The sequence below is a fragment of the uncultured Martelella sp. genome, from assembly GCF_963677965.2.
Taxonomy (GTDB): Bacteria; Pseudomonadota; Alphaproteobacteria; order Rhizobiales; family Rhizobiaceae; genus Martelella; species Martelella mangrovi.
In genome coordinates this window covers 109,031-166,701 of the sequence record NZ_CAXXFM010000003.1, presented here as the reverse complement: position 1 = coordinate 166,701, position 57,671 = coordinate 109,031, and the positions used below count along the sequence as shown (strand labels likewise).

Genomic DNA, 57,671 nt, shown 5'->3' with positions numbered 1-57,671 from the left:
GCTTTGTCGCAAAGCCGACTGAAATGAAAGAAATCATGGCGGCAGCCCGCTCCATGATGATCGGTGAGAAACACCAGGCTTTGTGCGCAGCAGCCAGACGACGCGCAGAAGAATTTTATAACTATGACGATATCAGTCGGGATTACCTTGCGTTGCTTGGAAGGCTGATGCGCGAGCGAAAATAAGAATGGCGTTTGGAAGCAAGGGAAGGGGATGCGTCTCCGAGTTCAAGGCCCTTTCCATCTCCAGAAACCCGACACTGTATTTCCAAACTGTTCAATAAACTTATTTATTCAATTATTCTGTAATAATGAACAGTTGAGACAGAAATAATCAAGCTAAATGCAATACATGAAAATTCGGGACTAAACAAATTGCCCTGCTACTGTAGAAAAGCATGTCGACTCTATTTTCTGCCGTCGAAAACGGTGCGGTCAATTTCAAGGACTGACGAGAGACTGCATGCAAAAACAGAAAGAAGCCAATCAGCCAAACGGGGGTTTGCCGAAGGTCTCGATAATCACTGTTGTGCGCAACAACAATGCCCTGATTGAACGTTGCGTTCGCTCCGTGAAATCCCAGACCTATCCGAACATCGAATATGTCGTGATTGATGGACAATCAGACGATGGAACATTGGAAACGCTTGAAGGTTTCGGAGAGCGGATTGATAAGCTGATCAGCGAACCCGATGATGGTATTTATGATGCCATGAACAAGGGGTTGGCCCATGCTACCGGTGACCTTATCTGTTTCCTGAACGCTGATGACTTCTATACGCCGGAGGCTATTGAGGCTTCGGTCCGTCATTTGACCCGGTATGATCTCGAATTGTCCTACGCCGGGTTTGTTTATGCCAGGAGCGATAGCTCTGCAGCCGCGCTGGCCGATGAGCCGAGGCCATGGGATGCTTCCTTGCTGGTACAGGGCATGCCAGGCGGGCATGAGACCATTCTGGCGCGCCGCGAAGTTTATGAACGCATCGGCAATTTCGACACAAGCTTTCGGCTTGCCGGCGATTATGACTGGGTCATCCGCGCATTTCGTGCCGGTGTTCGGGCTCGGCCGCTCTTTCGCAACATTCTGATAATGGAGTTGGGGGGCGCTTCATTCAATCACGATACCGAGCTTCGGGAAAACTTCCGCCTGCTCTGCCGCGAATTCGGTCCGATGAGCCCGGAGTTTCTGCAAAGACTTTATGAGCTGAAATATTACAGAAACTGGCATGAGCGCACACTTGAAGATGTGGCTCTTCTTCAGTTGCTTTACGAAGCATCTGAAGTGTCGGAGGACCTGGAAGAAGCTATCCGTTTGTGTGTAGCGCAAAGGAAGACGCCGCCAAATGGAAAAATCCTACCCTCACAACGAGAAAACCGGAAACGAATTGCAATCTGCTTGGCGTGGTTGTCGGGCTGTTCCGGAGGGGCAGAGAGAATTGCAGTCGAAACGGCAAATGCGCTGCACAGGCGAGGGTATGCGGTTTCTCTCGTCTGTATCGATGGTTTCTATGGCGGACCCTATTATAGGGTCGATCCCGGGGTTTCAGTCATCAACCTTGGAATTTATCCTTACTCAAGAGAATACTTCATCGATAAGCAAGATGTATTTGGTCCTCTGAGTAAATGGACGAAACATGCCTTCCCAAAACTGAAATTTGTGCCTCGAAAAAGGGAGTATGACGAGTGGAGTGAAGGTTTCGCGCGATATGCGGCGAACCTGTACCGCGTCTTTTTTGAAAAACACGACTTCGATGTCGTTTTTTCACACATGCCCTCGACCTGGCTGCAGGTTCTGGCCGCGCGACCTGAAAATGATACAGCCTGGCACGTCGCATGTCTCCACAACGCACCGAATTTCAAGTTCTATTCTCTTCTCTATGATGCTCCCGGTGATACCGAACGCTATATGCGGATTGCCACCCTGGATAAAGCTGACGAAATAACAATTATCTTTGAAGAATTCCGAGACCAGCTTCCTGAACATTTATCCGGCAAGGCCAGGGTTTTGCCCAATTACTCTTCGTTCGATCCGATCGAAGAGTATGTCGACCGTTCGCAGGCAAAAACGATCTTGTCAGTCGGACGCCTCGTTCCTCAAAAGAACCACAAGGATTTGCTTCGGGCGTTTTCGAAAATACAGCAGAAGTATCCGGACTGGAGATTGAAGATCTATGGCGACGGCGAGCTGAAAGACGAGCTTATGTCATTTGCAGATGAGCTCGGTCTTGACCCGGCCGGGATATTTCAGGGCGCGCGCAGTGACATCGAGAATGCATACAAAAATGCCACGATATTTGCGTTTCCCTCACTTTTCGAAGGATTCGGACTGGCGGCGGCCGAGGCGATGTCATTTGGCCTGCCCGTCGTTGCGTTTAAGGAGTGTGAAGGTGCTCGTAACCTCTTTGTGGACGGTGAGTCTGGCCTGCTTGTTGAGAGAGACCTGAGCCTGGACGCACTGACCGATGCGCTGACACGGCTTGTCGAAGACGCGGCGTTTCGCGAGAAACTGGGGCGAGGGGCGCTTGAAGCGGCGAGGGCGTTTTCGTTCGACCGAACGATAGCGGTATTGGAAGATATCATCGCGGGTGCTCCGGATAGGTCACGGCGTATCACGCCACCCAAAGCCCCCGAATTTTCCGTCGGTCTCGTGACCAGTTTTGCGGAAGGAGGGGCTGGAATCGCAAAAAAACGCGTCAGTGAAGCCCTGAATTTGGTCGGTATCGAGAGTTTTGAATTTTCTCTTTCTCAATCAACATCCCCCACGGAATACACGCTGCAGTTTCCTCCGGGCCAAGACCCCAATTTTTTTCCGCAGATTCAGATAGACATGAGTGTTCACGACGGCGGCACGGCCTATTCAATCATGTATCCGGGTATTCCGAATGAGCAATTATACAAGCTCCTGGATTGCGATGTCATAAACCTTCACTGGGTTTCGCGGCTGCTTACCCCGGAACAGGTTACCTGGCTGGCATCAACCGGACGGCCTGTGGTTTGGACACTTCATGATATGAACCCGTTTACGGGCGGGTGTCACTATTCGAACGACTGTAACGGGTATCAAAAAGATTGCCGTAATTGTCCTCAATTAACCGATACGTTTTCCGACTTTCCGTCGAGGCTTCTTAGGTCAAAAATGGTGATGCCGGATTCTATCACGCTCGTAGCGCCGTCGCGGTGGTTGGCCGATTGTGCGCGGAAAAGCGCGGTATTTGCCAATAATCGGATAGAAGTCATTCCAAACGGCGTTGATACGTCTCGGTTCACACCCATTGATCGAACAGAGGCGAAGCAGCATTTCGGATTGAGCCCCAGCAAGAGGATCCTCCTTTTTGCTTGTAATAGCCTCAGTGAGCGACGAAAGGGATTATCAGAACTGCTGAAATCGGTTGAGCATATACCCGATTTTGCGACGAAATTTCACGTTATATTATTGGGGAGCGGAGATGAAATTCCGGTAAAACTAAAGTCGTCGTTTACGCCTCTTGGATTCATTCAGGGAAGCAGAGAGCTAAATCGTGTATATAATGCTGCTGATCTGATGATACTGCCATCATTGGAAGACAATCTGCCAAATGTAATTCTTGAGGCCGCTGCCTGCGGCACCCCGACACTTGCGTTCGACGCCGGCGGAATTGCGGAGGCTGTTATTGACGACGTAACCGGTTGGACTGTCCCGAGAGGCGATATCAGGGCGCTTGCCCTTGCCATTCAATACGTCAACCCGGATCAGCTTAGAGGGCGGGCCCGCGCTTATGCTGTTGAGAACTGGTCCCTTGAAAAGCTTGGAGCGAATTATTCGAGTTTGTTCAAGGAATTGCTGGGTCGCGCCGATCCGTCACACAAAATACGTCGATACGGCTCTGTGATTCCGTCAAGTGAAACCTCGCCGCATCTTGCCGCCATGATGTCTACTTTCAGGTTTCCGGCTGCAGGAAACTCGTCCAAGAAAAAGGATTTTTTTCACCGTTTGGAGAAGAAGCTTTCCAAACCTGAAGGGCGATTGTCTTGGAAAGTGTTCCAGACGATCAGATTGTCAGTTCATAGAATCCGAGACTTTTTCCGAGTTGTCCGTAGGCAACCCCAGGTTAAGAAAAGCAGCTATATCGTCCGTAATACTTTTCGAGAAATTCGCTCGAAGTTCGGATGGCGATGATCTGTCTGGCATGTTCCGTTTTTCTGATGATTGTTCGTCCTCGGCCCCAAAGCCTGGCTTCGTGTTGCAGGCCATGCGAGTGAGGCCAGGCGCAACGTCGCCCTTGTTCCGGGCGTTATTTTCGTGATGCCGCACAAGACCCGAGAAGAGAACACACTGGTTGGCCTCACCTGAACCATCGACAAGGGCTGTACCCGCATCGAGCAGTCTGTCTGCAAACTCCTGCCTTTCAAACGGGATGCTTGTCCGCTTCACATTCTTTCCTTCTGCTGCATGCTTGCCCAGCTCGGATGGCTTGTCGGTCGAGGAATAAATTTAAAAAAAATCCTTGATCTCAATGGTGTTTGACAATACACGGGCCTGACCGGAGAGGTGGCCGAGTGGTCGAAGGCGCTCCCCTGCTAAGGGAGTATACCAGTGATGGTATCGAGGGTTCGAATCCCTTCCTCTCCGCCACACATCTTTAAGTGTTTGATCTCCCAATAACGTTATTCATTTACATGGGGTGCGTAATGTCCGCAGCGGCTTTGTGATATTACAAGGCCTGTTTCGGTTCCCGGTTGGCCGGGCTTTTGGGCTTTGGTGACGATCAACAATGCCCGTTCCCCTGAAAAAAACGGGCATACCCTGTTTTCCAGTGACAGAAGCTGTTCTGCCGACCCTGCGCTCGCGGCGGGGCTTCATGACACCGCCTTCTTCTACATATTCTGGGATGCGTCGTATGTGAAAGCTGTTCGGCTCGGCTTTGTCATAATGTCCATTCTTGAAACTGGGTCAGAAACGCAAGCGTTTTCACAGGTCCTGCCTTTCGGCGGCTGCCATTCACACGAATCGCGACAATCATCGACATTTGCGAATGAAACAACTAAAAGTTGTTTTAATGCCAATAGATGCAGGCGCGAACAATTGAACGAATATCCAGCTGATAGGGCGGCTCAAGCGATCATACATATCGGGCTCCCGAAAACGGGCTCTACGGTCCTGCAGGATTACCTGTGTCGTCACAGGCGCAGTCTGGCAGAAAGTGGGGTGATCTATCCGGAACCTCTGAACTCATCTGGCCATCATGCTGAGTTGCTTCTTGTCAAACGGCAAACCGATCCGGACGCACAACTGCTATGGCATCAGCCAGCCACTCTCGCTGCAAATAACGTCGAGGATGGCTGGGGCTATCTCAAGAGCACGTTTCGGCCTGAAAAGGGGGAGGCAAGGCATAGTCAGAAAATTATATTCAGCTCTGAGGGTTTATTCGAAGAGCTGGATTCTCCTGAATGCATAGCGCCGCTCGCCAGGCTTTTTGAGGGAGTCGATGTTCGGATTGTTTTCTACATTCGGCGCATTGATAGATTAATACGGGCAGACGTTCTGGAATATACAAAAGTCACGTCTTCGATATCAGATGAGGTAATAAAAGAAGTTGTTGATTTTCGAATTTCAGAACATGACGAGATCGAGAAGAAAATTGAATATTGGGAGGACGCATTTGGTTCTCAAAGCCTAAGTGTTCGTCCCTACGACAAGACGTCTTTGATTGATGGTGACATTGTCGCCGATTTTATGTCGGTCGCTGGCATCGCCGCGCCTGCCAACCCCCGGGAAAAGGTCGAAGCCAACGTTTCTCTAGCGGTGGAAACGGTTTATTTTATGGGGGATTGGCTATCGTATCCAATTTGGAATCGCTCTTCTTTTGAAGGGCTTTTAACCGGTATTCTTATGGAGCCGGAACTCCAGACAAAATTGTCATCAGCTGAAAGCGAAATTTTTTCTCCAGCGCAACAGCGTTCATTTGTTGATCGTTTTCAACCAATGTACAGGCGTTTCGCTGAGAAATATAATACTTCTCCTGATTTTTTTGCGGAATCCAAACCGGATGACCTGGCTCCTTCGCGTGTTTTCAAGGGGTTAACTTACGAGAATTCCCGTCCGATCTTCGAATATATTTTGCGGCGCCTTGATGAGACGATCTCAGCCTCACAGAGGCATGCGTACTCACTGAAAGAAGACGTTAATCGCCTTAACCAGGAACTCCAGTCGTCCCGATCCGAACTTAAACTTGCCTGTGAGAAAGTGGAACGCGCATCTCATGATGTTGAAAAACTAAACGCGGAAGTGAAGAACCTGAAAGAGCAGCGGCAGAATTTGGCAGCTGAAATTGAAAAAGAGCGTCTCTATACCGCATCGGTGCGAGAGTTTCGTCCAGATCGTACTTTGTCGAATCTCTGGCGTTTTTTGAGAAAAAAGCGGTTCCAAGGCGCCCCTTAGGTGGGGCTATCTGAAAGTTTGAAGCGTATCGGCTTGGATGAGATAGTCGGCTGCCGGTTCGTGGACATCAGGCCGTAGCCTCGTAACGCCTGAGCCAAAGTCGAACTGAGAAGAGTTTGATTGCGGCGAGATAGTTGTCGGTTCGTTTGTCGGACCGTGTTGCAATTCCACGCGCCTCCTTGATGTGATTGAAGAACCGCTCCACCAAATTTCGGTAGCGATAGAGAAACCGGCTGAAGGCAAAGGACTTTTTGCGGTTTCGCTTTGCTGGGATGTTGGCGAATGTCTTTGCCTGAATTGCTTGGCGCGGATGGCGTCGGTGTCATAGCCACGATCGGCCAAAAGCGTCGTTCCGGCATGAAGACTGGTGAGCAGGTCTTCGGCGTAGCGACACTCAGCATGCTGTCCTTCCGAAAGGCGAAGATCAATCGACACCCCGTCGGCATCAACGAGAGCGTGGATCTTCGTTGTCAGGCCGCCTCTGGAACGTCCCACGCTTCGATTGACGCGCCCTTGTTACCGGTGGCGCCATGCTGATGCACGCGAACACACGACGAGTTGATCATCTGAATATCGCCGTCGAAGGCGGAGGAAATCGCCTTGAGAAGGCGATCCCAGAGCCGCGAGGACGACGAAAGGCGAGATCTGGAGCAGTTTCATGGTTCATTCTCCTGAAGCGGCAACATCTTAAACCGCCTGAAAAAGTGAGTGCATTGAATCGTCCCGCGAATGGTAGGCACCGTCTTCTCCCTGAGAAACTGCGGATTGCGTGTCGTCAATGAAGGTCTCGCCCATACGGCTAGTATTGACGGGCAGCTTTTCGAGTAACGACGTTGCGCAATATGCACGGAGAAACTTCCATGCCCGAGTTTTTTTCCGAATCGGATCTGTCGCGCCAGTCGCGCGGGCAGCACGGTGTTCGCCTGTTTGGTCATGTGATGGCATGCGTCGACCGGTCCGCTCATGCCGCGCGCGTCCTCGAAGAAGCTGTATCGCTTGCGAACCTGACCGGAGCTGACCTGACGATCATGCGGGTGATGCCCGGCGGGTCGTCCTCGACGCCGCATGCCGACCCCGTTGATTGGGAACTGACGAGACGAGAGGAAACGGCCGATCTTCTGCAGATGGCAAAGACGGCCGGAGCGACGGCCGATATCCATACGGTCGTGACCTGCGGACCGGCGCCTCGTTGCGTGCGGGACGAGGCGTTGCGACGCGGCGTGGATCTCCTGGTCGTAGGTGCGGGAGCATTCGGCACGCCGCATCGGTGGGGCATCGGTGGGACGGCGCGGCATCTCGCCGAGACCTTTCGGGGATCGATCCTGATCGTTCCGGATGACGTTGCCGGCGAACAGCCCAGGACCTCCCGCGTCATTGTTCCGATGGACGGGTCTCCGCACGCCGAGGCCGCGCTGCGATACGCGTGCGAAATCGCGCGGCGTCGTGCGACGGAACTCGTCGTTCTTCATGCCGTTCCCGATATCAGTTCCTTGCGCCAAGGGCGGACCGGGCTGGATGACGAGCCGCTCTGGCACGAGCTCGGCAGGGAAGCGGAGCAAAGAGCCAAAGAACTGCTTCGACGCCTGCGTCTTTTGCTGCCGGTGGAACAGACCGGTAATCGTATTCGCCAGCTCAGTGGCGATGACCCGCGTCGGGTTCTGATGAAGGCCATTTGCGAGGAACAGGGCGGGCTTGTGGTGCTTTCGGCGCGCGGCCTCGGCAAGGATCCGGATTTGCCGATCGGGAGCACCGCCGAATATCTGCTGTCGCGCGCCGTGACGCCCGTTCTGTTGATCCGGAATGCGGAGATGACCAGCCATCATACCGGAGGCACGGCACCGCGGCGGCCCGCCGCACCGCGGCAAGACCAGTGATGGAGCACTCCGCACAGCCACAGAAAACGACCGCGGCCAGGTCTGATGACTTCAGACAGCACAACGATATACGCCCCGGCCGGCCGCGGGCGGTGCCCGTCTGGAAGTATCTCGACGATTTCCCTGAATGGCTGGATGGCGTGCGGCGCATTTGCCAGGCGCCTCCGCCCGAAGCGTCAAAGGCCGCCGAATGGCTTCTCGACAATGAGTACCATATCCGCCGCGCGGTGCGTCAGGTGCGTGAGGACATGCCGCCGGCGTTTTATCGCCGTCTGGCCCGGTCCGCCTTGCCTGAGGCGGAGGGAAGCCCGCGTGCGTTTGTCGCCGCCCGCAGTTATCTCGCTGTCACCCACGCGCAGATCGACCTGGGGTCCGCGGCAGCTTTCGTGGACGCGTTTCAGGGAGAGGAAGGCCTCTCGCTCGCCGAGCTTTGGGCTTTTCCGGCAATGCTCCGACTGGTGGCTCTCGAGGAAATCGTGACGGCCTTTTCTCGCATTGTCCCGAAACTCGCGCCGTCCTTCAAAGGGGTGGAGCCTGCCTGGAGATGGCAAGACCGGGAGCCCACCGATGTCCTGTCACGGGCGATCGCGGCGCTTGCCGCCATCGAGCAGATCGACTGGAAATCGTTCGTCGAGGCGACGAGCCATGTCGAGGCGATCTTGCGCAAGGCGCCTGACGAACTCTACCCTGACATGGATTTCGACACACGCGATCAGTATCGGCGTGCAATCGAGGATCTGGCCCAAGGATCCGGACGTTCGGAGCAGAACATCGCGCGTGAAGCCGTCCGCCTGTCGGGCGGACATATGGGATCGCCACGCCAGAGCCATGTCGGATGGTGGTTGGTCGATGGCGGTCGGCCGGAGTTCGAGGCGGTGATCGGATACCGCGCTCGGCCCGACGCGGCATTCCGCCGTCTGGCGCTTCGCCGGCCGGGATGGTTCTACGCCGCCGCCCTTCTCGGGCTCACCGTTCTGGCCCTGACGCTGCCGCTTGCGCTACTCGTCACCCGTAATGTCGGGGGCGTCCCTCTTGTCCTTGGCGCCCTGCTGCTGTTGATGCCGGCATCGATCATTGCGGTGACGCTGACGAACTGGCTCGTCACCCGGACCGTCCCGCCGCGGGTTCTGCCCAAGATGGATTTCCGGAAGGGGCTGCCCGAAGGCATCGAGGCGGCGGTGATCATCCCGGCGATACTCCGAAGTCCCGGCGAGGTCGCCCCCCTCATCGCGCAGCTTGAGCGCCACATGCTGACGAACCCCGATCCCCGGCTGCACTATGCACTTCTGAGCGATCCGGGCGATACCGTGGAAGAAGTGACTGCCGGGGATGCCGCGCTTGAGGCTGCGCTTGTGGACGGTGTTCGCGACCTGAACCGCCGATACGCGAAGACCGCACCCTTCGTTCTGCTCCATCGCCGCCGCAACTGGAATGAAGCGGACGGCATCTGGATGGGATGGGAACGCAAGCGCGGAAAGATCGAGGCGTTCAACGACTTTCTGCTTGGCGGGGCGGAAGACGCGTTTCCGCTGAGCGAAGGCGACGTTGCGGGACTGCGCGCGGCGCGGTTCATTGTGACGCTCGACGCCGACTCGATCGCACCGCCCGGCGCCGTGTGCAGGCTCATCGGCACGCTTGCCCATCCCCTGAACCGCGCCGAATTCGACGGGGCCGGCGAACGGGTCGTTTCGGGCTACACATTCATCCAGCCAAGGATCGAGATCTCTCCCGAAGCCGGCGCGCTCTCGCCGTTCACCCGGCTCTATACCGGCGATACCGCCATCGACATCTACAGCCGGGCGGTGTCCGACGTTTACCAGGACCTTTTCGGCGAAGGCATCTTCACCGGAAAGGGGGCCTACGACGTAGCCGCCTTTCGGCGCAGTCTGAAGGACCGGGTCCCGGAAAACGCGCTTGTCAGTCACGATTTGTTCGAAGGGTTGCACGGACGTGCGGCGCTGGCCACCGATATCGTGCTCTACGAGGGGTTTCCGGCGCGCTATCCGGGCCTCACCCGACGCATGCACCGCTGGATTCGCGGGGACTGGCAGTTGCTGCCATGGCTCGGTCGGGTCGCACCGGGACGCGGCGGCAGCCGGTTGCGCAATCCATTGTCCACGCTTGATCGCTGGAAGATCATCGATAATCTTCGCCGGAGCCTCATCGCTCCGTCGCTTGTGCTTCTCGCCCTCATCGGCTGGCTGGTTATCCCCGAGGCCGCACCTGTGTGGACCCTGCTGACCGTGGCGGCCCCCGGGACCTATCTCGTGACCAACCTCGTCACGGGGTTTTCGCGCGGGCGCCGGCGCGGGACCGTGCAGGACCGCTGGCGGCAGTTGCGCGACCATGGCGGCCGATGGGTGCTGGAAATCGCGTTCATGGCGAATGAGGCCGTCATTTCACTTGATGCCATTGGACGCGCGCTATGGCGTCTCACCGTGTCGCGACGCCACATGCTGGAATGGACGACTGCCGCCCAGGTCACAGCGGCGGGGGCCGCCGCTACACGCGTGCGTTTCTGGATCGACATGGCGGGCGCGCCCGTGCTCGGTCTCGCCATCACGGCCATGCTGGTTGTCCTTGCGCCGTCCGCCTTGCCCGGGGCCCTGCCGCTTCTGGTGCTGTGGATATTCTCCCCCGAGATAGCCTATCTGATCAGCCGTCCCTGGCGACCGGCGGAAGACAGCCTCTCGTCCGGCGACCGGACCTGGCTCCGTCGCATCGCGCGCCGGACATGGGCGTATTACGAGACTTTCGCCGGCCCCGAGGACAACTGGCTGGCGCCGGACAACTATCAGACCGATCCTGAAGCGAAGATCGCACACCGCTCCTCGCCGACGAATGTCGGCATGCAGCTTCTTTCGTCCATGACCGCGCTGGATCTCGGTCATATCGGTTTGCGGGACTTCGCGCAGTGGGCCGATTATGTGCTCGAGGCGCTGGAGCGGATCGAGCGCCACAACGGTCATGTCGTCAACTGGTTCGATACGCGGAGCCTGCTTTCGCTGGAACCTCGCTACATCTCGACCGTGGACAGCGGCAATCTTGCGGTGGTGCTGCTGACCTTGCGGGAAGGGCTCATCGAGTTCGCGAACGGTCCGGCGCTTTCACGCGGACTATGGACAGGGTTGGTCGACACACTCGACTTGTTGTCCGAGGCAACCGGGGAACTGTCGGTCGAACGGTCGCAAGCGACGAGGGCGCGGATTCGGGCAATCATCGACCGGGCCGAGGCGGTTCGGGACCATCCAGGGCGGTGGCGCGAAACCCTCCACCGGCTAAGTGACAAAGACCTGCCGGAGCTGTCGGAGACCATCGTGGAGGCCTTCGACGCCGCATCGGACGCCGATCCGGGCGAGTTGCATCTCTGGCTCGAACGCAGCCGCCACCACGTCGCGAGCGTCCTGCGGGATCTCGACGCCCTGTGTCCGTGGCTCGCGGTCGATGGTTGGGCCGAATTTGAGGCGGGCGCTGGCGACATGGCGGGACGGCTATCCCCGGACGCGCCTTTCGCACAGATTCACGATACGCTCGAAAGCGCCCCGGGCAGCGTTGCGGACCTCACGGGAGAGGGGGCCCGGGACGCGGAGCTGCAGGCCGCCATGCGCGAAGGCAGGGCTGCACAGAAAGCTCTGCGCGACAGCCTGCTCTCCCTGGCTGAAAAAGCCGAGGCGCTCGCGATGGGAATGGATTTCGGTTTCCTTTACGATCAGGAAACCCGGACGTTCTTCATCGGATACAATCTCAGCTTCGATCGGATGGATGAACATCGTTACGATCTGCTCGCCTCCGAAGCGCGATTGGCGAGTTACTTCGCCATCGCAAAGGGCGACGTTCCCGCAGAGCACTGGTTCCATCTGGGGCGGCCGATCTCTCGCTCTTCCGGTCCCCTCACGGTCCTGTCGTGGAACGGGTCCATGTTCGAGTTCCTTATGCCGGCGCTTCTGATCCGCAGCGCGCCGGGCCAGTTGCTGGGGCAGAGCGAAACGGCGGCCGTCGACATTCAGCGTCGCTATGGAGACCGGCTCGGTCTGCCATGGGGGGTCTCGGAAGCCGCATTCGCCACGCGGGACGCGGGGCAGAACTACCAGTACAGGGCGTTCGGTGTGGCCGGACTCGGCCTGCGCCAAGGGCTGGCGGAGGACTATGTGGTGGCTCCCTATGCCAGCGCCCTTGCGCTGGCGGTACGGCCCGGCGCGGCCGTGAGTAATCTGCGGCGGCTCGAGGAACTCGGGATCTGCGGTCGCTACGGCTTCTATGATGCGGTCGATTTCACACCTTCGCGGGTTCCCGAAAAGGGCGCTCATGTGCCGGTCTGTACCTTCATGGCGCACCATCAGGGCATGCTGTTGTCCGCCATCGGAAATGCGCTCAACGACGATGTTTGCGTGCATCGCTTCAACCGCAACCCGCGCATCGCCGCAATCGATCTGCTGCTGCACGAACGGGTGCCGTGGGAGTTCGTGCCCGAACCGCTTCCGGATGCCGGGGCAACGCTGCCCGAACATGTCGAACGAGCCGTCATCCCATTGCACGGCTGGCCGGCCGAGGAAAACGAGGCGCCGCAGTTTCATACGCTCGGAAACGGTCGCCTCTCGGTCTGGCTGTCCGACGCGGCGACCGGAAGCATCTGGTGGCACGGACAGTCGCTGACCCGCTGGACAGCGGATCGCGTCGTCTATGATGGTTGCGGGAGACTGTTCCTGCACGACGCCGAAGATGGCGAGACCTGGGAATTCCGTCGCACCGGCGAACGCTGGATGGATGTGATGTTTCATGCCGAAAAGGCTTCGTTCCACCTCCGCCATCACGGGATCGCGGCCACGCAGGAGATAGGCGTCGCCGCCGCCGATGATGTCGAGATCCGTCTCGTCACGCTGGTCAATCATGACGATCGCGCGCGGGTGATCGACGTGACGAGCTATGCCGAGCCGGTTCTTGCTCCACATGCTGCCCATGAACGCCATCCAGCCTTCAGCAAGCTCTTCATCAGGAGCGAAAATCTGCCGGACATGGACGCGGTGCTCTTCACGCGGCGTCCACGACGCCCCGAGGATACGCCGCCTGTGCTGCTGCATCGGCTTTTATGCGATGATCCGGGCGTAATGCCCGCAGGCACGGAAACGGATCGACGCGCGCTCCTTGGACGCCACGGAAACTGCCGCGCCGCGGCTGCGGCGCACATGTCGGGGACGGAGGGATGGACGCTCGATCCCGTGGCGGCGCTTCGGGCCCGGGTCAGTCTCGCGCCGGGCGCGCGCGCCCGGTTCGCCTTCCTGACGATTGCTTCCACCTCCCGCCAGACCGCGATCGAAACGGCTGAACGCTACGCGACCTCCGCCGCGCTCGACTGGTCCTTCGAGGATGCGGCGCGCTCTGCCGCGGTCGAAGCGGGTCGCGCCGGACTGAGCCAGGCCGATATGGCCGGAGCGCAACGCCTTGCGGATCTTCTGCTGGGGCCGGCCATGCGATCAGGAGCGGACGGGGTGAGCATGTTGCCGGGCCAACCCGATCTGTGGGGACTGGGTGTGTCCGGCGATCATCCGATCATGCTCGTCCGGGTCGCGGATGCGGAAAACGCCGATCTGCTGCCCTTCGTGGTCCGCGCGCAACGCTGGCTCAGGCGCAACGGCCTGAATTCCGATCTCGTGGTTCTCGGCACGAAGGCTTCGAGCTACGAAGAGCCGATCGCGACGAGCCTGCGTGACGCCCTGCGCAAAGCGGGGCTGGCCGAGGGGTTTGGCGGCGACGGCGGCGTGCATCTGCACAGTATCGACCGGATTTCTCCGTCACAGGTGCAGGCGCTCGAGATGCTGGCGCGCCTGACGCTCGACGGGGCGGCTCCGTCCCTGGCGGCGGCGCTGCCGGCCGCGCCGGCCGGTCACGTCAAACCGCCGGTCTTCGAACCTGGCGGACGCCCGCCAGCCGAGGCGCCCTTGCCGCTGAACCGGCCCAGGGACCTGATCTGCGACAATGGTCTCGGTGGTTTCGTTGGCGAAAGCGGGGACTATCTCATGCATGTCGAACCGGGCCATGCCACTCCCGTTCCATGGTGCAACGTTCTTGCCAACGACGGTTTCGGTACAATCGTGACGGAGGCCGGGCTGGGCTTTACGTGGTCGCTGAACAGCGGCGAATTTCGCCTGACGCCGTGGTCCAACGATCCGGTGACGGATGCGCAGGGCGAGGCGATCTATCTGCGGGACGAGGAAACCGCGCAGATATGGACGGTCACGCCGTCGCCGGCGGGCGACGCCACGCCCTGCCGCGTCCTGCACAGGGCGGGCGAAACGGTCTGGGAACGGTCCTCGCAGGGGCTGACGCAACGGCTTTCCGTCTCGGTGCCTCAGGATTCGCCTGTCAAGCTGATCCGGCTGGAATTGAAGAACACGACCGAACGTCAGCGACGCATCACCGCGACCGGCTATGTGGACTGGCAACTCGGGGCGACGCCTTCAACCGCGAAGCCGCATGTGAGGTGCGGCTATCACGGGGCCGCCCGGGCGCTGATCGCGCAGAGCGGCTGGGCGCCGGCGTTTTCCAGACAGATCGCATTCCTGACCGCCAGCCGCCCCGCTCACGCGATGACGTGCGACCGCAGCGCTTTCCTCGGCGCCGGCGGCACGGCGTTTCCGGAAGGCCTGCGCCGCTGGAGCCCGTGGGGACGAACGGACTCGGTGGAAGATGCCTGCGCGGCCTACCAGGTGCACCTCGATATGGCGCCCGGGGCCACGGAGGAGGTGGTTTTCGTGCTCGGGGCGGCCACCGGCCTGGCCGAAATCAAGGCGTTGGCGGAGAAATTCGCCTCTTCGGAACAGACGGCCGCTTCTGTTCGCGCGACGACGCAGGCCTGGCAGGACCGTCTCGGCGCGATCCGGGTCGAAACCCCCGACGAAGCCCTCGACCTGATGGTGAACCGCTGGCTGCCTTACCAGGCCTTTGCTTCCCGCATCCTCGCGCGGGCCGGGTTCCAGCAGGCCAGCGGCGGCATCGGGTTCCGCGACCAGTTGCAGGACATGATGGCGTTCCTGTTTTCCGAACCGGACCGCGTGCGGGCCCACATTCTCGATTGCGCCAGCCATCAGTTCGAAGAGGGCGACGTGCTGCACTGGTGGCACCCGCCGGAAGGCCGCGGCGTCAGGACCCGCTGCTCGGACGATATGTTGTGGCTGGTCTATGCGACGCACGCCTATGTCCGCGCCACCGGAGACAACGACATCCTGCAGGAGGTAGTGCCCTTTCTCTCCGCTCCGCCCCTGGCCGAGGATGAGGAGGATCGCTATGCCGCATTCGACAGCGGACAGGAGGGGACATTGCTTGATCACTGTCTTCGCGCGATGCAGCGCGGTGCGACCAGGGGGGCGCACGGTCTGCCGTTGATGGGGGGCGGAGACTGGAACGACGGCATGGACCGCGTCGGCCGGCACGGACGCGGCGAAAGCGTGTGGCTGGCATGGTTCGCGGCTTATTGCGGCGATGCCTGTGCCGATCTGGCTGAGCGTTGTGGACGGGAAAGCGAAGCTTCGTTCTGGCGCGATCGGGCGGAAGAGTTGCGACGGGCGGCAGATGCGTCGGCATGGGATGGCGCATGGTATCGCCGGGCCTTCGATGATGAAGGTGAACCGTGGGGATCGGCGCAGAACGACGAGTGCCGGATCGACAGTATCGCCCAATCCTGGGCGATACTGGCAGGCGCGCCCAATGCGGCGCGCGCCGAACAGGCGCTTCGTTCGGCCGCCGACCGGCTGGTCGATCCCGAACTCCGGCTCGTGCGGCTCCTGACGCCGGCCTTCGACAGGACGTCCCGCGATCCCGGCTATATCCGCGCCTATCCGCCGGGCGTGCGTGAAAACGGCGGTCAATATACCCATGCGGCCACCTGGCTCGGACTGGCCTTTGCGCGGCTTGGAGACGGCGATGAAGCCTACCGCATCTTCGACCTGATCAATCCCGTGCGCCGCAGCGCGACGCATGACGACATGGTCAGATACCGTGGCGAACCTTACGTAATGCCGGCCGATGTCGGCGGCGCCCCCCCGTTCGACGGACGGGCGGGATGGACCTGGTATACCGGCGCCGCCGGATGGTCGTGGCGGCTGGCGGTCGAGGGATTGCTGGGGCTGGAGCTGCGCGATGGCGCATTGCGCGTCGCGCCTTGCCTTCCGACGGACTGGAACGGCTATCGGGCGACTGTGCGGGGACCCGCCGGAGCCATCGAGGTGGATGTGCAAAAGGTCGCTCGCAAAGATGCGGACGCTGCCGACGTGGACGGCGAAGGCATCGCTACCGTGACGTTTCCCACCGACGGATCGATACGTAAGGTTCGCGTCCGGATCCTTCGTGAGGACATGGAGCAGGGGAGGCAGGCCGGCGAGCGAAGCTGAGCTTTCGCCAGCGCCCGGTGACGCCGGGCTATGGTGAAACCCGGATATTGAGGAATGCGGGGCATTCGGCTTCGATGATAGCAGTCAATCAAAAGAAAATCCCGGCAGCGGGGCCGTCCGGGGACCGGTCGGGGACACGCTGCCGGGGCAAAGCTGCGCCTCTTTGGCAGGAGAGGCGCGGGGACGGAACGGGGCGTCGCCTCAGGTGGCGGATTTCACCTCCACCTTGCGTTCCTTCTGCTTTGCTTCCGGGCTTTTCGGCAGCGTCACAGTCAGCACGCCGTTGGCGAAGTCCGCCTTCACGGCGTCCGCATCGACGCCGGCGGGCAGGGAAAGGGTGCGCTGGAACTCGCCATAGTGCCGTTCGCTGACGAGATAGTCCTCTTTTTCCTCTTTCTTTTCCTCGGATTTCTCGCCGCGAATGGTAATCGATCCATCGTTCAGCTTGATGTCGATATTGTCCACCGACATGCCCGGCAGCTCGGCCGTAATCCGGTATTCGCCGTCGCATTCAACGAATTCGGTCGCGGGCTGGGGGAGCCATTCGCGGCCCGCCGGGCGCAAAGCATGCATCCGGCGCGCCAGCGGTTGCCGCCACAGGCCGACGCCGAAATCGTCGAATAGCCGGTCGATTTCGTTTCTGAGCGAGAGCATGGACGGCCACCCCTCGGTGCTTGCCGGCGCTGTCTCTCTTTGAACTTCAATTCCTGATTTCTTCTTGGCCATTTCGCAGCCTCCTTCCGCTACGGTCGCTTGTCGACGCGGTCACAGGTTTCATAACGGCGTCAAATCTATTGGGACGAGCTGCTAACGCATTGACGGCTGTCATTCGACCGACGGAATTCGAAGCTCCCCCCTCTGTCAGTCGATCACGCCCGCACCGCTGTCGGGCGGGAAGTTCCACATTGGCCAGGGCCGCCATCCGATGCAGGTTGTGGATCCGGAACCTGTAGGGCGTAAGGCTGGTGATCAGCCCCTTTTCTTCGAGGTGACGCAAGGTCCGGCTGATCGTCTCGACGGCGGTATTGGTTATATCCGCCCAGTCCCGTCGCTCGATTTCCATTCTCAGGATCAGGCTTCCGTCCGGCAGCGCTTCGGTCGGCATGATCTCGACTGCCCTGACGAGAAACGCCATGATCCTCTCACGGCTGTTCAACGTGCCATACCGCCAGAGCGAGCCGAGAAGATGGTCATGCTTTTGGCTCATCTCGCTGAATATCAATCTTCGGAAATGCGGGTTGGTCCGCATCTGCCGCTGCACGGTTGCCCGGTCGTACAAACAGAGCTCAACGTCGGTGGCGGCCTCAAGATCGCAGGGAAATGTCCGTCCGGGAACTCCGCCCACGATATCTCCCGGTATGGAAAGACCCAGAATGATGCGCTCACCGTTTACGCGTATCACCGAGCTTCGTACAAAGCCGCTCCGGATTACACCGAGAAAGCTGCCGCTCGCATCCTGTTCGACGATCTGCTGTCCCCGGCCATAGCGGCGCAACACCGATTGACCGCAGCCGAAAGGATATTCGGCACGGATGGAGTTACAGAGCCGTGAGCCATGTAGCAGACAACCCTTGCATCGTTCGTCGGCAAGCAGGGCGGTCGTGGCATGGGGCCGAGGATCGTCCGTTCCCCGGCCAGACGCGTTCCGGGTCATGCCAATGGCTCCTCGCGAAGGGCTTCGATTACGGCTTCCCGAAGGTCCGTCTCGGACAGGTTTATCAGATTGAGGTCCCGTTCGAGGATCACCGCAGCGCGCAATGATGCGGACATTTCATTGCGCAAGACCCCCAGCATCTTTGGTGCGGCGAATATGGCCAGCCGGGTCAGGCGCCCGGCACGAAGATGGGTTTCCAGAGTGCTCAGTGTTTCGTGGGCGAAATCCTGCATGTCACGCGTGATCGGGTCTGATCCGGGTTCCATCGCCGAACGTCGTCCACTGCCGTCCGATGCGAAACTGCGCCCCGCCTTGTCGGAGAGGATCTCGCGAAGATGCGTCGAGGCCGCCTTGCTGACGAGTTCGATCGGATCTTCGAGAGCGCCGCTCTCAAGCCCCCGCAGGATGCGGGCATGAACACCGTTGCTTACAAGAGCCCATGTCTTCTGTCGTGTCATTGCACCCTCCGTGAGTACAATACCAGGTATTCTGGATTAAAGTGAATGCACGCATGCCGGTCATTGATAGCTATCAACGAGGGCTCTGATCCGGCTCTTTTTGTAGAAACCGCAATTCTGCTCTAATGTTTAAAGAATACTCGTAAACGACAATACGGATGGAGCGTTCGTTACTTCGGTCAAACGATGGCGGGCGTCCGGGGCGTGGCAGAGAGATCAAGTGAGGAGAGATGCTCCGCGTTTTGGCCAAATCATTGGTGTTGAAGGAAATTCGACCTGAAACACGGGAAGCATTGAATGCGATGTGTCGCGCAAAATGCGTTAGCGCGGGGCAGGTTGTCTTGCACGAGGATGAGCCCACCAATTTCATCGGTTTCGTCTTGTCGGGCATTCTGCGCATGGAGAAAACGCTGACCGACGGCCGTCGGCATATCGTCGGGCTTCTGGTCGCGGGAGATATGTTCGGCAGGGTTTTCGACGGTCCGCTGGAGTTTTCCATCGAGGCTGCGACGGATGTGGAGTTTTGCTCCTTCCCCCGGGCGGCATTCGAGGCGCTGCTGACACGGTCGCCAGACCTTGAGCGGGCTGTCCTTCTGAACATCATCAACGAACTCGATCGGGCGCGGGAATGGATGATTATTCTGTCGAACCAGAAGGTCGTCGGCCGGGTTTCCGGATTCCTGCTCTTGATGTGTTCGCGGTTTCGCGGCGTGGGTCATGTTCTTCTGAAACCGGGGACCGGAGGGATCGAGGTCACGATACCGATCAGCCGGATCGATCTGGCCCACCTTCTCGGCACACGGCCCGAATCGATCTCCCGCGCCCTGCATTCGCTCAGCGATCAACGATATATCGACATCCTCGAACCCGACCGCATTCTGATCCGGGACGTCGAGGCCCTGGCGAGAGCGGCCGACGAGGACGAGCTCGAGATTGTTGCCACGCTGAAGGATCTGTTGAGCGCAAGGCGTATTGATCGCTGAGACCATGTCGATGGCCGCCAATGCAACGCCTTTCGGGGCAGTTGCCGGCGGCGCGTCCCGGGTGCTCCGGTGATGAATGCGCATGTCTCGCGCCGAGTGTCCTCTCATGAACTCCCGCGCGATCCGTGGCCGCTTCTCGAATGATCCGCGACGCGGTGCATGAGCCCGGTCCGGCGAGGCTGCATCTGTCCGGTTACGTCACCGGGGATGTGCGCCGATGCGCATGGCGCTCGATGATCTCGGACACCGCTGCGTCCGTCACTTGATCGAAATTGCGATAATGCAGCCCGACCGCCCGGAATGAGGCCGGGCAATCGAGGCAGATCACCTCGTCGCAGTCCTGCCGGAGTTCCGCTATTGTTTCCGCCGGGCCTACCGGAAGGGCCGCGATCACGTGCGCGGGACCTGCGTCGCGGACCATTCGAAGGGCGGCACGCATGGTCGCGCCCGTCGCGATCCCGTCGTCGACCACCACGACGGTCTTGCCGGCAAGCGGCACCGGTGGCCGCCCCTTGAGATAGATGTCCCGGCGGCGGCGCAGTTCCGGCAGTTCGCGCTCGGCGAGTCTTCGGATATCCGCGTCGTGGAGCCCGGTCACGCGCGCCACATCCTCGTTGATGGTGATCCGCGGGCTGGTCCCGTCGGTCACGGCCGCAACGGCGTATTCCGGCTGCCCCGGAACGCCGACCTTGCGGACAAGCACGATGTCGAGCGGCAAGGCGAGGGCCTCGGCGATCACGTCAGCGACCGGCAGGCCGCCGCGCGGAAGCGCCAGGACCACGGTGTTTTCGGGATCGAGCGGCGAAAGGCGCTTCAGCAACGCCTCACCGGCCTCATGTCTGTCCGCAAACATACGAATCCTTGCCTCCGGCTCGCTTGCGCCTTCCCCAAAAGGGGAATTCTGCTGATGGATGAGGCCGCCTACGGGAAGGCAGAAAACGGCCTCAATCCGTGGGAGGCGTTGCGCTTTGGTTCGGCGCACGCTCGTGTGCGGCTTCCATCTCCTTTTCCGCCAGCGCGACATTGCGTTTGACGTCCAGAAAGCTGTCCGGCGTCACGGAGATCGTATCGATCCCGGCCTTGACCAGCAGCTTTGCGAATTCTGGATCGTTGCTGGGCGCCTGTCCGCACAGCCCGATCTTTCGTCCGGACTCACGCGCGCGCAGAATGGCGGTTTCGATCATCCAGAGCACCGCCGGGTCGCGCTCGCGGAAGACCTCGGCCAGCGCCTCGCTGTCGCGGTCGACGCCCAGCGTGAGCTGGGTCAGGTCATTCGACCCGATCGAGAACCCGTCGAACCGCTCGGCGAACTCTCCCGCCCGGATCACGTTCGACGGAATTTCGGTCATCACGTAGACCTGGAGACCGTTTTCGCCGCGGCGGAGCCCGTTCTCGGCCATGACCTCCAGCACCTTGTCGGTCTCCTCGGGCGAACGGCAGAAGGGAACCATGACGATGACGTTGGTGAAGCCCATGTCGTCCCTCAGCGCCTTCAGAGCGGCGCACTCCAGCGCGAACGCGTCGCGGTAGAATGCCGAATAGTAGCGCGACGCCCCTCGCAGGCCGATCATCGGGTTTTCCTCCCGAGGCTCGAAGTGGCGGCCGCCCAGAAGGTCGGCATACTCGTTCGACTTGAAGTCGCTCAGCCGGACGATCACCGGTTTCGGGTGCCAGACGGCGGCGATCCTGGCCAGGCCGATAGCAAGGCGCTGGGTGAAGTAGCTGCGCCCATCCGGATATCCCCGTATCAGCCGGTCGATGGCATGGCGCTCATCGGCGTCGGTCACCTTCTCCGGGTTCAGCAAGGCCAGGGGATGCACCTTGATTTCGTTGCTGACCAGAAATTCCATTCGCGCCAGTCCGACGCCGTCGGCCGGAAGCCGCCACCACCGGACCGCGGCTGACGGATTGGCGACATTCAGCATCACGCCGGTTCGCGTCTCTGGCACGTCCTCAAGCGAAATGTCGCTGACGTCGACCTGTCCGAGCCCGTCAAAAACAGCCCCCGTCTCACCCTGGGCGCAGGAGACCGTGACATCCTGACCGTCATGTAACAGACGGGTTGCATCGCCGGTGCCGACAACTGCCGGGAGCCCCAGTTCACGACTGACGATGGCGGCGTGCGAGGTGCGTCCGCCGTGGTCGGTGACGATGGCCGCGGCGCGCTTCATGATCGGCACCCAGTCGGGGTCGGTTGTCGAGGTGACGAGCACCGACCCATCGACGAAGCGATCGATCTCGTCCGCCGAGCGGATCAGGCAGACCCGGCCCGTCGCCGCCGCGTTGCCGACACTGAGGCCCTCCACCAGCAGATTGCCGGCGGGTGTGACGTCAAACGACTGAAAAACCGCGCCGGCCTTGCGCGACTGCACCGTTTCGGGGCGCGCCTGAACGATGAACAGCTCGCCGGTCTCGCCGTCCTTGGCCCATTCCATGTCCATCGCGACGCCGTAATGCGCCTCGATGGTTTTCGCGTAACGGGCCAGTTCCACGACCTCTTCGTCGCTCAGCGTGAAGCGCTCGCGTTCAACCAGTGCGGTCGGCACATTTCGCGTCGCCGCTTCACTTCTCCCGCCGTAGATCATCTTGATTTTTTTCGCGCCCAGCGTCTTGGCCACGATTGGCAGCCGCCCTGCATCGTCCAGAAACGGCTTGAAGACCTGGAATTCGTCCGGATCCACCGCGCCCTGTACAACGTTTTCACCCAGCCCCCATGCGCCGTTTATCAGCACGAAACGGTCGCAGCCGGTCTCCGTGTCGATCGAAAACATGACGCCCGAGCTGCCGATGTCGGAGCGCACCATGAGCTGGACGCCGACCGACAGTGCTATCTCGGTCTGGCCATAGCCCTGGATCCAGCGGTAGGCGATTGCCCGGTCGGTAAACAGCGACGCGTAGCACCGGCGGCAGGCATCGAGCAACGCTGCCTCGCCCGCGACGTTGAGAAAAGTCTCCTGCTGTCCCGCAAAGCTTGCGTCCGGCAGGTCCTCAGCTGTGGCGGAAGACCTCACGGCCACCGACGGTTCGGTGCGGCCGCTGCGCGTCGCCAGTTCCCTATAGGCGGCGCGGATCGCTTCGGCCGTTTCTTTCGGCCATTCGCCGGCAATTATTGCGGTGCGGACCGCCGTTCCGGCCTCATGGAGCGTTGTGCGACCTTCCTCGAGGGCTTTGACGCGTTCCGCGATGACTTGTTCCAGACCGTTGGCTTCAATGAAACACCGATAGGCGTCGGCCGTCGTCGCAAAACCCTGCGGCACGCGAATACCCTTCGCTCCGAGGGTCGAGATCATCTCGCCCAATGAGGCATTCTTTCCGCCCACGACCGCAACATCGCCACGGCGCAGTTTTTCGTACCAGATCAGATGCTCTGCCACATTCCTCTCCCTCATCCAGATCGGGGCGCAGCCTGTCAGTCGTGCAGTCAGCCGTCATTGATATTAGTCAATATGTCTGGGCCGGAGGAACGGGTCCGAGGCACCGACGCTTTCGCGTGTTCCGGACGCGGACGTCACGGGGCCGATGACGCAGTGGCCGAAGGGGGAGCTTGTGGCCGTCGAGAGCCGGGCCGCCGTCACGGGACCAGCACCGCGGCGCCGGTCAACTGCCCGGAGCGAAGATCGTCCAGCGCGCGATTGGCCTGTTCCAGGGGATAGATCGTGGTTTCGGTCTCAATACCGGCCTCAACGGCCAGCGGCAGAAATTCGTCGCCATCGGCACGGGTTAAATTCGCTACCGAGCGAATGATCCGTTCATGCCAGAGATCGGCATAGGGAAAGGCGGGAATGTCACTCATATGGATGCCGCCCGAAACGACGCTGCCGCCCTTGCGCACTGCCTTCAGCGCCTTTGGGATGAGCGCGCCGACCGGCGCGAAGATCAGCGCGGCGTCCAACGGTTCGGGCGGGGTGTCGTCGGACGAGCCTGCCCAGACAGCGCCCAGGCGGCGGGCGAAAGCCTGCGCCGTTTCGTCGCCGGGCCGCGTGAAGGCATAGACCTTCTTGCCCTGCCAAACGCAAAGCTGGCACAGGATATGTGCCGCCGCCCCGAAGCCATACAGCCCGATAAGGTCGGCGGGACCGGCGAGTTTCAGCGTGCGGTATCCGATCAGTCCCGCACACAGCAGCGGCGCCAGCCGCACGGGGTCCGCATCGTCGGGCAGAGGAAAGAGATAGGCGGCGTCGGCAATGCAGTATTCGGCATAGCCGCCATCGCGGGTATAGCCTGTGAATTCCGGCGCGTCGCAAAGGTTCTCGCGATGTGCGCGGCAATGCGGACAGGACCCGCAGGTCCGGCCAAGCCAAGGCACCCCGACCCGCTGGCCCAGTGCTGGAGCTTCGATCTCCGCGCCAAGCGCGTCCACGCGCCCGACGATTTCGTGCCCGGGCACCAGCGGTAGTGCCGGATCGGACAGTTCTCCATCGAGGATATGCAGATCGGTGCGGCAGACGCCGCAGGCCTCGACCTTCAGCCGCACCTCGCCCGGCCCCGGGGCCGGAATTGGCAGATCGCGCGGGATCAGTGGGGCGTTCGGCTTCTCCAGGACCATCGCTCGCATGATATCTTGTGCCTCCGTTCTCTGGTCCGCGCGGACAAGGTCGTTCGCGGAAACAGGATTGGCGTTCCTGTCTTGTCCGGATGCGCGCCCAATCGCATCGCGCATTTTGTCAGGTTCGCGGCACGATACAATGACTCTCGTCAATGCCGGCTTCTTTGCGGTGCGGCGATAATCCGGCAGATGAAAGTGCAGGGGATGGCGGAAGGCGCGTGATCTTGTGAGGGGGCAGTATCCAGCTTATGACTGATCGAAACCTGGGAGCCCGGACCTGATGGGGCAATCACCGAACCTGACGCTCTCCGATGCGCCGCACGGGCTTTCGGCAGCCGCGCTTGCCCGACGGCTGGCGGTCACGCCCGAAACAGGCTTGTCACAGGCCGAGGCCGCGCGACGGCTCAAGTCCCACGGTGCGAACCGGCTGCGCCGTCAGAAGCCGAGAAGTGCGGTGGCGATCCTGCTTCACCAGTTTCGAAGCGTGATCGTATGGTTGCTTGCCGCCGCGGCGATGGTATCGCTGATGCTGGGCGACCATGCAGAGGCAGCCGCCATCGCCATCGTCCTGCTGCTGAACAGCGCGATCGGGTTCTTCACCGAACTGAGAGCGGCCCGCTCGATGGAGGCGCTGTTTCAGATCGCCGAAGTGCGCACCCGCGTGCGCAGGGACGGCCTCATCCGGATGGTCGACGCCCGCGATCTTGTTCCCGGCGATGTGGTGCTCCTGGAAGGCGGTGACGTGGTGACGGCGGATCTTCGTCTGACCGAAGCCTCGCATCTGGAGGCCGACGAGTCCGTGCTGACCGGGGAGGCCGCGCCGGTGACCAAAAGTCCCAAGCCCGTCGCCGAGCAGACAATTCTCGCAGAACGAACGCCGATGGTCTTCAAGGGCACGGCGATCACGCAAGGGGCGGGCGAGGCCATCGTCGCCGCAACCGGCATGGCGACCGAACTGGGGCGGATCAGCAAACTGGTCGAGACGGCGGAGGCCCAATCCTCGCCGCTGGAGGTTCGCCTGGAGCGGCTGGGCCGGGTCCTGATCTGGCTGACGGTGATACTTGCCGCGGGCACGGCGCTGGCCGGGGTTCTGCGCGGCCATGCGCTGGCCGATATGGTGCAGACCGGCGTTGCGCTTGCGGTGGCCGCGATTCCCGAAGGGCTGCCGGTGGTGGCGACGCTGTCGCTGGCGCGCGGCATGTGGCGGATGGCCCGAAGAAATGCCCTCATCCGGCGTCTTTCGGCGGTCGAAACGCTGGGGGCGACGACGCTCATCCTGACCGACAAGACCGGCACGCTCACCGAAAACCGGATGACCGTTGTCCGCGTCCTGCTGGAGGATGGCGAATTTCCGCCCGATGCAGATGATGCGGCCGTGCGGCTTGCCTTGAAAACCGGTGCGCTCTGCACGACCGGAGAACTGGAACACGGGGGCGAAGGCGGCACGGGCGATCCGATGGAACTGGCCTTGCTCAGGACTGCCGACGCTGCCGGACTGGCGCTGTTGGAGGAGCGGCTCGCCTACCACGCCTTCGAACCCGCGCGGCGGATGATGGCGACCGTTCACACAGAACCCGACGGCGCCTTCTTTGCAGTCAAGGGCGCCCCCGAGGCGATCATCAATGCCTGCGGGCAGGTTCTCGGCCCCGACGGACCACGCAATCTGAGCGAAGCGGAGAAGTCGGATTGGAACCGGCGCAATGCCCGCGTGGCAGGCGAGGGGTTGCGCACGCTGGGGCTCGCAATGAAGATCGAGAGCGATGCCGAAGCAGAACCCTATGACGGGCTGACGCTGATCGGACTGATCTGCTTCGCCGATCCGCTTCGCGCCAATGTTCCGCCGGCCATTGCCGCCTGTCGGCAAGCAGGCGTGCGGGTTGTCATGATTACAGGGGATCATGCCGCGACGGCGTCGCGGATCGCATCCGACGCCGGTATCGGCCAAGACGGCTCGACCGTGATCGAAGGGCACGAACTGGACGGTCTTGATCCGAGCGGAACGGCGGAGGACGGCCGGGCGCGGCTGCGCGCTGCCGAGGTGTTTGCCCGCATCGCGCCCGAGACAAAGCTGACGCTCGTCGATTTCCACCAGCAGGATGGGCAGGTCGTCGCGATGACCGGCGACGGGGTCAACGATGCGCCGGCCCTGAAGAAAGCCGATATCGGGATCGCCATGGGCCTTCGGGGCACGCAGGTGGCTCGTGAGGCCGCGGACATGGTGCTGAAAGACGATGACTTCGCCACGATCGTCGAGGCGATCCGCCTCGGCCGGGTAATCTTCGGAAACATCCGCAAATTCATCGTCTACCTGATGTCGTGCAATCTCGCCGAGGTTCTGGTCGTGGCAATTGCCGTGGGCGCGGGGCTGCCGGCGCCGTTGCTGCCGCTGCAAATTCTGTATCTGAATCTCGTGACGGATGTGTTTCCCGCCTTCGCGCTGGGGCTGGGGCAGGGCGACGGACGCGAGATGCGGCGCCGGCCACGCGATCCGTCCGAACCCATCGTTGGCCGGTCCGACTGGTTATGGATCGCAGGTCTTGGCGCGGCGCAGACCATCGCAACGCTGGCCGCGTTCATGCTGGCGCCCTACATGCTGGGGCTCTCCGTGGATCAGGCCGTGACCGTTGCCTTCCTGACGCTGGCGCTCGCGCAACTGTGGAACGTCTTCAACGTCCGCGCACCCGGCACGCGGCTGATTGCCAACGATGTGACGCGGAATCCTTTCATCTGGGGTGCCCTTGCGCTCTGCCTGCTGCTGATCGGCGCGGCGCTCTGGCTCCCGGAGCTTTCGTCAGTCCTGAGGCTTTCCGCGCCCGGCATGGGGGGATTGGCGCTGGCGGCGGCCGCAAGCCTTCTGCCGCTTCTTTTCGGCCAGGCCCGGCTGGCGATCGCTGCCCGCCGCCGCGACTGAGCGGCTCCCGGCACCGTTGATGCGATAGCTGCAAAGCCTGGGCCGACGTGAAGGCCAGTTGGCGAAGCTCATCGCTTTCCGGCGCTGCTGGCCTGGCTTGTAGCCGCGATCATGATTGGTCCTCGACCACCCATGCCGGAGCAGCGCCTTGATCTGCAGTGCGAAGCGGTAAGGGACAAGGGTGCTGTCGCCTGTGGGATCGAAAAGATATTGCTAAAGCAGCAGGACATGATGCCTGACAAAATATCCAAATTCCCATTCGTTCTCTGATAGCATGTCTACTGAAATACCTCAGTGACAACCCACGATCGGCGATGGGCGGCGCGATGCAGCAAAGGCAGCTTCAACAGGTGAGTTTTGTGATCCTGACTGTGATAGCGTCGGGTGCTTTCATTTGGCTGATGCGCCCCTTCTATGGAGCGATCCTGTGGGCGGTGGTGCTTGCAATCCTGTTCCATCCTTTTCAGAACGTGATCACGGCCCGCCTGCAGCCGCGCAGGAATATTGCCGCCAGCATCGGTCTGTTTGTCTGCATCTGCGTCGTCCTCATTCCGTCAGCCCTGATCTTCATTGCCGTTGCACGGGAAGCTGCGCGATTTTATCGCTGGATGTCCATGCATGATATCGATCTGGCTGCAACTTTCGAAAGCGTCCGCGCGAGGGCGCCGCCCTATGTGTTGAAAGCATTTGACTTCATCCGTATCGGTTCTCTGGAGGAATTGCAGGATCGCCTCAACGCGGCGCTGGTGGAGGCTACGCAATGGGCGGCGCCGCAGGCCCTCGGAATCGGCCAGAGCGCGGTCCGGATGATCGCCAATGGCGGGGTTCTGCTCTATATCCTGTTTTTTCTGCTGCGCGACGGTACAGCCTTGTCGACGACGGTCAGAAAGGCCAGTCCGCTCACTCCGCATCAGACAGAGCAGTTTCTCGACAAATTCTCCCAGGTCATCACCGCGACAGTCAGGGGCAATGTCGTGATCGCTCTTGTTCAGGGCATGATCGGCGGAACCGTCTTCTGGCTTCTGGGAATGGACGGCGCGCTGCTCTGGGGTGTCGTGATGGCGTTTCTGTCGCTGCTTCCGGTGATTGGTGCTGCCGCAGTCTGGGTGCCCGCTGCCGGCTATCTCCTGCTTTCAGGGGAAATCATCAAAGGGCTCATTCTGCTTGCGACGGGAATACTGGTCATCAGCCTCGTCGACAACCTGCTCAGGCCGCCTCTCGTCGGCAAGGGCGCCCGAATGCCGGACTATCTGATCCTGGTATCGACACTCGGCGGTATCGCGCTCATGGGGATAAACGGTTTTGTCGTCGGTCCGTTGATTGCCGCGCTTTTCGTTACGGTCTGGTCCATGATGTCCGACAGCAATTCCTGGCAATAGCTTCATCTCAGCAATCTGACCGTCGTGAACAGATGCGTCGGCACGCACCCTTCCGTTGCAGGGTGCGAGGAGAAGCAGGCCCATCTGGCCGGCAAGAAAGGGAAGCAGGCTCGCCGCAGCAACTCAGGGAACGCATCGACTGTTGCGCAGGCCGCCGCTGTCACCACGGCGAACCACTGACCTGCATGTTGATTGCGCGGGAAAAAGTTTAGGGTGCAAATGGACAGAGTCTTGCTGTGAAGGCTGGAATGGGCGGCAAGTGTTGTGTTGGACAATTTATTCGACCCTGGCATGCGACCGGTCGGGAAACATCCAGACAGACATAGTGCGCCTCATCATAGCTGTCGGCAGCGAATATGAAGAGCAGTCGTGCTGTTGGTTTCGTGTGCACAGCGTGGGGGAGGTTGCCGGGGATGAAAATCGCCGAGCCTTCCGACGGCAGATGGCCATTCCCGTCAACCTCGACATGCGACTTTAAGGCGGCGGACCGGTCTCTCCGCATATTGGTGAGCACGTTTTCCGCCTCGTCGCTTTCCCTGCACTATCTGGCCTGGAATTGTCCACCATGGTGAAGTTCGCTGTTGCAAGCAGACGCCATAAGCTTTAATTGGTATTTTAAATGCCAATTAAAGCTTATGGCGGATCATGCGATTAACGAGTTTTACGGATTACGGGCTTCGCGCCCTCATGCGGATGGCAAGTGAGCCGGAGCGGGTGTTCTCGACGGCCGAGATCGCCGAGGAGTTCAAGGTCTCCCGCAACCACCTCAACAAGATCATGCAGCGGCTTGCCCATCACGGCATTGTCGATACCCGCAGGGGATCAGGCGGTGGGGCGATCCTTGCACGTCCGACTTCCGAGATCGGACTTGGCGAGATCATTCGGCTTCTCGAGGAGGATCAGTTTCTCGTCGAGTGTTTTTCACCGGCCGGTGATTGCAGCGTCACGCCGGTCTGCCGCCTCAAGCATACACTTGCCGCTGCTGAAGCGGCCTTTCTGGCCGAGTGTGATCGCAAGACGCTCGCCGACATTGCCCTGCCGGCACTGAGGCCGGCAATTGCCTGACTAAAGGAGGCGCCTCATGTTTTCCTTCAACCAACGAACGAACCGGATCCTTGCAGGTCTCTTCGGTATGGGGGCAGCACTCGCCCCGCTTTCGGCCTCGGCCCATGTGAAGTGGTTCGCTCCCTATATCGTTGATGCCGCGCCGTCGCCGATCACGCGCACGCTGAGCGATCCGTATTTCTGGACCGGGATAGCCCTGGTCCTGATTTTCTTCATCGCCGCACGACTGATCGAACGCAGTGCGGCCGGTGCAGCCACGCTGGATGCCATGGACCGGGTGACCGATCCGCTCTGGCAGCGTCTCGATGCTTTTATCCGTATCGTGGTCGCCGGTTTCTTCGTGGCGATCTTTGCGGTCGGCGGCGTTTATCTGACGCCAGACCTGCAGACGCCTGCCGAATGGGTCAGCTGGCTGCAGCTCCTGATCGCCGCCGGTATCGTGTCGCGCAAGACCATGCCGTTTTCCGCGGCGGGCATCATCTTCCTCTGGGTGCTTGCGCTGCGCGACTACGAATTTTTCCATCTTCTCGATTATCTGGCGCTCGGCGTCGCGGTCGCGGGCTATCTGGTGCTCGAGAGCTCCAACCGGCCGGAATGGCGCAGGCATCGCTTCGAGTTGCTGCGCTGGGGTGTGGCCATAGCGCTCATGTGGTCAAGCCTGGAGAAATTCGCCTATCCGGAGTGGTTCTATCCGCTGGTGGTCGAAAAGCCGTTCCTGACCTTCGGCATTCCGCGCGACATGTTCATCCCGATGGCCGGTATTGCCGAATTCACCATGGGCTTTGGCCTCCTGGCAACGCCGCTCATTCGCAGGCTTTCGGCCGTCGCGCTTTTCGTGATCTTCAATGCCGCCGTCTTCCCGTTCGGTCGGATCGACCTCATCGGTCATGCGCTGATCATGGCCATTATCGTCGCCATCGCGGCTGATCACAACCGGGATCTGCATTTCTGGGGCTGGATCAGGCGTTCGCTCATCGGCGTCCCGCTCGGCCTTGCTTCGGCGCTGGTGCTCTTCGTAACCGCTTATTGGGGCCTTCATGCCGCCTTCTTCGGTGCGGACGCACAGACCATGGCCGAGCTGCGCACCGAGCAGACCGAGATGGCAACCCACACCTTCTCGCTCGAGTATCCGCACGGACCGATCGCTTTGGCGGATATCAACGGAGCCGATGGCGAGCAGGGGGCAGACGCTCCGGAAACTGGCACCCTGACGGTGACCGAAGCCTACGAACAGTCGATGATGGGGATGCATGAAGAGATGATGGAGGGCTTGCGCCATGACGATCCGGACGTGGCCTTCGTGCTCGGCATGATACCGCATCACCAGGGCGCGATCGACATGGCCCGCATCCAGCTTGCCGCCGGGACCGATCGCACCAATATGGCGCTGGCACAGCATATCATTGCCGAGCAGCAGAAGGAGATCGACGCCATGCGCGCATGGCTTCGTCAGCGTGGCATTGAAAGCGAGTGATGCGCGTCCACACGTTGGCCATTGAGGAGGCGAGGGCGGTGCTCTCGCCTTCTGCCTTCTGCGCCCGCGAGGCGGCGAGACGGATCTTAAAGCTGTCTTGTCGTGTTGCCTTATGACGGAGAGGGCCCAACGGGTGAACCCGGCCCGAAGACCGGAGGCGACAGGACGACATCGGCGAGCGTGTAGTGGTCGAAGACGCTCAGGAAGGATGTGAGCGCTTCGTTCAGGATTGCCGGCAGCTTGCAGGTTTTCGTGACCACGCACTGATTTCCGGTCGCAAAGCATTCGACCAGCGCGAAATCGGCCTCCGTTGCGCGGATCACCGCGCCGAGATTGATCCGCTCGGGCGGCAGTGCCAGACGGAAACCGCCGGAGCGACCGCGAATACTCACAAGGTATCCGTTTCTGGTCAGCACATTCACGACCTTCATCAGATGTGTCTTCGAGATCGAATAGGCGGCCGATGTCTCTTCGATCGTGATCAGACGGTCGCCGGCCGATGCCGCAAACATCAGCACGCGCAACGCATAATCGGAAAAGGTTGTCAGACGCATCGGCGCACTCCGTGAATACAGCGGCAGCGGAACGCATAGGACATTCCGCGTCCGGGCATTTTTTCTGTTGCCGGTATTATCATATATCGGAAATGAATCTTATTTTTCGTCGGGGGACGGGACCAAGACATGACGAATTTTCTGCTCGCGATTTTCGCTTTCCTGTTGGCCCATGTGATCCCGCCGGCGCCGCCCGTGCGGGCACGGCTGATTGCCCTGCTGGGGCGCCGTGTCTACCTCACCCTCTATTCTTTCCTGTCGACCCTGCTTCTGGTCTGGATCATTGTCGCCGCCCGGCAGGCGCCATTGATTTATCTCTGGTATCCCGTGCCGTGGCAGGCCCTCGTTCCGGTGATCGCGATGCCGTTCGCCTTCTGGTTCATTGGCGCGGGGCTCGCGGCGCAGAACCGGTTTTCGATCACCTTCCGGCGCAGCGGTGAGACGGGCTCACAAGGCTCGATCACCGCCATAACCCGCCACCCGGTGCTGGTCGGTTTTCTGATCTGGTCGCTCGCGCACATTCCTCCGAACGGGGATGTGGTATCGCTGATCCTGTTTGGCGGCATGGGGCTGCTCGCCCTCGTAGGAATGCCGGTGCTCGACCGTCGAACGCGACGCCGGCTCGGCGATACCGAATGGGCTGCCGTTTGCGCGCAGACTTCGGTCGTGCCTTTCCGGGCAATCCTTGGAGGACGCACGCATCTGCGGGCGGACGGGAATTTCTGGCTCTGGTCCTGCCTTGGCCTTGCCAGCTATGTCTGGTTCCTGTTGCAGGGCCACCGCCTGCTGATCGGCGTCGACCCGCTGGCCTGGCTCTGACGTTTTTTTTGGGGCTGCCGCTCAGCTGCGAGCGGTAAACAGCATTGGTCCGTAGATCACGCAGAAGCCTGCAAAGGCGAGAACCCATGCCAATGCGGCAAGGGGCATCAGCGAAAAAGTCCAGGCCGGGTTGAATGCGGCTGCAAGGCGCAGGACCAGCGCGACCGTGATGGCCAGATAGATTGCCGCCGTTGCCGGCGGCGCCGTCAGCGAATGGCCGGTGTGGCCGCGGCTGGCGCGGGTCATGATCGCAAGCGTCATACCGCCGATGGCGCCGACGGTCCAGCAGTGTATCGCAGCGCTTTCAGCGCCCACACTACCCGAAAACGCTGCATAGCCGGCAAACACGAAGCCCAGGCTGACCGGCAGGAACGCAAGATGAAGAATGAAAACAAGCGGTTCGGTCAGGGTTTTCAGCGGTCGCCAGCGCCATTGCCGTGCAATGTTGAGGAAGCCGATGGCTATCAGCAGGAGGCCCAGGACCGGCTCTTCGATGGCAAATGCCGGAAGCGCGACCCAGGCGCAGAGACCGGCAGCGCTCATCACCATCACAAACCGATCGAACCGGCCGAAAGAAGGTGGAAGCACCGGAGAACCCTCTTTCTTGAGCCAGTTCCGGGTGAAACTCGGAACAACCCGGCCGCCGATGATCTGGATCAGCATGATGACGAGGGCAATGGCGGCGCGTTCGGCATAGACCGATGTGCCGTAGCGGATGTTCTCGTAATAGAACAGGAACTGCGTTGCCGTGAACAGCGACAGGACCACGACCACCTTCAGGTTTCGCCAGTTGCGGCCCGCCAGAATTTCCCGCGCCAGAAATCCGATCAGTGCCAGGGGAAGAGCCAGAGCGGCAAGATAGACGAATGCCGGGGGCAGCGAAGCCGAAAAGGCGACAACGACGCGTGCGCCAAGCCACAGACCGAACAGGCCAGCAAGCGGCCAGCCGACCACCGGCAGGCGTCCCGTCCAGTTGGGAACGGCTGTCAGAAGAAAGCCCGCGATGATGGCGGGGACATAGCCGTAAAGCAGTTCGTGGACGTGCCATGAGACAGGTGTGAACATGCTCGGCACCTGGATGAAACCCAGATACCACGGCACCCAGAGCGCGATCAGCAGTGCGGCGTCAAGCGCGCCGAAAAAGAAGAAGGGTCTGAAACCATAGCTGAAAATCGCCGGCCCTTGCCATGCGCGCTGTCTTGCCATTGTCGTCATCGTTGATCTCGAGAGTCGTATCGGCCGGGCAGCTGCATGCCTGTCCGTGCCATGATTAAAAAGATATATTTAATATTCATCTTTTAATCCGAAGGTCAATTCAGCTTCGAGCAGGCGGCGAATATGTCGCGCCCCGTCAAAGGCGATCGGATCTGAGGATGTCAGGTCTTCGGATCGTCGATCAGTGGCGTCGGTTTGGCGAGTGTTTTCAGGGACGTGATGTCGGAAAGCCGGATTTTCGTTCCGTCGACCTCAACGCCGTAGGGTTTCAGCGTATTGAAAGCGCGCGACAGGTTTTCCGGGGTCATGCCGAGCAGCGAGGCCAGCGTGCGCTTGTCGTAGGGCAGCTCGAATTCGCCAGTGCCGTTGCCGAATTGATGGTCTTGCCGGAGAAGCGAGTTCGCCAGCCGTTCAACGGAACTGCGCAGTTTGAGCCCCTTGTGCTCCTTGATGACATAACGGTAGCTGCCGGCCATCTCCAGCACCATGGCCCGGGCGAAGGCGTCGTCAAGCTCGAAGATCGAGCGGACATTTTCCGAGGGGATCAGCAGGATTTTCGAGCGCGCCCGTGTACGCGCCGACATCAGGTAGACGGCATCCTTCAGCACGGCCGCCAGAATGAAGGCGCTGACCGGATGCACCATCGCCATGGTCGCCTCGCGGCGGTTGGCGTTGGCGTAAAGCTCGACGCAGCCTTCGATGACGACATAGAGAAAATCCGCCGGATCGCCTTCATGCACGAGATCGAGCTGCGGCGGAAAGGTCTGGAGATAGGCCGCCTGCATCAGCGCCTCGAAATTTTCCTCGCCCATGCTGTTGAACAGTCCCAGCGCCCGCACCTGGGGCAAATCGGAAGAACGCATCACTTAGCCTTGATTTTTTTCGTGTCCTCAATTGATAAATTTAGCAGCACGGGCAGGCGTCTGCAACAGCCCGATTTGACGATGATTTCAGCGTGGGAAGGCAATTTCACGCGCAATTCTTGTTTATGCCGCCACACCGGTCAACCTTGACTTAGGTCAACTTCGCGGGGCTGCAAAGCCTTCTAGCTCTCTGGCACAATTTGTGAATGAGCGGGTTTCCGCTCGAGCTTAGGGGGCATTTCATGTCTGCAATTGACGGTGTTTCACGCATTGACCAGCGTCGGGCGCTCTGTCTCAGCACGGTGGCGTTCACGGTCTGCTTCGCGGTCTGGACGATTTTCGCCATCATCGGGGTCGAGATCAAAAGCGAACTCGGCCTTTCCGAAACCCAGTTCGGCATTCTGGTGGCGACGCCGGTTCTCACCGGCTCGCTGTCGCGGCTGATGCTCGGCATCTGGACCGAGCAATATGGCGGGCGGCTGGTGTTTCCGTTGCAGATGCTGCTGGCCGCCGCGGCGACCTTTCTACTGACCAGCGCCACGACCTATCCGTTGTTTCTGCTCGCCGCCCTTGGCGTCGGTCTTGCCGGCGGTTCCTTCGCCGTCGGCGTCACCTATGTGTCGCACTGGTATCCGCCGGAAAAGCAGGGCACGGCGCTCGGCATTTTCGGCGCCGGCAATGTTGGCGCAGCGGTGACCAAATTCGGCGCGCCCTTCGTCATGGTCGCCTTCGGCTGGCAGGCGGTCGCCAATGTCTGGGCCTTTGCTCTGGCAGCCATTGCCGTCATCTTCTTCGTGTTCTCCAAACATGATCCGGTGTTCGAAGCGCGCCGCCGCACCGGTGCGAAGGCCGGCACGGTCGCAGCCCAGCTGGCGCCGCTGAAGAATCTGCAGGTCTGGCGCTTCTCGCTCTATTATTTCTTTGTCTTCGGCGCCTTCGTCGCGCTGGCGCTGTGGCTGCCGCATTACCTCGTCGATGTCTACGGCGTCGATATCCGCACCGCGGGCATGGCGGCAGCCGCGTTTTCGCTCTCGGCCAGCCTGTTCCGCGCCTATGGCGGTCATCTGGCGGACCGGTACGGCGCGCGCTCGGTGATGTACTGGACCTTCGGCTTTGCGCTGCTGCTGCTGTTCATGCTGTCCTATCCGCCGACCAGCTACACGATCCACGCCAAGGGCGGCGACATCATCTTCTCGACCGCGATGAGCTTCGGCGCCTTCGTGCTGATGATCTTCTGTCTCGGCTTCTTCATGAGCCTCGGCAAGGCGGCGGTCTACAAGCATATTCCGGTCTACTATCCCGACAATGTCGGCTCGGTCGGCGGTCTCGTCGGCATGATCGGCGGGCTGGGCGGCTTTGTTCTGCCGATCGTGTTCGGCACGCTGCTGGATCTGACCGGGGTCTACACCACCTGCTTCGCCTTCCTGTTCGTGCTGGTGCTCGTCGCTTTGACCTGGATGCATCTCTCCATCCGTCAGATGGAGCGCCGCAACCGGACGACGACCGACACCCTGCCGGAACTGCCGGAATTCGAAGGCATGACGCCGAAGACGTCGGCAGCGACGCTGACGGAATGGAACCCTGAAGACCAGACCTTCTGGGAAAAGACCGGGCGGAAGATCGCCAAGCGCAATCTGTGGATTTCCATCCCCGCGCTGCTTCTGGCCTTTTCGGTCTGGATGGTCTGGTCGGTCGTGGTCGCGCGGCTTCCGGCAATCGGCTTCGAGTTCACCGATGCCCAGCTGTTCTGGCTGGCGGCGCTGCCGGGGCTTTCGGGCGCCACGCTCAGGATCTTCTACTCCTTCATGGTGCCGATCTTTGGCGGCCGGCTGTGGACCACGCTTTCCACTGCCTCGCTGCTGCTGCCGGCCATGGGCATCGGCTATGCCGTGCAGAACCCGGAAACGCCTTATCTGATCTTCCTGGTTCTGGCGCTTCTGTGCGGTCTCGGCGGCGGCAACTTCGCCTCGTCCATGGCCAATATCAGCTTTTTCTTCCCGAAGGCCGAAAAGGGCAATGCGCTCGCCATGAATGCCGGTCTCGGCAATCTCGGGGTCTCGGTCATGCAGTTCCTGGTGCCGGTGGTCATTACCATGGGCGTTTTCGGCGCGCTTGGCGGCGAACCGCAGGCGCTGACCGATGGCGGGAGGCTATGGCTGCAGAATGCCGGCTTCGTCTGGGTGCCGTTCATCATTGCGGCCACCGTGGCCGCCTATTTCGGCATGAACGACATCGCCTCGGCCAAGGCGTCCTTTGCCGATCAGGCGGTGATCTTCTCGCGCTTCCACAACTGGATCATGTGCATTCTCTATACCGGCACATTCGGCTCGTTCATCGGCTATTCGGCGGGTTTCCCGCTGCTGATGAAAACCCAGTTTCCGGAGGTCAACGCGCTGTCCTACGCCTTCCTCGGCCCGCTCGTCGGCGCCTTGAGCCGGGCGGGCACGGGCTGGATTTCCGACCGCTTCGGCGGCGGACGGGTCACCTTCTGGACCTTCGTCGGCATGTTCGTCGCTGTCGTCGGCGTGCTGCAATTCCTGCCACATGGCGGTGAGGGCGGCAATTTCTGGGCCTTCTTCGCCTGTTTCATGGCGCTGTTCTTCCTCACCGGCGTCGGCAATGCGTCGACCTTCCAGATGATCCCCGCGATCATGCGCCAGGAAGTGCCGCGCCTGATGCCGGAACTGGATGCGGGCGCGCTGCAGAAGCAGACGGATCGCGAGAGTGCGGCGATCATCGCCTTCACCTCGGCGATTGCCGCCTATGGCGCATTCTTCATCCCCAAATCCTACGGCACCTCGATCTCGATGACCGGCGGACCGGACATGGCGCTGTGGGGCTTCGGCATCTTCTACGTCATCTGCGCCGTGCTGACCTTCTTCTACTACACCCGCCGCAATGCGTCGGTGCCCTGCTAATCGCCCGAAACAAAGGAACGGATCATGTCTCTTCTCCTCGACCGCCTCAACTTTCTGGCGCGCAAGAATGTCGGCACATTCTCCGATGGCCACGGCGTGACCACCAATGAAAACCGCGACTGGGAAGACGCCTATCGCAAGCGCTGGCAGCACGACAAGATCGTGCGCTCCACCCACGGCGTGAACTGTACCGGCTCCTGTTCGTGGAAGATTTACGTCAAGGGCGGGATCGTCACCTGGGAAACCCAGCAGACCGACTATCCGCGCACAAGGCCGGACATGCCCAACCACGAGCCGCGCGGCTGTTCGCGTGGCGCCAGCTATAGCTGGTACATGTATTCGGCAAACCGGGTGAAATACCCGCTGATCCGCGCGCGGCTATTAAAGCTCTGGCGCAAGGAGCGCACCGACAAGAGCCCGGTCGCCGCCTGGCGGGCGATTCAGGACGATCCGGCAAAGCGCGCAGAATACATCAAGGTGCGCGGCCTCGGCGGCTTCGTGCGCGCCACCTGGGACGAGGTCAACGAGCTCATCGCGGCGGCGAATGCCTATACCGCGAAGAGGTGGGGGCCCGACCGCGTCATCGGATTTTCGCCGATCCCGGCGATGTCGATGGTCTCTTACGCGGCCGGGTCCCGCTACCTGTCCCTGCTCGGTGGCACCTGCATGTCGTTCTACGACTGGTATTGCGACCTGCCGCCGGCCTCGCCGATGACCTGGGGCGAGCAGACCGACGTGCCGGAATCGGCCGACTGGTACAATGCCGGTTTCCTGATGCTCTGGGGCTCCAACGTGCCGCAGACCCGCACGCCGGACGCGCATTTCTACACCGAGGTGCGCTACAAGGGCACGAAGTCGGTCGTCGTCTCGCCGGACTATTCGGAAGCGGCAAAGTTCTCCGATCTCTGGCTACATCCCAAACAGGGCACTGACGCCGCGCTTGCCATGGCGCTCGGCCACGTGATCCTGCGCGAATACCACCTCGACCGGAAGGTCGGCTATTTCGACGATTACTGTCGCCGCTACACCGACATGCCGATGCTGGTGCGGCTGGTGAAGAAAGACGGCCGCTTCGTGCCGGAACGCTTCCTTCGCGCCTCCGATTTCAGGGATGGTCTCGGCGAGGGGAACAATCCCGAATGGAAGACGGTCGGCTTCGACGCGAAGACCGGCGATGTCGTCGCGCCGCGCGGGTCGGCGGGCTATCGCTGGGGCGAAAAGGGCAAGTGGAACCTCGAGCAGAAGGATGGCGCGGGCAGCGATATCAATCTGGTGATGAGCCTTGCCGAAAAGCATGACGGCGTCGAAGACGTCGCCTTCCCCTATTTCGGCAGCCGCCAGCACGACTATTTCGAGGGCACGGACCACGACAGCGTTCTGGCGCGCAAGGTGCCGGTCCGCCGTGTGGCGCTTGCAGAGGGCGAGGCGGTTGTCGCAACGGTGTTCGACCTGTTCGTCGCCAATTACGGGCTCGACCGCGGCTTCGGCGGCGAGAATGTCGCGAGCTCATTCGATGATGGAACGCCCTATACGCCCGCCTGGGCGGAAAAGATCACCGGCGTGCCGCGCGAGCAGATCATCGCCACCGCCCGCGCTTTTGCGGGTAACGCGGAAAAGACCAATGGCCGCTCCATGGTCATTCTCGGCGCCGGTCTGAATCACTGGTACCACATGGACATGAACTATCGCGGCATCATCAACATGCTGGTGATGTGCGGCTGTATCGGTCAATCCGGCGGCGGCTGGAGCCATTATGTCGGTCAGGAAAAACTGCGACCGCAGACCGGCTGGCTGCCGCTTGCCTTCGGGCTCGACTGGCAGCGCCCGCCGCGCCACATGAACTCGACCTCGTTCTTCTACGCCCACACCGACCAGTGGCGCTACGAGACCGTGAAGGTCGACGAACTTCTGTCTCCGACCGCGCCTGAAGGCCCGTGGGATGCCACGCTGATCGACTACAATATCCGTGCCGAGCGGATGGGCTGGCTGCCATCTGCCCCGCAACTGCGCACCAACCCGCTGGAGGTCGCCCGCGCGGCGGAGACCTCGGGCCAAAAACCTGCCGAATTCGTTGCCGATGCGTTGAAATCGGGAACGCTTTCGATGTCCTGCGAGGATCCGGACGCGGAGGAGAACTGGCCGCGCAACATGTTCGTCTGGCGTTCCAACCTGCTCGGTTCATCGGGCAAGGGCCATGAATATTTCCTCAAGCACCTGCTCGGCACGTCCCACGGCCTGCTCGGCAAGGATCTGGGCGAGGAGGGCCGTCAGGAGGTCAAGGAAGCCGTCTGGCATGACGAGGCGCCGGAAGGAAAGCTCGATCTGCTGGTCACCCTCGACTTCCGCATGTCGACCACCTGCGTCTATTCCGACATCGTGCTGCCGACGGCGACATGGTATGAGAAGAACGACCTCAATACCTCCGACATGCACCCCTTCATCCATCCGCTGACCAGTGCGGCCGATCCGGCATGGCAGTCGCGCTCGGACTGGGAAATCTTCAAGGGCATTGCCAGGACGTTTTCCGACGTTGCACCGGAAGTGCTGGGCGTGGAAAAGGACGTTGTCCTTGTGCCGACCCTGCACGACACGCCCGGAGAACTGGCCCAGCCCTTCGACGTCAGGGACTGGAAACAGGGCGAGACCGACCCGGTGCCGGGCAAGACCATGCCGACGGTCGCGGTCGTCGAGCGGGATTATCCCAATCTCTACAAGCGCTTCACCTCCGTCGGCCCGCTTCTCGACAAGCTCGGCAATGGCGGCAAGGGGATTTCCTGGAACACCGAGCATGAGGTCGGCCTGCTCGGCAAGCTCAATGGCACGGTGACGGAAGAGGGCGCCTCAAAAGGCCGTCCGAAGATCGAGACCGATATCGACGCCACCGAGGTGATCCTTTCGCTCGCGCCGGAAACCAATGGCGAGGTCGCGGTCAAGGCCTGGGAGGCGCTCTCGGACATCACCGGGCGCGATCACGCCCATCTCGCTCTTCCGAAAGAAGACGAGAAAATCCGCTTCCGCGACATCGTCGCCCAGCCGCGCAAGATCATCTCCTCGCCGACATGGTCGGGGCTGGAATCGGAGAAGGTCTGCTACAATGCCTGCTACACCAATGTTCACGAGCTGATCCCGTGGCGCACGATCACCGGGCGTCAGCAGCTCTATCAGGACCATCTCTGGATGCGGGCCTTCGGCGAGGCCTTCTGCGTCTACCGTCCGCCCATCGACACGGGAACCGTGACGCCGGCGATCGAGGCGCGTCTCGACGGCCAGCCGCATCTGGTGCTGAATTTCATCACGCCGCACCAGAAATGGGGCATCCACTCCACCTATACCGACAACCTGCTGATGCTGACGCTCAACCGCGGCGGTCCGGTGGTGTGGATCTCGGAGCCGGATGCTGCCCGCGCCGGCATTGTCGATAATGACTGGGTGGAGGTCTACAACGCCAATGGAGCGCTGGTCGCCCGCGCTGTGGTCTCGCAGCGCATGAAGGACGGCACGATCTTCATGTACCACGCGCAGGAGAAGATCGTGAACACGCCCGGCTCGCCGCTGACCGGCCAGCGCGGCGGTATTCACAACTCCGTCACCCGGGTGATCCCGAAGCCGACCCACATGATCGGCGGCTACGCCCATCAGTCCTACGGTTTCAACTACTACGGAACCGTCGGCGCCAACCGCGATGAATTCGTCGTCGTCCGCAAGCTCGAAAATGTCGACTGGATGGACGAGACCCCAAGCCTTGCAGGAAAGGAGGCCGCAGAATGAAGGTCCGCGCACAGATCGGCATGGTGCTCAATCTCGACAAATGCATCGGGTGCCACACCTGCTCCGTTACCTGCAAGAATGTCTGGACGAACCGCGAGGGCGTTGAATACGCCTGGTTCAACAACGTCGAGACCAAGCCGGGGATCGGCTTTCCCAAGGAATGGGAAAACCAGAAGAAGTGGAATGGCGGCTGGGTCCGCAAGAAGAATGGCCGGATCGAGCCGAAGATGGGCGCCAAATGGCGCGTCCTCGCCAAGATCTTCGCCAATCCGGATCTGCCGGAAATCGACGACTATTACGAACCCTTCGATTTCGACTATGGCCATCTCCAGGCCGCCGGCGAAAGCAAGACCATGCCGACGGCGCGGCCACGCTCGAAGCTGACCGGCGAGCGGATGGAAAAGATCGAATGGGGTCCGAACTGGGAGGAAATCCTCGGCGGCGAATTCGAAAAGCGCTCGAAGGACGTGAATTTCGAAGGCGTCGAGAAGGAAATCTACGGCCAGTTCGAAAACACCTTCATGATGTATCTGCCGCGCCTTTGCGAGCACTGTCTGAACCCCACCTGCGTCGCCGCCTGTCCCTCGGGCGCGATCTACAAGCGCGAGGATGACGGCATCGTCCTGATCGACCAGGAAAAGTGTCGCGGCTGGCGCATGTGCGTGTCGGGCTGCCCCTACAAGAAAATCTACTACAACTGGAATACCGGAAAATCGGAAAAGTGCATCTTCTGCTATCCGCGCATCGAGGCCGGCCAGCCGACGGTCTGCTCGGAAACCTGCGTCGGCCGCATCCGCTATCTCGGCGTCATTCTCTACGATGCCGACCGGATTTCGGAAGCCGCGTCGACGGCGAACGAGCAGGATCTCTATGAGGAACAGCTCAAGGTGTTCCTCGATCCGAACGACCCGGCTGTCATCGAACAGGCCCGCAAGGACGGCGTGCCGGAAGACTGGCTGAAGGCGGCGCGGAACTCGCCGGTCTACAAGATGGCGATCGACTGGAAAGTGGCCTTCCCGTTGCACCCGGAATACCGCACCCTGCCGATGGTCTGGTATGTGCCGCCGCTTTCGCCGGTCCAGTCCGCCGCCGAAGCTGGCAAGCTCGGCCTCGATGGCGATATGCCGGATGTCAAGTCGCTGCGCATTCCGGTGCGCTACCTCGCCAACCTTTTGACGGCTGGCAAGGAGGAGCCGGTGGTGAACGCGCTGGAACGCATGCTCGCCATGCGCGCCTATATGCGTTCGAAAACCGTCGACGGCGTCGATGACAACGCGATTGCCGAACGCGTCGGCCTCACCGGCCAGATGATCGAGGACATGTACCACGTGATGGCGATTGCCAATTACGAGGACCGTTTCGTCATCCCGACCACGCACCGCGAGGTTTCCGAGGACGCTTACGATGTACGCGGCTCCTGCGGCTTCTCCTTCGGCAATGGCTGCTCGGGCGGCAACAGCGACACCGAACTCTTCGGCGCCGGCCGGCGCAAGGTGGTGCAAACGCCAACCGATATTTTCAAGGAGCAGGTCTGATGAACATTGCCCTGAAAATCACCTCCCTGCTTCTGTCCTACCCGGAGCAGGAACTGCTTGACGGCCTGCCGGAACTGAAGGCCGCGCTGGCATCCTCCGCGGTGCCGGAGGCCGTTGCCGTGGCGCTCGGCAGGCTGATCGACGATCTTGCGGGCCGCGATCTCTACGAGGCCCAGGAACGCTATGTCCATCTCTTCGACCGCACCCGCTCGCTGTCGCTGCATCTCTTCGAGCATGTCCATGGCGAAAGCCGGGATCGCGGCCAGGCCATGGTCGATCTGATGGCGCTTTACGAAACGGGCGGTTTCGAGATCGACGCCAGGGAACTGCCGGACTATCTGCCGCTGTTCCTCGAATTTCTCTCCACCCGTCCCAGAGCTGAGGCGGAAGACCTACTCGGCCAGACGGCGCATATCACCGAGGCGATCGGTGAGCGGCTGAGGAAGCGGGAATCCATCTATGCATCGGCCTTTGTCGCGCTTTCCCTGCTGTCATCGGCGGAAGCCGACCAGAAGCTCCTGAAAGAGCTGATGGCCGCACCCGAAGACGATCCCGACGACCTGAAGGCGCTCGACAGCATCTGGGAAGAAGAAGCCGTCACCTTCGGCGGCAATGCCGGCGAGGGCGTGTGCGGGCCGGACCGGCTTCGAACCCGCATGCGCGCGGCAGAGCGTCAACCCGGCGATGTCGCCGGCTCCGTTTCGAACTAGGAGACAGAACATGTCAGCCTATCTCAACACCCTCGTTTTCGGCATCTACCCCTATATCGCGCTCACGGTGCTGATCCTCGGGACCGTCATCCGCTATGACCGCGAACCCTATTCGTGGCGCTCGGGCTCGTCCCAGTTGCTGCGGCGAAAACAGCTCATCTGGGGTTCGGTGCTGTTTCACGCCGGCGTGCTGGTCATTTTCGCCGGCCACGTTGTCGGCCTGCTAACGCCGATCTGGATTTTCGATGCGCTCGGTATCGGCCACGGTGCCAAGCAGGTGCTGGCCGTTGTCGCCGGCGGCATTGCCGGGGTCATGGGCATTGTCGGCGCAACGCTGCTTGTCCATCGCCGCTTGTTCGATGCGCGGGTGAGGGCCGCTTCGACTGTCAGCGACACCATGATCATCATTCTGCTCTGGCTGCAGCTCCTGCTCGGCCTCGGCACGATCCCGGTGTCGCTGCACCATCTCGATGGCCATGAAATGGTGGAATTCATGAGCTGGGCGCAGGGCATCTTCACCTTCAATTTCGCCGCCTCGTCCTACGTCGCCGATGCCGCATGGATCTTCAAGGCGCATATTTTTCTGGGCCTCACCATATTGCTCGTCTTCCCGTTCACCCGGCTGGTGCACATGCTGAGTGTTCCGGTGCGCTACATCTGGCGTCCCGGCTATCAGGTTGCCCGGCAGAAGGGTGACGGATCACGTATCAACGGCAAACTGGCGGAGTGAGGAATAATGGTCAATCTCTTCACGCCACAACAGCCGAAGTCTTTAGACGATAGGCCCGAACCGGGCAGCGGCTACCAGGCCGTCGATACGAAAATCCCGCCCAAGGCACGTCCGGTCTTTTCTCAAATCTCCGTCAACGGCGTCACGATTGCCGAAAGCGCCATTCTCGCCGAGGCTCAGAACCACCCGGCCGACAATCCGGGAGCGGCGCTGAAGGCTGCGGCGGAAGCGCTCGTCGTCCGCGAGCTGTTGCTGCAAAAGGCAGCCGAGCAGCAGGTGATCGGTACACCGGAGACAACCGCCGACGGCAGAAAAGAAACTGCCGAGGATGCCGCGATCCGGCATCTTATCGAGACGGCGGTCGGCGCACCTTCTGCCGGTGAGACGGAATGTCGCCGGTTTTATGAAAACAACCGGGCACGTTTTCGCTCGGAGCCGATCTTCGAGGCACGCCATATCCTGCTCGCCGCAGATCCGGCTGACGAGGCGGCCCGGCGGCAGGCGCGTGCCGAGGCGGAGCAGATGATCGCGGATATGGAAGCCGGCGCGGTTCACTTCGCCGAACTGGCCCGGGCGCGTTCGGCCTGTCCGTCGGCGCAGCAGGGCGGTAATCTCGGCCAGCTTTCGCCGGGCAGCACGGTGCCGGAATTCGAGGCGGTGCTGATGCGGTTGCCGGAGGGAGAGGTGACCGGTTCACCGGTTGAAACCCGCTACGGTTTCCACATCATCCGCATGGATCGGCGCATCGAGGGGGAGCAATTGCCGTTCGATGCGGTCAGGCCGCGCATTGCCGCCTGGCTGGAAGCTGCGGCCTGGTCGAAGGCGGTGCAACAGTTCATCGCGGTTCTGGCGGCGGAAGCCGCCATCGAGGGCATCGAGATTGGTGGCGCCGACGGGCCGCTGGTGCAGTAAGGGAAAGGGTTTTGTGATGGCGAACGTGGAAACTGCGATATCTGAAAACAGATCGCTCGCCTTCATCCCGTTCATGCAGGATGATGCCGCCGACCGGATTCTGGAAGCGGTCGCACGGCAGTTGATTGCAACAGGGCATCGTGTCGAAGGCTTCATTCAGCATGCCGAAAAGGACGAGGGCCAGTGCTGCGGCGCGGTCGCTCTGGAAGACATCGCCACCGGCAGACGCTGGCGGATCATGCAGGCGCTCGGTGCCCATGCGCGCGGTTGCCGGTTGGATTTCAACGCGCTTTCGCAGGCGGCCGTTTTCGCCGAGACGCGGATTAGCACCGAGCCGGACCTTCTTGTTCTGAACCGTTTCGGCAAAGGGGAAGAGCAGGGCGGCGGGCTGCGCTCGGTTTTCGAGGCTGCCTTCGTGGCAGGCGTGCCGATCCTGACATCGGTGAAGCAACCCTATCTCGATGGCTGGCATGAATTCTCAGGCGGTCTGTCAGAGCCTTTGCCGCCTGAAACCGATGCCGTCCTGCAATGGAGCTGTGAAGCCATTGGTGAGGCAAGGCGGGTGCGTGATGCAGCATGAACACGCGATAGGGCAGGCCGTGCCGCGCCCGCTCGTCGACGGTTTCGGCCGGACGGCGACCTATCTTCGGCTTTCGGTAACGGATCGCTGCGACCTGCGCTGCACCTATTGCATGTCCGAGAACATGACGTTTCTGCCGCGCCGCGACATTCTCGATCTTGAGGAACTCTACCGGCTTTCCCGGATATTCATGGCGCGCGGGGTGCGCAAGATCAGGATCACCGGCGGTGAACCGCTGGTGCGCAAGAATATCATGTCGCTGTTCACCATGCTTGGCGCGGAACTGGAGCGTGGCGCGCTTGACGAGTTGACGCTGACGACCAATGGCACATTGCTTGACCGCTATGCGGAGACGCTTTTTGTCCATGGCGTGCGCCGGGTGAATGTGTCGCTCGACACGCTCGATCCCGGGCGCTACCGCGCGATTACCCGCTGGGGCCGGATTGAACGCGTCTTTGCCGGCATTGAGGCGGCGCAGGCGGCAGGCCTGAAGGTCAAGATCAATGCGGTTGCCATGCGCGGTCCCTTCGAGAATGAGGTGGATGACCTGATCCGCTTCGCCCATTGCCGGGGCATGGACCTGACGCTGATCGAGGAAATGCCGCTCGGCGAGGGGCGGCATGATCGCCGGGAGAGCTTTCTGTCGCTGTCGAATCTGCGTGAGACGCTTTCGAAGCGCTGGACGCTTGAGCCGCTTGCCGTGAGCAGCGGCGGTCCGGCGCGCTATGTGAGGGTCAGGGAAACGGGCAGCATCTTGGGGTTCATTACGCCGCTTTCCTGCGATTTCTGTACCGCGTGCAACCGCCTGCGGGTCAGTGCCACCGGCGATCTTTATACCTGCATGGGTAATGAAGGCCGGATCGGCCTCAGGGAGGCCTTGCGGGCGAGCGCCGATGATCGGCCGGTCGACGCACTGATTTCGCGTGCTGTGGCCCTGAAGCCTGAGGGGCACGCGTTTTCAATTACGAATACCCACATCGATGGCATCGCGCGGACGATGTCCGTGCTTGGAGGATAAGATGCTGATTGTCGCACTGACCATTTCCGACCGCGCCAGCCGCGGTGAATATGAAGATCAAAGCGGCGCCATGATTGAGACCTGGCTGGCTGAAACCATCACGTCGCCCTATACCCTGAACCGCGTCATCATACCGGATGGAGCCGCTTCCGTGCGTGAAACGCTGACGGACCTGTGCGACAATGTGAAGGCTGACCTCATCCTGACCACCGGCGGCACGGGACCGGCGCCGCGCGATGAGACGCCGGAAGCCATGCAGGCGGTGATCGCAAAGGAGCTGCCGGGTTTTGGAGAACTGATGCGGCGCATCAGCCTCGAACAGGCGCCGACCGCCATTCTCTCACGCCAGACCGCCGGTGTGCGGGAAAAGAGCCTGATCGTCAACCTGCCGGGCCGCCCGGCTTCGATCCGGCTATGTCTTGACGCGGTCTTCCCGGCGATCCCTTACTGCCTCGATCTGATCGGGGCGGGCCGGATCGAGACGGATCCGGCAAGGATCAAGGCGCACCGCCCGCCGGGCAGAAATCGGGCATTCGAGAAGGAGTTTCAGACATGAGAGGACGATCCGCGCCGGAGCGCACGGTGATCATCGACGGCAAGCCGCTTCCCGAGGTTCTGGACGAGGCGATGATCCGGGCCGTAGTGCATGGCTTTTATGACCGGGTCCGCGCGGACCCGCTTCTCGGGCCGGTGTTCACCAGCCGCATCGCCGCCGATGACTGGCCGCGCCATCTTGAGCGGATGTGTGATTTCTGGTCGGCGACGCTGTTGCGCACGTCGCGTTATCAGGGGCGGCCGCTGCCGCCGCATCTTGCAATCCCCGAGCTCGAAAAGCGGCATTTCGAGCGTTGGCTGCAGCTTTTTGCCGAAACCGTCGGCGCGTTCTGTCCGAAAGAAATTGCGGCACTGTTTCTCGATCGGGCTTTGCGCATTGCCCATTCCTTCCGGTTGGCGATCGGCTTTCATCGAGGTGAGGACACGACCGGGCTGTGCCCGATTGCGCGCACTGATCTTGCCCGAACGGCAAAACACGTGGGAAACGGAGAGCTATTATGAATGCGCGGGAAACGGAGGCGTTCATCGAGCGCAATGCGGACGGCCAGTTCGAAATCAGCGCGGAGAGGCTTGCCCGTCGCTTCGGTATCAGTGTCGACGAGCTGCACGCGATGACGGCGCGCGGGCTGGTGCGATCTTCGGTGGAGCAAGGTGACGGCGAAGACGCAGGGTGCTGGCGTCTCTCCTTTCGCATTGGCAACCGCCGCTGGCGACTGACCGTGCGTCAGGATGGCATGATCGCAGGCGACGAGTTCAGCATCGTCTCGTCTGGCGGGCGTTCGCCGTAAGCGCTATCGAGAGCGGCCGGACTTGGAGGTCGAAGGCTTGCGATCAGCCTCGTGATATAAGGGCGCGTCGGTGTCGTCGCCGTCTTCTGTTCCGCGCCAGGGCGCGTCGAGCTCGTGCAGAAAACAGGGCGGTGAGGAGACTTCCACCGCGATCTCTTCCGGCCGATCCGCCTCGTCCTGGCGCTGGCTTCTTTCCGTGATAACGGCCGCCAGTACGCGCGCATGGTTGATGCGTTGATCGCGAGCGCCATACAGCAATGTGACGGTGTTTTTCTCGCTTTCAGCGCACAACTCATCAAGTGCGGCGTTTTCCGCAAGCTCCGCGCGATAGCGCTGTTGAAACGCCGCCCACCGATCCTCCCGGTGCGCAAACCATTTGCGCAATTCGTTTGACGGAGCGACATCCTTTGCCCAGAGGTCAACGCGGGCCTTGTCTTTTGCAAGGCCGCGCGGCCAGAGCCGATCGACGAGAACGCGCAGGCCGTCCGCGTTGTCGGGTTCGTCGTAGACCCGTTTGATCCTTACCGGCATCGCGCTGTTTCCTCCGTGTGATGTCTCGATGCTTCAGTCGGGCTTGAAAGTCGCCGCGTGTCGGACTATCGTTGATGCATCAATGTCCAATGGCGGGCATTCCATCGCAAAGCTGCGGATCTGAGAACCGTTTCCTGAAAGGGAACGCTTCGAACGATGCCGTGGCTTTTTTGTTTTCATCTTAGACAGCGAGGAAAGCCGATGCCACCCCGGCGGATGATCAATTCTGCGCGTCATTTCCATGCCCTATCAAGCCGTAGCATTCTCAAGAACGGAGGATCGCGATGGCTGTAGAGACGGTCAAAAGCGTATGCCCTTATTGCGGCGTCGGCTGCGGTGTCGTGCTCGACGTCGAGGATGGTCGGATCGTCCGGCTTTCGGGCGACAGGGATCATCCGGCCAATCGCGGCCGGCTCTGCACCAAGGGAAAGACCGCGCATGAGGCGATTGCTGCGCCTGGCCGCCTCGAACACGCGCTCGTCCGGGGTGAGGGCGTTGCGCCGGAAGCCGTAGCCGTCGATGCGGCGATTGCCGAAACGGCCAGAAGGCTGCGCTCCATTGCCGATGAACACGGGCCGGATGCGGTTGCGCTTTATGTCTCCGGCCAGATGTCGATGGAGGCGCAGTACCTCGCCAACAAACTCGCCAAGGGGTTTTTACGCACGCGCCATATCGAGTCCAATTCACGGCTTTGCATGGCCAGCGCGGGTTCCGGCTACAAGTTGTCTCTGGGCGCGGATGCCCCGCCGGGGTCCTATGACGATATCGAGAAGGCCGATCTGTTTTTGGTGATTGGCTCGAACATGGCCGACTGCCACCCGATCCTGTTTCTAAGGATGATGGACCGGGTCAAGCAGGGCGCGAAGCTGATTGTCATCGATCCACGCCGCACAGCCACCGCAGAAAAGGCTGATTTGTATCTCGCGCCGAAACCCGGAACCGATCTCGCGCTCCTCAACGGCATCCTGCACCTGATTGTCGAGGCCGGCGGCATCGATCAAGCCTTTATCGAGGCTCATACCGACGGCTGGGCCGATATGCCAGCCTTTCTCGCCGGCTATCCGCCGGAACGCGTGGCGGCGATCACCGGCCTGACGGTCGAGAGCATCAAGGCCGCCGCCGAGCTCGTGCTGGCCGCTGACGAGTTTATGACGTTGTGGACCATGGGGCTCAATCAGTCGGTTCAGGGCACGTTCAACACCAATGCGATCTGCAATCTGCATCTTGCCACTGGAAAGATCTGTCGTCCCGGCAGCGGGCCATTCTCGCTGACCGGCCAGCCGAATGCCATGGGCGGGCGCGAGATGGGCTATATGGGACCGGGTCTTCCGGGGCAGCGCTCGGCACTGGCGGATGCCGACCGGCGGTTTTGCGAAGATCGCTGGGGCATTGCGCCCGGTAGCATCCGCGCCGAGGAAGGAACCGGCACCATTGCCATGTTCGAGGCGATGAAGGCAGGCGCGATCAAGGGCGCCTGGATCATCTGCACCAATCCGGTGGCCAGCGTCGCCAACCGCAGGACGGTGACGGCAGCGCTGGAGCGAGCCGAATTCGTGGCGGTGCAGGATGCCTTTGCCGAAACCGAGACCACGCCCTATGCCGATGTCCTTTTGCCGGCGGCGGTCTCCTTCGAAGCCGACGGTGTCATGGTCAATTCCGAGCGCAATTTGGCGCTGACAGCGGCGGCAGCGAGGGCGCCGGGCGAGGCACTGCCGGACTGGCAGATCATCGCGAAAGTGGCCTGCGCCATGGGCTATGAAGATGCCTTCAGCTATGAGCGCGCGGCAGACGTATTCGACGAAATCCGACAGTTTTCCAATCCCGCGACCGGTTATGACATTTCCGGCATCACGCATGAACGTCTGCGCGAGGGCAGCATCCAGTGGCCGGCATCTGAGAGTGGAGAAGCCGCGCGCAATCCGATCCGCTACCGCGTACCTGACGCGGGACTGAGGTTCGCCACCGAAAGCGGCCGGGCGAAATTCTGGCCGCGCGCCCATGCCGGACCGGGGGAATTGCCGGGTGACGATTATCCCTTCATTCTCAACACTGGCAGGCTTCAGCACCAGTGGCACACCATGACCAAGACTGGCAAGGTCGCCCGGCTGAACAAGCTCAATTCCGCGCCGTTCGTCGAGATCAACCTGTCCGATGCGGCTGCGCTTGAAATCGGCGAGAACGATCGGGTCGCGCTGACCTCACGCCACGGCGAAGCGGTGCTGCCGGCGCTGGTCACCGACAGGGTAGCGCCCGGCGTTGTGTTCGCGCCCTTCCATTGGAATGATCTGTTCGGCGAGCAATTGGCGGTCAATGCCGTCACCGGCAATGCCGTCGATCCGATATCGCTCCAGCCGGAGTTCAAGGTAACGGCAGTCTCTCTCGCACGCGTCGCGGCGTCAAAAGAGCCGGAAAAGCCGGCTCTCCCGGAGTCGGCGGCAGTGGACCGGTTGAGCCCGGCGCTTGCCGCAGCCGGTGTCAAGCTGGGCGTTGATGCAGATTCCCTGCCGAAACTGGACGACACGGCGCGCCAATGGCTCGGTGGTTTTCTTCTTGGTTTGAATACCGGGCAATGGGAGGGGCGAGCAGCGCCGGTGCTTCCGACGGAGGCGCCGATTCCGGCCGAAGCAAGGGCCATGGTGGAAGGCCTGATGGCCGGGGTTTTTGCTGCTGAAGGGAACTCGGATGAAACAAAGACGGGTCAGAAAGTCGGCGTCTTCTACGCCTCTCAAACAGGCACGGCGGAAATGCTGGCTTCCGAGGTTTGCGATGCGCTTGGCGAGAAGGGGTTCAGTGCCGAGCCGCGTTCGCTCGATGACATCGGCATGGATGATCTTGAGACCGAGAATATGGCGATTTTCATCGTCAGCACTTGCGGCGATGGCGATCCTCCCGATCATGCGGTCGGCTTCTGGTCCGCGCTGTCAAAGGCGGAGCAGATCGAAGGGCTCTCCTATGCGGTGATCGCGCTTGGCGACAGTTCCTACGACCAGTTTTGCGGCTTTGGCCGAAAGCTCGATGCACGGCTTGAAAGTCTTGGCGCGCAGCGCCTGGCTGATTGTCGCACGCTGGATGCGGGCGAGGAAGGAGACGCGGTTGCCGCTGCACTGTCCGTCCTGTCCGGGGCTGGAACAAAGGAAGCGCCTTCGTCGGGCACTGCGGCGCATACGACGGCAAGAAACACCCGGCAAACCATTTCCGCCCGACTCAGCTCCAACCGGCTGTTGAGCGGTGAGGGTAGTGCAAAGGAGGTGCGTCAGTTCGGATTCCGGACCGACGAGCCGATGCCTTACGAGGCGGGCGATGCGCTCTCCATCATGCCGCGCAACTGTCCGGAACTGGTCGATGAAATCCTGTCCTATCTGCAACTTCCGGCCGACAAGCCGATTTCCGGCTTGAACGGACACGACATCGGCATTGGCGAGGCCTTGCGCGATCACTTCGAGGTTGCCCGACCAACGCATGAATTTCTCACATGGTGGGCGCAGTACAGCGGGCATGAAACGCTGAAGAGGCTGGCTGGCGAGGCTGATCGGAAAACTATCAATGACTGGCTCTGGGGCCGGCAGATTGCCGATATCCTGGCCATGGCGCCGAAGCCGGCGGATGGACAGGAATTCTGCTCGCATCTGAAAAAGCTCAAGCCGCGGCTTTACTCCATCGCCTCAAGCCCGAAGGTCAAGCCGGACGAAATCCACCTGACCGTCTCGGTGTTGCGCCATGCTCGCCATGGCCGCGCTCGCAAGGGCGTTGCCTCGTCCTTTCTGGCGGACAGGGCAGGCGGTGTCCCGATCGGAATCTCGGTGAAGAAACAGGCGCATTTCCGTCCGCCCGCCGATCCTGCCGCGCCTGCGATCATGGTTGGTCCGGGCACAGGCATTGCCCCCTTCCGTGCATTTCTGCAGGATCGCGAAGCGGAAGGCGCGAATGGCTCGAACTGGTTGTTCTTCGGAGAGCAGAACCGGGAAAGCGGATTCTACTATCGCGACGAGATGGAACGCTGGCAGAAGAACGGCTTTCTGGGACGGTTCGATGCGGCCTTTTCGCGGGACCAGCCTGAGAAGATTTATGTCCAGAACCGGATGGTCGAACAGGGGCGAAAGCTCTGGGAGTGGCTGCAGGATGGCGCCTATTTCTATGTCTGCGGCGATGCCAGCCGGATGGCGAAAGATGTTGATGCCGCGCTCAAGGCCATTGCCGCGACGCATGGCGGTCTATCGCGCGAGGCGGCGGAGCGCTACGTTGACATGCTCGCACGGGAAAAACGTTATATGCGTGACGTCTATTGAAGGTTTGATGCGGAAGGTCCTGACCTAACAATGAATAACAGCGATCTGGCGATCCTTGTCATCGATGAAAACGCGATCCGCGCCGCCATTATCAAGGAGGGCCTGCTCAAGGCCGGCCACCGGAATGTCACCGTCGTGGAGGAACTGGTCGGCGTCGCCCGTATCATCGAACGGCAGGCGCCGGACGTGATCGTGATCGATATCGAAAACCCCAACCGCGATATGCTCGAAAGTCTGTTCCTGCTGTCGCGGTCGGTGAAGAAGCCGATCGCCATGTTCGTCGACCGATCCGATACCGACATGATCCATGCGGCAGTTGATGCAGGGGTTTCGGCTTACGTCGTTGACGGGCTGAAACAGGAGCGGGTGAAGCCCATCCTCGACATGGCGATTTCCCGTTTCAACGCGTTTTCGCGTATGGCGCAGGAGCTGGAGGCGGCGAAGAGCCAGCTTGAAAACCGCAAGGTTGTCGACCGCGCCAAGGCCTTGCTGATGAAATCGCGCGGCATGGACGAGGAAAAGGCCTATGCGCTGCTGCGGCGCACGGCGATGGACCAGAACCGCAAGATTGTCGACGTGGCGCAGAGCCTGATCATGACGTTCGAGATGCTGGAGAGATAGAGATGCAGGACCTTTCAATCGGATTTGTACCGCTTCTCGACAGCGCCATCGTTCTGGCCGCCGAGGCGAAAGGGTTTTTCGTCGAGGAGGGGCTGAATGTCCGCCTGACGCGGGAGACCTCGTGGAGCGCGATCCGCGACCGGCTGGCCGTCGGCAGCCTGCAGGCCGCTCATGTGCTGGCGCCGATGCCGATCGCGGCCAATCTCGGCCTGTTTCCGCTGTCGCCGAAACTGGTGGCGCCAATTGCTCTCGGGCTTGGCGGCAATGCGGTGACGGTGTCGGCGGCCCTTGGCTCGGCGATGGAGGCGGAGGGCGATGAAAGCGACCTCGATCCCGCCAGGGCGGGCGCCGCGCTGAAGCGGGTGATCGCAGCGCGGCGCTCGAAGGGCCTGCCGCCGCTTCGCTTCGGCGTTGTCTACGTATTTTCGGGGCACAATCTCGAACTGCGCTACTGGCTCGCGGCCAACGGCATCGATCCCGATCGGGACATCGAAATCGTGGTGCTGCCGCCGCCCTTCATGCCGGACGCGATCGAGGCCGGGCGGATCGATGGCTATTGCGCCGGCGAGCCGTGGAACACGATCGCCGCGCGGCGCGGCGCGGCGCGGATCGTCACCGTCAAGGCGAAGATCTGGCGGTCCAGCCCGGAGAAGGTGCTGGCCCTGCCGGCCGATTTTGCCGTCCAAAACGAGGAGACCGTGGCGGCGCTGCTGCGCAGCCTCTACCGGGCGTCGGCATGGTCGGCCAGGCCCGAAAACCATGGCGAACTGGCGGCAATCCTCTCCGAACCGCATCACCTCAATGTCGATGCCGCGGTGCTGCAGCCGCTGCTTTCCGGCACGGTCGCGATCAGCGAAACGGCGGACCGCGCGGTCGAGGATTTCTTCCTGACCTCCGCCAAGGCCGCGACCTTCCCCTGGCAGAGCCATGCGCTCTGGTTCTACAGCCAGCTTGTGCGCTGGGGGCTTTGCGATCACTCGGCCGCAAACGCCGCGATCGCGAAAATGAGCTATCGGCCGGATATTTATCGCAAGGCGTTGCAGCCACTGCATACACCGCTGCCGGGCGCAAGCCTGAAGGTGGAAGGCGCGCTCAAGGTGCCGACGCCCGTGGGGGCGAGCGCCGGTGGCCTCATTCTCGGCCCGGATGGCTTTTTCGACGGGCAGATATTCGACCCCGATCAGGTGGGCGCCTATATCGCACAGCAGAGGGCGGCGATCTGAACACGCTGCTGACAAAGCCCGCGCCACACTTCGTCTTCATGCTTGGGCCTGCCCCGAGCATCTAGGCACATCTCAATGCGACAGACTGGTCGGATAAAAAGTCTGTTTGAATACAGTCTATTATGAAATGCCTACGCCGTTCGTGCGGAACTGTGGTTAGATCCTTGGGACAAGCCCACTGTTGTCCGGTTTAGCCATCTGTCGTGTTTCCTTGCTGGCCATTCTACCCCTCCACCTGCGTCATGCTCGGGCTTGACCCGAGCATCCAGGCGATTCAAGCGATTGAATTCATGAACGTTTTCTGCCGTTTTCCGTACGGCCTGGATCCTCGGGTCAAGCCCGAGGATGACCCGGTATGGGTAGGGTGGGGTTTATTCAGCCGAGACCTCAGTATGCTCTTCTCGAATGCAAGTGCATAAAATATAGGCAGTATTCTGCTGAAGATATTTTTTATGCAAAAATTCACTGATGCCGCTTGTCTGATGCGACATTGTGTGTTTCCATAAGTCTCAAGAATTTGGTGCCCAATGGAGGGTGCCAGGCAACGCCGCCAACGCATTCGAGCCAGAACTGGCCCGAGGACCGTTAGGCGGCTTTTTTCGTTTTTCCGACATTCCCGATCTATCTGGAGGACGCCATGCGCCATTTCCTTTGCTCCGTCACCATGCTCTGTTCGCTCGCCGTCACGGCCGCGAGCGCCCATGCCGAAATGCTGTTTCCGGAGAAGGACGAACTCACCATCGGCTTCATCAAGCTGACGGACATGGCGCCGCTGGCGATCGCCAAGGAGATGCATTTCTTCGAGGATGAGGGCCTCTACGTGACGCTCGAGGCGCAGGCGAACTGGAAGGTCCTGCTCGACCGGGTGATCACCGGCGAGCTCGACGGCGCGCATATGCTGGCCGGCCAGCCGCTGGCGGCCACCATCGGCTATGGCACCGAGGCGCATATCGTCACGCCGTTCTCGATGGATCTGAACGGCAATGCGATCACGGTTTCCAATGCGGTCTGGGACCAGATGAAGGAGAACATTCCTGCAGGTCGCGATGGCAAGCCGCAACACCCGATCAAGGCCGATGCGCTGAAGCCGGTGGTCGAGGCCTACCGGGCCGAGGGCAAACCGTTCAAGATGGGTATGGTCTTCCCGGTCTCCACCCATAATTACGAGTTGCGCTACTGGCTGGCGGCCGGCGGCATCAATCCCGGCTATTATTCGCCCGGCGATATTTCCGGCCAGATCCAGGCCGATGCGCTGCTTTCCGTCACCCCGCCGCCGCAGATGCCGGCGACGATGGAAGCGGGCACGATCGAGGGCTATTGCGTCGGCGAGCCGTGGAACCAGGCGGCCGTGTTCAAGGGCATCGGCGTGCCGGTGGTCACCGATTACGATATCTGGAAGAACAATCCGGAAAAGGTGTTCGGCCTGACCGAGGAATTCACGCAGAAATACCCGCAGACGACGCTGGGGCTGACCAAGGCGCTGATCCGCGCCGCCATGTGGCTGGACGAGAACGACAATGCCAACCGCGAAGAGGCGGTCGAGATCCTGTCGCGGCCGGAATATGTCGGGGCCGATGCCGAGGTGATCGCCAATTCGATGACCGGCACGTTCGAGTATGAAAAGGGCGACACGCGCCCGGCCGCAGACTTCAACGTCTTCTTCCGCCACTATGCCACCTATCCCTATTATTCCGACGCCATCTGGTATCTCACCCAGATGCGTCGCTGGGGTCAGATCGCCGAGCCGAAGGCCGATGACTGGTATGCCAATGTCGCAAGCGAGGTCTACCGGCCCGACATCTACCTGGAAGCCGCCCGGCAGCTGATCGACGAGGGTCATGCCACGGAAGCCGACTTCCCCTTCGACACCGACGGCTACAAGCCAGCCACCAGCGAATTCATCGACGGCGTCACCTATGACGGTCGCTATCCGAACGCCTATCTCGACAGCTTCCCGATCGGCCTGAAGGGCGACGAGATCGTCGACGGCAACAAGATCGCCGGCCGCTGAGCACCGCTGAAACCAACGGAAAGCAGAGACATCATGACGATCGCGACAGACATGATCGATCCCGAGATTGCGGTGCGGCGTGAACGGCGCATCGCCCGGATCAACCGGGCCGGCAAAGTGCTCGGCCCCTTCGGCCTCGGCTTCGTCGTGCCGCTGCTGAAGCTTGCCGCCGGCGACACGCCATCGGAACAGTGGGCGGATCTGAAGCAGATGCTGCTGGTTCCGCTTGTCGGCATCCTCGCCTTCCTCGCGGCCTGGGCGTTTTTCGCGCCGAAGGTCGAGACTTCGCTCGGCGCCATCCCCGGCCCGGCGGCGGTGTTTCATCAGGCAGAGGTGCTGACGGACGACCATTTCGCCGAGCGGCAGAAGGCCGAGGAATTTTACGCCCGCCAGGACGAGCGCAACCAGATGCTGATCGCCGAGGGCTATGCCGACCGGGTCAAGGTTCGCCCCTATACCGGCAAGCCGACCTATTTCGACCAGATCTGGACCTCGCTGATGACGGTTGCGCTCGGCTTTTTCATCGGCACGGTGATCGCCGTTCCGGTCGGCATCGCCTGCGGCTTGTCGAAGACCTTCGAGGGTGCGATCAATCCACTGATCCAGTTGTTCAAGCCGGTCTCGCCGCTCGCATGGCTGCCGATCGTGACCATGGTGGTGGCAGCCCTTTACCAGAACCCGAGCGATTTGCTGCCTAAATCCATGGTGATTTCCGCCGTCACGGTGACGCTCTGTTCCATCTGGCCGACGATCATCAACACGGCGCTGGGCGTCGCCTCGATCGATCGCGATCTCGTCAATGTCGGCAAGGTCTTGCAGCTTTCCACCTGGACGACGATCCGCAAGCTGGTGCTGCCGTCCTCGCTGCCGCTGATCTTCACCGGCATGC

37 protein-coding genes, 1 tRNA gene and 1 pseudogene (2 of these 39 running past the window's edge) are annotated in these 57,671 nt (G+C 61.1%); 28 read left to right on the top strand and 11 right to left on the bottom strand.

The window, feature by feature from the left end:
• The 4 genes from ACHZCU_RS20020 to ACHZCU_RS20005 form a co-directional block, all read left to right on the top strand.
• Window positions 1-185: the 3' end of a glycosyltransferase gene (locus tag ACHZCU_RS20020; protein ID WP_319520276.1), read on the top strand. The gene continues 1,015 nt to the left of window position 1, outside the view; the window shows 185 of its 1,200 coding nt (coding positions 1,016-1,200); the start codon falls outside the window, past its left edge; it ends in the stop codon at window positions 183-185.
• A 277-nt stretch (window positions 186-462) separates the two neighbouring features.
• On the top strand, window positions 463-4,155 hold the full coding sequence (locus ACHZCU_RS20015; RefSeq protein WP_319520275.1) for a glycosyltransferase: 3,693 nt from the start codon (window positions 463-465) through the stop codon (window positions 4,153-4,155).
• Window positions 4,156-4,521: 366 nt separating this feature from the next.
• A tRNA-Ser gene (locus ACHZCU_RS20010) sits at window positions 4,522-4,611 on the top strand.
• A 123-nt stretch (window positions 4,612-4,734) separates the two neighbouring features.
• Window positions 4,735-6,417 (top strand): hypothetical protein, encoded by a 1,683-nt coding sequence (locus ACHZCU_RS20005; RefSeq protein WP_319520274.1) that lies wholly within the window; start codon window positions 4,735-4,737, stop codon window positions 6,415-6,417.
• 67 nt (window positions 6,418-6,484) lie between these two features.
• Here the strand turns inward: ACHZCU_RS20005 and ACHZCU_RS20000 are convergent.
• Window positions 6,485-7,037 (bottom strand): annotated as a pseudogene (locus ACHZCU_RS20000) (IS5 family transposase); the annotation flags it as partial.
• A gap of 222 nt (window positions 7,038-7,259) precedes the next feature.
• On the opposite strand from ACHZCU_RS20000, the gene ACHZCU_RS19995 reads away from it, so the two are divergent.
• Both ACHZCU_RS19995 and ACHZCU_RS19990 read left to right on the top strand, forming a co-directional pair.
• Window positions 7,260-8,291: a universal stress protein gene (locus ACHZCU_RS19995; RefSeq protein WP_319520427.1), complete on the top strand. Its 1,032-nt coding sequence runs from the start codon at window positions 7,260-7,262 to the stop codon at window positions 8,289-8,291.
• A 92-nt stretch (window positions 8,292-8,383) separates the two neighbouring features.
• The gene (locus ACHZCU_RS19990; protein WP_319520273.1) at window positions 8,384-16,675 is read left to right on the top strand and encodes a GH36-type glycosyl hydrolase domain-containing protein; all 8,292 of its coding nucleotides are present in this window, start codon (window positions 8,384-8,386) and stop codon (window positions 16,673-16,675) included.
• A 201-nt stretch (window positions 16,676-16,876) separates the two neighbouring features.
• Here ACHZCU_RS19990 and ACHZCU_RS19985 read toward each other — a convergent pair whose 3' ends face one another.
• Genes ACHZCU_RS19985 through ACHZCU_RS19975 form a run of 3 tightly spaced genes read right to left on the bottom strand, consistent with a single transcriptional unit; the run spans window position 16,877 to window position 18,787 of the window.
• On the bottom strand, window positions 16,877-17,401 hold the full coding sequence (locus ACHZCU_RS19985) for an Hsp20/alpha crystallin family protein (protein ID WP_319520272.1): 525 nt from the start codon (window positions 17,399-17,401) through the stop codon (window positions 16,877-16,879).
• Window positions 17,376-18,329 (bottom strand): Crp/Fnr family transcriptional regulator, encoded by a 954-nt coding sequence (locus tag ACHZCU_RS19980; RefSeq protein WP_319520271.1) that lies wholly within the window; start codon window positions 18,327-18,329, stop codon window positions 17,376-17,378. Before ACHZCU_RS19980 ends, ACHZCU_RS19985 begins: the two co-directional genes overlap by 26 nt.
• Window positions 18,326-18,787, bottom strand: a complete 462-nt coding sequence (locus ACHZCU_RS19975; RefSeq protein ID WP_106305871.1) for a host attachment protein — start codon at window positions 18,785-18,787, stop codon at window positions 18,326-18,328. Before ACHZCU_RS19975 ends, ACHZCU_RS19980 begins: the two co-directional genes overlap by 4 nt.
• Window positions 18,788-19,017: 230 nt before the next feature.
• On the opposite strand from ACHZCU_RS19975, the gene ACHZCU_RS19970 reads away from it, so the two are divergent.
• The gene (locus tag ACHZCU_RS19970; RefSeq protein ID WP_319520270.1) at window positions 19,018-19,770 is read left to right on the top strand and encodes a Crp/Fnr family transcriptional regulator; all 753 of its coding nucleotides are present in this window, start codon (window positions 19,018-19,020) and stop codon (window positions 19,768-19,770) included.
• 193 nt (window positions 19,771-19,963) lie between these two features.
• On the opposite strand, the gene ACHZCU_RS19965 is transcribed toward ACHZCU_RS19970, so the two are convergent.
• The 3 genes from ACHZCU_RS19965 to ACHZCU_RS19955 form a co-directional block, all read right to left on the bottom strand.
• The gene (locus ACHZCU_RS19965) at window positions 19,964-20,623 is read right to left on the bottom strand and encodes a phosphoribosyltransferase family protein (protein ID WP_319520269.1); all 660 of its coding nucleotides are present in this window, start codon (window positions 20,621-20,623) and stop codon (window positions 19,964-19,966) included.
• A 91-nt stretch (window positions 20,624-20,714) separates the two neighbouring features.
• Window positions 20,715-23,159 carry a phosphoenolpyruvate synthase gene (gene ppsA / locus ACHZCU_RS19960; protein ID WP_319520268.1) on the bottom strand — a complete coding sequence of 815 codons (2,445 nt, stop codon included), beginning with the start codon at window positions 23,157-23,159 and terminating at the stop codon, window positions 20,715-20,717.
• Window positions 23,160-23,341: 182 nt separating this feature from the next.
• Window positions 23,342-24,325 (bottom strand): zinc-dependent alcohol dehydrogenase family protein, encoded by a 984-nt coding sequence (locus ACHZCU_RS19955; protein WP_319520267.1) that lies wholly within the window; start codon window positions 24,323-24,325, stop codon window positions 23,342-23,344.
• Window positions 24,326-24,596: 271 nt separating this feature from the next.
• Between ACHZCU_RS19955 and ACHZCU_RS19950 the strand changes: the two genes are divergently transcribed.
• From ACHZCU_RS19950 to ACHZCU_RS19935, 4 genes are all read left to right on the top strand, one after another.
• Window positions 24,597-27,227, top strand: coding sequence for a cation-transporting P-type ATPase (locus ACHZCU_RS19950; RefSeq protein WP_319520266.1), 2,631 nt, complete (start codon window positions 24,597-24,599; stop codon window positions 27,225-27,227).
• 359 nt (window positions 27,228-27,586) lie between these two features.
• Window positions 27,587-28,606 (top strand): AI-2E family transporter, encoded by a 1,020-nt coding sequence (locus ACHZCU_RS19945; protein WP_319520265.1) that lies wholly within the window; start codon window positions 27,587-27,589, stop codon window positions 28,604-28,606.
• 645 nt (window positions 28,607-29,251) lie between these two features.
• Window positions 29,252-29,671, top strand: a complete 420-nt coding sequence (locus tag ACHZCU_RS19940) for an Rrf2 family transcriptional regulator (protein WP_106305853.1) — start codon at window positions 29,252-29,254, stop codon at window positions 29,669-29,671.
• A gap of 16 nt (window positions 29,672-29,687) precedes the next feature.
• The gene (locus ACHZCU_RS19935) at window positions 29,688-31,145 is read left to right on the top strand and encodes a DUF305 domain-containing protein (protein ID WP_319520264.1); all 1,458 of its coding nucleotides are present in this window, start codon (window positions 29,688-29,690) and stop codon (window positions 31,143-31,145) included.
• Window positions 31,146-31,255: 110 nt separating this feature from the next.
• Here the strand turns inward: ACHZCU_RS19935 and ACHZCU_RS19930 are convergent, their stop codons facing one another.
• Window positions 31,256-31,699 carry an Rrf2 family transcriptional regulator gene (locus ACHZCU_RS19930; protein ID WP_319520263.1) on the bottom strand — a complete coding sequence of 148 codons (444 nt, stop codon included), beginning with the start codon at window positions 31,697-31,699 and terminating at the stop codon, window positions 31,256-31,258.
• A 129-nt stretch (window positions 31,700-31,828) separates the two neighbouring features.
• On the opposite strand from ACHZCU_RS19930, the gene ACHZCU_RS19925 reads away from it, so the two are divergent.
• Entirely contained in the window at window positions 31,829-32,518 is a 690-nt protein-coding gene (locus ACHZCU_RS19925; RefSeq protein ID WP_319520262.1) for an NnrU family protein, read from the top strand.
• Window positions 32,519-32,539: 21 nt separating this feature from the next.
• On the opposite strand, the gene ACHZCU_RS19920 is transcribed toward ACHZCU_RS19925, so the two are convergent.
• Both ACHZCU_RS19920 and ACHZCU_RS19915 read right to left on the bottom strand, forming a co-directional pair.
• The gene (locus tag ACHZCU_RS19920) at window positions 32,540-33,724 is read right to left on the bottom strand and encodes an NnrS family protein (protein WP_319520261.1); all 1,185 of its coding nucleotides are present in this window, start codon (window positions 33,722-33,724) and stop codon (window positions 32,540-32,542) included.
• Window positions 33,725-33,894: 170 nt separating this feature from the next.
• Window positions 33,895-34,596: a cyclic nucleotide-binding domain-containing protein gene (locus ACHZCU_RS19915; protein ID WP_106305841.1), complete on the bottom strand. Its 702-nt coding sequence runs from the start codon at window positions 34,594-34,596 to the stop codon at window positions 33,895-33,897.
• Window positions 34,597-34,838: 242 nt separating this feature from the next.
• Here ACHZCU_RS19915 and ACHZCU_RS19910 point away from each other — a divergent pair, with 242 nt between their 5' ends.
• The 11 genes from ACHZCU_RS19910 to ACHZCU_RS19860 are packed head-to-tail and all read left to right on the top strand — an operon-like array spanning window position 34,839 to window position 48,110.
• Window positions 34,839-37,514 (top strand): MFS transporter, encoded by a 2,676-nt coding sequence (locus ACHZCU_RS19910; protein ID WP_319520260.1) that lies wholly within the window; start codon window positions 34,839-34,841, stop codon window positions 37,512-37,514.
• 24 nt (window positions 37,515-37,538) lie between these two features.
• Entirely contained in the window at window positions 37,539-41,282 is a 3,744-nt protein-coding gene (locus ACHZCU_RS19905; RefSeq protein ID WP_319520259.1) for a nitrate reductase subunit alpha, read from the top strand.
• Window positions 41,279-42,817 (top strand): nitrate reductase subunit beta, encoded by a 1,539-nt coding sequence (gene narH / locus ACHZCU_RS19900; protein ID WP_319520258.1) that lies wholly within the window; start codon window positions 41,279-41,281, stop codon window positions 42,815-42,817. Before ACHZCU_RS19905 ends, narH begins: the two co-directional genes overlap by 4 nt.
• Window positions 42,817-43,527: a nitrate reductase molybdenum cofactor assembly chaperone gene (gene narJ, locus ACHZCU_RS19895; protein ID WP_319520257.1), complete on the top strand. Its 711-nt coding sequence runs from the start codon at window positions 42,817-42,819 to the stop codon at window positions 43,525-43,527. The genes narH and narJ overlap by 1 nt, the downstream gene beginning before the upstream one ends.
• 10 nt (window positions 43,528-43,537) lie before the next feature.
• Window positions 43,538-44,257 carry a respiratory nitrate reductase subunit gamma gene (gene narI / locus ACHZCU_RS19890; protein ID WP_319520256.1) on the top strand — a complete coding sequence of 240 codons (720 nt, stop codon included), beginning with the start codon at window positions 43,538-43,540 and terminating at the stop codon, window positions 44,255-44,257.
• A 6-nt stretch (window positions 44,258-44,263) separates the two neighbouring features.
• Window positions 44,264-45,169, top strand: a complete 906-nt coding sequence (locus ACHZCU_RS19885; protein WP_319520255.1) for a peptidylprolyl isomerase — start codon at window positions 44,264-44,266, stop codon at window positions 45,167-45,169.
• Between the two features lie 16 nt (window positions 45,170-45,185).
• Entirely contained in the window at window positions 45,186-45,749 is a 564-nt protein-coding gene (locus tag ACHZCU_RS19880) for a DUF2478 domain-containing protein (RefSeq protein WP_319520254.1), read from the top strand.
• The gene (gene moaA / locus ACHZCU_RS19875) at window positions 45,739-46,767 is read left to right on the top strand and encodes a GTP 3',8-cyclase MoaA (protein WP_319520253.1); all 1,029 of its coding nucleotides are present in this window, start codon (window positions 45,739-45,741) and stop codon (window positions 46,765-46,767) included. The genes ACHZCU_RS19880 and moaA overlap by 11 nt, the downstream gene beginning before the upstream one ends.
• 1 nt (window position 46,768) lies before the next feature.
• Window positions 46,769-47,323: a molybdopterin adenylyltransferase gene (mog, locus tag ACHZCU_RS19870; RefSeq protein ID WP_319520252.1), complete on the top strand. Its 555-nt coding sequence runs from the start codon at window positions 46,769-46,771 to the stop codon at window positions 47,321-47,323.
• Window positions 47,320-47,823, top strand: coding sequence for a group III truncated hemoglobin (locus ACHZCU_RS19865; protein ID WP_319520251.1), 504 nt, complete (start codon window positions 47,320-47,322; stop codon window positions 47,821-47,823). Before mog ends, ACHZCU_RS19865 begins: the two co-directional genes overlap by 4 nt.
• Window positions 47,820-48,110, top strand: coding sequence for a DUF6522 family protein (locus ACHZCU_RS19860; RefSeq protein ID WP_106305808.1), 291 nt, complete (start codon window positions 47,820-47,822; stop codon window positions 48,108-48,110). The genes ACHZCU_RS19865 and ACHZCU_RS19860 overlap by 4 nt, the downstream gene beginning before the upstream one ends.
• Window positions 48,111-48,113: 3 nt before the next feature.
• On the opposite strand, the gene ACHZCU_RS19855 is transcribed toward ACHZCU_RS19860, so the two are convergent.
• Window positions 48,114-48,641, bottom strand: coding sequence for a DUF488 domain-containing protein (locus ACHZCU_RS19855; protein ID WP_394706146.1), 528 nt, complete (start codon window positions 48,639-48,641; stop codon window positions 48,114-48,116).
• A 284-nt stretch (window positions 48,642-48,925) separates the two neighbouring features.
• Here ACHZCU_RS19855 and ACHZCU_RS19850 point away from each other — a divergent pair, with 284 nt between their 5' ends.
• From ACHZCU_RS19850 to ACHZCU_RS19830, 5 genes are all read left to right on the top strand, one after another.
• Window positions 48,926-52,927: a bifunctional nitrate reductase/sulfite reductase flavoprotein subunit alpha gene (locus tag ACHZCU_RS19850; RefSeq protein ID WP_319520250.1), complete on the top strand. Its 4,002-nt coding sequence runs from the start codon at window positions 48,926-48,928 to the stop codon at window positions 52,925-52,927.
• Between the two features lie 30 nt (window positions 52,928-52,957).
• Window positions 52,958-53,548 carry an ANTAR domain-containing response regulator gene (locus ACHZCU_RS19845; protein ID WP_106305802.1) on the top strand — a complete coding sequence of 197 codons (591 nt, stop codon included), beginning with the start codon at window positions 52,958-52,960 and terminating at the stop codon, window positions 53,546-53,548.
• 2 nt (window positions 53,549-53,550) lie between these two features.
• A complete protein-coding gene (locus ACHZCU_RS19840; RefSeq protein WP_319520249.1) occupies window positions 53,551-54,771 on the top strand; it encodes a CmpA/NrtA family ABC transporter substrate-binding protein in 1,221 nt (406 codons plus the stop codon).
• A gap of 637 nt (window positions 54,772-55,408) precedes the next feature.
• Window positions 55,409-56,782: a CmpA/NrtA family ABC transporter substrate-binding protein gene (locus ACHZCU_RS19835; protein WP_319520248.1), complete on the top strand. Its 1,374-nt coding sequence runs from the start codon at window positions 55,409-55,411 to the stop codon at window positions 56,780-56,782.
• Between the two features lie 33 nt (window positions 56,783-56,815).
• Window positions 56,816-57,671: the 5' portion of an ABC transporter permease gene (locus ACHZCU_RS19830; RefSeq protein ID WP_319520247.1), read on the top strand. Its footprint extends 221 nt past the window's final position; only the first 856 of its 1,077 coding nucleotides appear in the window; the start codon lies at window positions 56,816-56,818; the stop codon falls past the right edge of the window.

Coding starts and splice junctions, on each gene's coding strand:
- ACHZCU_RS20015 (WP_319520275.1), top strand. CDS start 463: ATGCAAAAACAGAAAGAAGCCAATCAGCCAAACGGGGGTTTGCCGAAG.
- ACHZCU_RS19995 (WP_319520427.1), top strand. CDS start 7,260: ATGCACGGAGAAACTTCCATGCCCGAGTTTTTTTCCGAATCGGATCTG.
- ACHZCU_RS19985 (WP_319520272.1), bottom strand. CDS start 17,401: ATGGCCAAGAAGAAATCAGGAATTGAAGTTCAAAGAGAGACAGCGCCG.
- ACHZCU_RS19980 (WP_319520271.1), bottom strand. CDS start 18,329: ATGACCCGGAACGCGTCTGGCCGGGGAACGGACGATCCTCGGCCCCAT.
- ACHZCU_RS19975 (WP_106305871.1), bottom strand. CDS start 18,787: ATGACACGACAGAAGACATGGGCTCTTGTAAGCAACGGTGTTCATGCC.
- ACHZCU_RS19970 (WP_319520270.1), top strand. CDS start 19,018: ATGCTCCGCGTTTTGGCCAAATCATTGGTGTTGAAGGAAATTCGACCT.
- ACHZCU_RS19965 (WP_319520269.1), bottom strand. CDS start 20,623: ATGTTTGCGGACAGACATGAGGCCGGTGAGGCGTTGCTGAAGCGCCTT.
- ppsA (WP_319520268.1), bottom strand. CDS start 23,159: ATGAGGGAGAGGAATGTGGCAGAGCATCTGATCTGGTACGAAAAACTG.
- ACHZCU_RS19955 (WP_319520267.1), bottom strand. CDS start 24,325: ATGCGAGCGATGGTCCTGGAGAAGCCGAACGCCCCACTGATCCCGCGC.
- ACHZCU_RS19950 (WP_319520266.1), top strand. CDS start 24,597: ATGGGGCAATCACCGAACCTGACGCTCTCCGATGCGCCGCACGGGCTT.
- ACHZCU_RS19940 (WP_106305853.1), top strand. CDS start 29,252: ATGCGATTAACGAGTTTTACGGATTACGGGCTTCGCGCCCTCATGCGG.
- ACHZCU_RS19935 (WP_319520264.1), top strand. CDS start 29,688: ATGTTTTCCTTCAACCAACGAACGAACCGGATCCTTGCAGGTCTCTTC.
- ACHZCU_RS19930 (WP_319520263.1), bottom strand. CDS start 31,699: ATGCGTCTGACAACCTTTTCCGATTATGCGTTGCGCGTGCTGATGTTT.
- ACHZCU_RS19925 (WP_319520262.1), top strand. CDS start 31,829: ATGACGAATTTTCTGCTCGCGATTTTCGCTTTCCTGTTGGCCCATGTG.
- ACHZCU_RS19920 (WP_319520261.1), bottom strand. CDS start 33,724: ATGGCAAGACAGCGCGCATGGCAAGGGCCGGCGATTTTCAGCTATGGT.
- ACHZCU_RS19915 (WP_106305841.1), bottom strand. CDS start 34,596: ATGCGTTCTTCCGATTTGCCCCAGGTGCGGGCGCTGGGACTGTTCAAC.
- ACHZCU_RS19910 (WP_319520260.1), top strand. CDS start 34,839: ATGTCTGCAATTGACGGTGTTTCACGCATTGACCAGCGTCGGGCGCTC.
- ACHZCU_RS19905 (WP_319520259.1), top strand. CDS start 37,539: ATGTCTCTTCTCCTCGACCGCCTCAACTTTCTGGCGCGCAAGAATGTC.
- narH (WP_319520258.1), top strand. CDS start 41,279: ATGAAGGTCCGCGCACAGATCGGCATGGTGCTCAATCTCGACAAATGC.
- narJ (WP_319520257.1), top strand. CDS start 42,817: ATGAACATTGCCCTGAAAATCACCTCCCTGCTTCTGTCCTACCCGGAG.
- narI (WP_319520256.1), top strand. CDS start 43,538: ATGTCAGCCTATCTCAACACCCTCGTTTTCGGCATCTACCCCTATATC.
- ACHZCU_RS19885 (WP_319520255.1), top strand. CDS start 44,264: ATGGTCAATCTCTTCACGCCACAACAGCCGAAGTCTTTAGACGATAGG.
- ACHZCU_RS19880 (WP_319520254.1), top strand. CDS start 45,186: ATGGCGAACGTGGAAACTGCGATATCTGAAAACAGATCGCTCGCCTTC.
- moaA (WP_319520253.1), top strand. CDS start 45,739: ATGCAGCATGAACACGCGATAGGGCAGGCCGTGCCGCGCCCGCTCGTC.
- mog (WP_319520252.1), top strand. CDS start 46,769: ATGCTGATTGTCGCACTGACCATTTCCGACCGCGCCAGCCGCGGTGAA.
- ACHZCU_RS19865 (WP_319520251.1), top strand. CDS start 47,320: ATGAGAGGACGATCCGCGCCGGAGCGCACGGTGATCATCGACGGCAAG.
- ACHZCU_RS19860 (WP_106305808.1), top strand. CDS start 47,820: ATGAATGCGCGGGAAACGGAGGCGTTCATCGAGCGCAATGCGGACGGC.
- ACHZCU_RS19855 (WP_394706146.1), bottom strand. CDS start 48,641: ATGCCGGTAAGGATCAAACGGGTCTACGACGAACCCGACAACGCGGAC.
- ACHZCU_RS19850 (WP_319520250.1), top strand. CDS start 48,926: ATGGCTGTAGAGACGGTCAAAAGCGTATGCCCTTATTGCGGCGTCGGC.
- ACHZCU_RS19845 (WP_106305802.1), top strand. CDS start 52,958: ATGAATAACAGCGATCTGGCGATCCTTGTCATCGATGAAAACGCGATC.
- ACHZCU_RS19840 (WP_319520249.1), top strand. CDS start 53,551: ATGCAGGACCTTTCAATCGGATTTGTACCGCTTCTCGACAGCGCCATC.
- ACHZCU_RS19835 (WP_319520248.1), top strand. CDS start 55,409: ATGCGCCATTTCCTTTGCTCCGTCACCATGCTCTGTTCGCTCGCCGTC.